Source organism: Nocardioides luteus (assembly GCF_014648595.1).
GTDB classification, from domain to species: domain Bacteria; phylum Actinomycetota; class Actinomycetes; order Propionibacteriales; family Nocardioidaceae; genus Nocardioides; species Nocardioides luteus.
Window position 1 is genome coordinate 1 of record NZ_BMRK01000012.1, and the last position, 57671, is coordinate 57671.

At 70.7% G+C, this 57671-nt stretch carries 46 protein-coding genes (1 of these 46 running past the window's edge); 8 read left to right on the plus strand and 38 right to left on the minus strand.

Annotated elements, in window-relative coordinates; all coding sequences use genetic code 11:
* Positions 1-160 precede the first annotated feature (160 nt).
* A complete protein-coding gene (locus tag IEY81_RS15230; RefSeq protein WP_189119336.1) occupies positions 161-1729 on the minus strand; it encodes a glycosyltransferase family 2 protein in 1569 nt (522 codons plus the stop codon).
* Between the two features lie 102 nt (positions 1730-1831).
* On the opposite strand from IEY81_RS15230, the gene IEY81_RS15235 reads away from it, so the two are divergent.
* A complete protein-coding gene (locus tag IEY81_RS15235) occupies positions 1832-3730 on the plus strand; it encodes a rhamnan synthesis F family protein (RefSeq protein WP_189119337.1) in 1899 nt (632 codons plus the stop codon).
* Between the two features lie 60 nt (positions 3731-3790).
* On the opposite strand, the gene IEY81_RS15240 is transcribed toward IEY81_RS15235, so the two are convergent.
* The 19 genes from IEY81_RS15240 to IEY81_RS15330 all read right to left on the minus strand — a co-directional run bounded on the left by IEY81_RS15240 (position 3791) and on the right by IEY81_RS15330 (position 25312).
* The gene (locus IEY81_RS15240) at positions 3791-4702 is read right to left on the minus strand and encodes a sugar phosphate isomerase/epimerase family protein (protein WP_229787895.1); all 912 of its coding nucleotides are present in this window, start codon (positions 4700-4702) and stop codon (positions 3791-3793) included.
* An 88-nt stretch (positions 4703-4790) separates the two neighbouring features.
* The gene (locus IEY81_RS15245; protein WP_189119339.1) at positions 4791-5798 is read right to left on the minus strand and encodes a sugar phosphate isomerase/epimerase family protein; all 1008 of its coding nucleotides are present in this window, start codon (positions 5796-5798) and stop codon (positions 4791-4793) included.
* 56 nt (positions 5799-5854) lie between these two features.
* The gene (locus IEY81_RS15250; RefSeq protein ID WP_189119340.1) at positions 5855-7261 is read right to left on the minus strand and encodes an alkaline phosphatase family protein; all 1407 of its coding nucleotides are present in this window, start codon (positions 7259-7261) and stop codon (positions 5855-5857) included.
* On the minus strand, positions 7258-8445 hold the full coding sequence (gene eboE, locus IEY81_RS15255; protein WP_189119341.1) for a metabolite traffic protein EboE: 1188 nt from the start codon (positions 8443-8445) through the stop codon (positions 7258-7260). Before eboE ends, IEY81_RS15250 begins: the two co-directional genes overlap by 4 nt.
* Complete coding sequence (locus IEY81_RS15260) at positions 8442-9296, minus strand: TatD family hydrolase (protein WP_189119342.1); 855 nt, start codon at positions 9294-9296, stop codon at positions 8442-8444. The genes eboE and IEY81_RS15260 overlap by 4 nt, the downstream gene beginning before the upstream one ends.
* A complete protein-coding gene (locus IEY81_RS15265) occupies positions 9296-9901 on the minus strand; it encodes an EboA domain-containing protein (RefSeq protein ID WP_189119343.1) in 606 nt (201 codons plus the stop codon). Before IEY81_RS15265 ends, IEY81_RS15260 begins: the two co-directional genes overlap by 1 nt.
* Positions 9898-10785 (minus strand): sugar phosphate isomerase/epimerase family protein, encoded by an 888-nt coding sequence (locus IEY81_RS15270; protein WP_189119344.1) that lies wholly within the window; start codon positions 10783-10785, stop codon positions 9898-9900. Before IEY81_RS15270 ends, IEY81_RS15265 begins: the two co-directional genes overlap by 4 nt.
* The gene (locus IEY81_RS15275) at positions 10782-11630 is read right to left on the minus strand and encodes an SCO3242 family prenyltransferase (protein WP_189119345.1); all 849 of its coding nucleotides are present in this window, start codon (positions 11628-11630) and stop codon (positions 10782-10784) included. Before IEY81_RS15275 ends, IEY81_RS15270 begins: the two co-directional genes overlap by 4 nt.
* Positions 11627-12829: an inositol-3-phosphate synthase gene (locus tag IEY81_RS15280; protein WP_189119346.1), complete on the minus strand. Its 1203-nt coding sequence runs from the start codon at positions 12827-12829 to the stop codon at positions 11627-11629. Before IEY81_RS15280 ends, IEY81_RS15275 begins: the two co-directional genes overlap by 4 nt.
* Positions 12826-13641, minus strand: a complete 816-nt coding sequence (locus IEY81_RS15285) for a ThuA domain-containing protein (protein ID WP_189119347.1) — start codon at positions 13639-13641, stop codon at positions 12826-12828. The genes IEY81_RS15280 and IEY81_RS15285 overlap by 4 nt, the downstream gene beginning before the upstream one ends.
* Positions 13642-13714: 73 nt before the next feature.
* Positions 13715-14890 carry a Gfo/Idh/MocA family protein gene (locus tag IEY81_RS15290; protein WP_189119348.1) on the minus strand — a complete coding sequence of 392 codons (1176 nt, stop codon included), beginning with the start codon at positions 14888-14890 and terminating at the stop codon, positions 13715-13717.
* 104 nt (positions 14891-14994) lie between these two features.
* A complete protein-coding gene (locus tag IEY81_RS15295; RefSeq protein WP_189119349.1) occupies positions 14995-16062 on the minus strand; it encodes a substrate-binding domain-containing protein in 1068 nt (355 codons plus the stop codon).
* Between the two features lie 70 nt (positions 16063-16132).
* A complete protein-coding gene (locus IEY81_RS15300) occupies positions 16133-17194 on the minus strand; it encodes an ABC transporter permease (protein ID WP_189119350.1) in 1062 nt (353 codons plus the stop codon).
* On the minus strand, positions 17191-18753 hold the full coding sequence (locus tag IEY81_RS15305; RefSeq protein ID WP_229787896.1) for a sugar ABC transporter ATP-binding protein: 1563 nt from the start codon (positions 18751-18753) through the stop codon (positions 17191-17193). The genes IEY81_RS15300 and IEY81_RS15305 overlap by 4 nt, the downstream gene beginning before the upstream one ends.
* Positions 18750-20066, minus strand: a complete 1317-nt coding sequence (locus IEY81_RS15310) for an ROK family protein (protein ID WP_229787897.1) — start codon at positions 20064-20066, stop codon at positions 18750-18752. Before IEY81_RS15310 ends, IEY81_RS15305 begins: the two co-directional genes overlap by 4 nt.
* Before the next feature lie 198 nt (positions 20067-20264).
* On the minus strand, positions 20265-22397 hold the full coding sequence (locus tag IEY81_RS15315) for a PQQ-dependent sugar dehydrogenase (protein ID WP_189119351.1): 2133 nt from the start codon (positions 22395-22397) through the stop codon (positions 20265-20267).
* Between the two features lie 164 nt (positions 22398-22561).
* Complete coding sequence (locus IEY81_RS15320) at positions 22562-23767, minus strand: ROK family transcriptional regulator (protein ID WP_189119352.1); 1206 nt, start codon at positions 23765-23767, stop codon at positions 22562-22564.
* A 30-nt stretch (positions 23768-23797) separates the two neighbouring features.
* Positions 23798-24946, minus strand: coding sequence for a signal recognition particle-docking protein FtsY (gene ftsY, locus IEY81_RS15325; RefSeq protein ID WP_189119460.1), 1149 nt, complete (start codon positions 24944-24946; stop codon positions 23798-23800).
* 150 nt (positions 24947-25096) lie between these two features.
* Positions 25097-25312 carry a hypothetical protein gene (locus tag IEY81_RS15330; RefSeq protein WP_189119353.1) on the minus strand — a complete coding sequence of 72 codons (216 nt, stop codon included), beginning with the start codon at positions 25310-25312 and terminating at the stop codon, positions 25097-25099.
* Positions 25313-25520: 208 nt separating this feature from the next.
* Here IEY81_RS15330 and IEY81_RS15335 point away from each other — a divergent pair, with 208 nt between their 5' ends.
* Both IEY81_RS15335 and IEY81_RS15340 read left to right on the plus strand, forming a co-directional pair.
* The gene (locus IEY81_RS15335) at positions 25521-26495 is read left to right on the plus strand and encodes a glycosyltransferase family 2 protein (RefSeq protein ID WP_189119354.1); all 975 of its coding nucleotides are present in this window, start codon (positions 25521-25523) and stop codon (positions 26493-26495) included.
* Positions 26496-26517: 22 nt separating this feature from the next.
* On the plus strand, positions 26518-27561 hold the full coding sequence (locus IEY81_RS15340) for a methyltransferase domain-containing protein (RefSeq protein ID WP_189119355.1): 1044 nt from the start codon (positions 26518-26520) through the stop codon (positions 27559-27561).
* A gap of 197 nt (positions 27562-27758) precedes the next feature.
* Here the strand turns inward: IEY81_RS15340 and IEY81_RS15345 are convergent, their stop codons facing one another.
* The 17 genes from IEY81_RS15345 to IEY81_RS15425 all read right to left on the minus strand — a co-directional run bounded on the left by IEY81_RS15345 (position 27759) and on the right by IEY81_RS15425 (position 49920).
* Positions 27759-28064 carry a maleylpyruvate isomerase mycothiol-dependent enzyme family protein gene (locus IEY81_RS15345; RefSeq protein WP_189119470.1) on the minus strand — a complete coding sequence of 102 codons (306 nt, stop codon included), beginning with the start codon at positions 28062-28064 and terminating at the stop codon, positions 27759-27761.
* Positions 28009-28380 (minus strand): maleylpyruvate isomerase N-terminal domain-containing protein, encoded by a 372-nt coding sequence (locus IEY81_RS24625; RefSeq protein WP_189119356.1) that lies wholly within the window; start codon positions 28378-28380, stop codon positions 28009-28011. Before IEY81_RS24625 ends, IEY81_RS15345 begins: the two co-directional genes overlap by 56 nt.
* Before the next feature lie 43 nt (positions 28381-28423).
* Positions 28424-31564: a glycosyltransferase gene (locus IEY81_RS15355; protein WP_189119357.1), complete on the minus strand. Its 3141-nt coding sequence runs from the start codon at positions 31562-31564 to the stop codon at positions 28424-28426.
* Between the two features lie 101 nt (positions 31565-31665).
* Positions 31666-32133: an acyl-CoA thioesterase gene (locus IEY81_RS15360; RefSeq protein ID WP_189119358.1), complete on the minus strand. Its 468-nt coding sequence runs from the start codon at positions 32131-32133 to the stop codon at positions 31666-31668.
* Between the two features lie 11 nt (positions 32134-32144).
* Positions 32145-32909, minus strand: coding sequence for a hypothetical protein (locus tag IEY81_RS15365; RefSeq protein ID WP_189119359.1), 765 nt, complete (start codon positions 32907-32909; stop codon positions 32145-32147).
* A gap of 80 nt (positions 32910-32989) precedes the next feature.
* Positions 32990-36529 (minus strand): chromosome segregation protein SMC, encoded by a 3540-nt coding sequence (gene smc, locus IEY81_RS15370; protein WP_189119360.1) that lies wholly within the window; start codon positions 36527-36529, stop codon positions 32990-32992.
* Between the two features lie 266 nt (positions 36530-36795).
* The gene (locus IEY81_RS15375; RefSeq protein WP_189119361.1) at positions 36796-36993 is read right to left on the minus strand and encodes a hypothetical protein; all 198 of its coding nucleotides are present in this window, start codon (positions 36991-36993) and stop codon (positions 36796-36798) included.
* Positions 36994-37188: 195 nt separating this feature from the next.
* Complete coding sequence (locus IEY81_RS15380) at positions 37189-38073, minus strand: DUF6576 domain-containing protein (protein ID WP_189119362.1); 885 nt, start codon at positions 38071-38073, stop codon at positions 37189-37191.
* Positions 38074-38082: 9 nt separating this feature from the next.
* Positions 38083-39285: a glycosyltransferase family 2 protein gene (locus IEY81_RS15385; protein WP_189119363.1), complete on the minus strand. Its 1203-nt coding sequence runs from the start codon at positions 39283-39285 to the stop codon at positions 38083-38085.
* Positions 39282-43493, minus strand: a complete 4212-nt coding sequence (locus IEY81_RS15390; RefSeq protein ID WP_189119364.1) for a glycosyltransferase — start codon at positions 43491-43493, stop codon at positions 39282-39284. The genes IEY81_RS15385 and IEY81_RS15390 overlap by 4 nt, the downstream gene beginning before the upstream one ends.
* 38 nt (positions 43494-43531) lie before the next feature.
* Complete coding sequence (locus IEY81_RS15395) at positions 43532-44581, minus strand: glycosyltransferase family 8 protein (RefSeq protein ID WP_189119365.1); 1050 nt, start codon at positions 44579-44581, stop codon at positions 43532-43534.
* Positions 44582-45010: 429 nt separating this feature from the next.
* Complete coding sequence (locus tag IEY81_RS15400) at positions 45011-45991, minus strand: Fpg/Nei family DNA glycosylase (RefSeq protein ID WP_189119366.1); 981 nt, start codon at positions 45989-45991, stop codon at positions 45011-45013.
* A 6-nt stretch (positions 45992-45997) separates the two neighbouring features.
* On the minus strand, positions 45998-46699 hold the full coding sequence (rnc, locus tag IEY81_RS15405; protein ID WP_189119461.1) for a ribonuclease III: 702 nt from the start codon (positions 46697-46699) through the stop codon (positions 45998-46000).
* Between the two features lie 20 nt (positions 46700-46719).
* Positions 46720-46905 (minus strand): 50S ribosomal protein L32, encoded by a 186-nt coding sequence (gene rpmF / locus IEY81_RS15410; RefSeq protein WP_189119367.1) that lies wholly within the window; start codon positions 46903-46905, stop codon positions 46720-46722.
* A 66-nt stretch (positions 46906-46971) separates the two neighbouring features.
* Positions 46972-47535 (minus strand): YceD family protein, encoded by a 564-nt coding sequence (locus IEY81_RS15415; protein ID WP_189119368.1) that lies wholly within the window; start codon positions 47533-47535, stop codon positions 46972-46974.
* A gap of 40 nt (positions 47536-47575) precedes the next feature.
* The gene (locus IEY81_RS15420) at positions 47576-48967 is read right to left on the minus strand and encodes a glycosyltransferase family protein (protein WP_189119369.1); all 1392 of its coding nucleotides are present in this window, start codon (positions 48965-48967) and stop codon (positions 47576-47578) included.
* Positions 48910-49920, minus strand: a complete 1011-nt coding sequence (locus tag IEY81_RS15425) for a lysylphosphatidylglycerol synthase transmembrane domain-containing protein (RefSeq protein ID WP_189119370.1) — start codon at positions 49918-49920, stop codon at positions 48910-48912. Before IEY81_RS15425 ends, IEY81_RS15420 begins: the two co-directional genes overlap by 58 nt.
* Positions 49921-50014: 94 nt before the next feature.
* On the opposite strand from IEY81_RS15425, the gene IEY81_RS15430 reads away from it, so the two are divergent.
* From IEY81_RS15430 to IEY81_RS15450, 5 genes are all read left to right on the plus strand, one after another.
* Positions 50015-51121, plus strand: coding sequence for a glycosyltransferase (locus IEY81_RS15430; RefSeq protein WP_229787898.1), 1107 nt, complete (start codon positions 50015-50017; stop codon positions 51119-51121).
* 23 nt (positions 51122-51144) lie between these two features.
* Entirely contained in the window at positions 51145-51900 is a 756-nt protein-coding gene (locus IEY81_RS15435; RefSeq protein WP_189119371.1) for a class I SAM-dependent methyltransferase, read from the plus strand.
* A 108-nt stretch (positions 51901-52008) separates the two neighbouring features.
* The gene (locus tag IEY81_RS15440) at positions 52009-54765 is read left to right on the plus strand and encodes a YfhO family protein (RefSeq protein WP_189119372.1); all 2757 of its coding nucleotides are present in this window, start codon (positions 52009-52011) and stop codon (positions 54763-54765) included.
* Positions 54766-54896: 131 nt separating this feature from the next.
* Positions 54897-55964, plus strand: a complete 1068-nt coding sequence (locus tag IEY81_RS15445; RefSeq protein WP_229787899.1) for a glycosyltransferase family 2 protein — start codon at positions 54897-54899, stop codon at positions 55962-55964.
* On the plus strand, positions 55961-56920 hold the full coding sequence (locus tag IEY81_RS15450; RefSeq protein WP_189119373.1) for a lysylphosphatidylglycerol synthase domain-containing protein: 960 nt from the start codon (positions 55961-55963) through the stop codon (positions 56918-56920). Before IEY81_RS15445 ends, IEY81_RS15450 begins: the two co-directional genes overlap by 4 nt.
* On the opposite strand, the gene IEY81_RS15455 is transcribed toward IEY81_RS15450, so the two are convergent.
* A protein-coding gene (locus tag IEY81_RS15455) for a hypothetical protein (protein WP_189119374.1) crosses the window boundary here: on the minus strand, positions 56917-57671 show its 3' portion. Its footprint extends 955 nt past the window's final position; the window shows 755 of its 1710 coding nt (coding positions 956-1710); its start codon lies off the right edge, out of view; it ends in the stop codon at positions 56917-56919. The genes IEY81_RS15450 and IEY81_RS15455 overlap by 4 nt on opposite strands.

Here is a 57671-nt window from a genome sequence, read left to right on the forward strand (position 1 = left end):
CGTTCAAGCGGGGCAGACGCGCCGACTGGGCACCGAATCTCGGGGCAGATACGCCGACTGGGCGTCAGAATCTGGGGCAGACGCGCCGAGTCGGCGTCCTCAGCCGGGGCAGACGCGCCGAGTCGGCGTCCTCAGCTGGGGCAGATGCGCCGGGTCGGGGTCAGCGGACGCCGTTGGAGTAGCGCTCGCGTACTTCCATGTAGTTGCCCCAGCGGTTGTTGATGAGGTCCTTCTCCCAGTCGTGCACGGCGTTGTCGCGGCTGATGGACTCGAAGTGGAAGAGGACGACGTCGTGGAGCCAGACGAGGCGGAGGCCCAGGGAGCGGCGGACCTTGAGGGAGAGGTCGACGTCGTTGTAGTTGATCGGGAGGCGCTCGCTGAAGCCGCCGGCGTCGAAGAAGACCTCGCGGCGCATCGCGACGCACGCGCCGGTGAGGGCGGAGGTCTCGCGGTTGATGTGGAGCTCGCCGTGGTTGCCGCGCTCCTCGGGGCGGGAGCGGTAGTAGGCGTGGGTGATGGTGCCGCTGCCGTAGACGAGGCCGGCGTGCTGGATGCGGAGGTCTTCGAAGAGGAGCTTGGGGCCGGTCATCCCGACGTCGGGTTCGCGCAGCGGGGCGATCAGCTGCTCGATGACGCCCTCGGAGTAGGCCTCCATGTCGTCGTTGAGGAAGAGGAGGACGTCGCCACGGGCGTGCGCGGCACCGACGTTGCATTTGGCACTGAAGCTGAACTTCTCGGTGAACTCGACCAGCTTGATGTCGGCGCCCTCGATCGCCCGCAGCGCGTCGAGCACCGGCTCCGGCGTCGGGGTGTCGTAGACGATCACGAACTCGACGTCGCGATGCTTCGTCGAGGCGATCACCGAGCGGACCGTCTCGACCACCATCGCGCGCCGCTCGCCCCACACGATCGCGCTGGTGCCGATGGTCGGGATGATCACGCTGACCGAGGTGTCCAGGTCGGGCTCGCGCTCGACGCGGTAGAGGCCGGGTGAGACCCCGCGCGAGGCGGTGGCCGGGATGCCGACGCGGTCGAGGTGCTCCTGGACCGCGCGTACGCCCGCGTCCCAGGCGTACGGCTTGGCCTGGTTGTCCGCAGCGGCAGAGCCGGGCACCTGGCGCCAGTGGTAGAGGACGCCGGAGACGTGGGTGATCCGGCGGGCGCGCTCGCTGACCCGCAGCAGCAGGTCGTGGTCCTGGGAGCCGTCGAAGCCGTCCCGGAAGCCGCCGACCTCCTCGACCAGCGAGCGGCGGAACATCGAGAAGTGGGTGCAGTAGTTGTGGTGGCGCAGGCGCTCCGGGGACCAGTCGGGCTTGAAGTAGGCCTCGCGGAGCTCGCCGGCCTCGCTCATCAGGTCTTGGTCGCTGTAGGCGTAGTCGAGGTCGTCGTACTGGTCGTAGGCGTTGACCATCTTCGCCAGCGCGTTGGGCGCGAGCACGTCGTCGTGGTCGAGCAGCGCGACCAGCTCGCCGCTCGCCTCGGCCAGCGAGGAGTTGGAGGCGGCCACGATGCCGCCGTTCTCGGCGCGCTCCACGACCCGCACCCGCGGCTCCTTCGCGGCCAGCTCTCGCAGCCGCGGCAGCACCCACGAGGCCGGCGAGCGGTCGTCGCTGAGGATCCACTCCCAGTCGCCGTAGCTCTGCGCCAGGACGGAGGCGATGGTGTCCTCGAAGGCATCGGCGGGCGGGTCGTAGACAGCAGTGATCAGCGAAACCCGGGGCGACGGCATGGGCTCCAGCCTATGCCGCTCACCGGCGGTTCGCCTCACCCGACACGGGCCGCGCGGGCGTTAGGGTGAGGGCCGACATCCCATCTTCTCGGAGGTTAAGCCGTGTCTCGGTTGGCAGTGGTGGCGACGTACGACACCGAGGGTCGGCTCTGGCCCCACCTACGCCGTCAGATCGAGGCGTACGCAGCGGCCGCCGAGGTCGTCCTCGTCTCCGCCGGCGGGCTCGTTGAGGAGGACCGGGCCTGGGCCGAGGCTCGCGCGCAGGTGGTCGAGCGCGGCAACAGCGGCTACGACTTCGCCTCCTACAAGGCGGGACTGGACGCCGCCGGCGACCTGAGCCGCTTCGACCTGGTCGTGCTGACCAATGACAGCTACATCGGGCCGGTGGTGCCGCCCGAGCAGATCTTCGAGGAGATGGCCGCGCGCGGCGTCGACTTCTGGGGCCTGACCCGCAACGGCGAGATGGGCGACCACGTGCAGAGCTACTTCGTCGGATTCTCACCGACCGCGGTCGCCTCCGACGCCTTCGTCGAGTTCTGGGGCGACTTCGAGCCGCTGGACGACCGCGGCCAGGTGATCCGACGCTACGAGGTCGGGCTGACCCGCCGCCTCGCCGACGCCGGGCTCACCTACGACACCTACTTCGTGCCGCGCGCCAGCGAGCACCGGCTCGCCCGAGCGCGCCGGTCATGGATGGGCGTCAACATCACCTTCGACCCCGACACCGACCCCCACCTGCTGCCGAACAAGACCGCCGAGTGGGACCTGATGCGCACCATCGGCAACCAGCCGCCGAACCCGTGCATCACCATGGCCGACAGCGTGCTCGACGGCGGCCGGCTGCCGATCGTCAAGATCGAGACGCTGCGCGACGACCCCTACGCCCTCGACGCCGAGGCGTTGCTGTGGAGCTGCGAGCGTGCCTACCCGGGCGTCTTCGCGGGCGTGCGCGACTACCTCGACCAGACCCGCGACACCCGCGGCCGCCAACTGACCAAGGTCGAGCCGCTCAGCCTCGAGCGCCGCATCGACGGCCGGACGCTGGCCTACTGCTCCCGCACCGAGCCGGCCGCGGTCGGGCTGCGCCCCTCCCAGCGGTTCGCCCCCGGGTCGCTGGACGGCGACAACACTCCCCCGGCCCAGGTCGCCGCGCTGGTCGGGTCGGCGCCCGAGGTGCTCGAGGTGCTCGAGGTGGGCTGCTGGACCGGCGAGATCGGCCGCCGTCTCGGCGCCCAGGGCTGCCGGGTGACCGGCGTGGAGCCCGACGAGGAGGCTGCTGCGTACGCCGGCAAGGAGCTGGCCGACGTGATCGTCGCCGACCCCTTCCGCACGCCCCTGACCGACCTCTTCGCCCCGGGCAGCTTCGACGCCGTCGTGGTCGCCGAGCTCATCGAGTACGCGCCCGACCCCGGTGCCCTCCTCGAGGAGGCTCGCGCGCTGCTGGCACCCGGTGGACGCCTCGTGATCTCGACCCCCAACGCCAACCACGGCTCACGACGGCTCGCGGTCCTGCAGGGCCACTGGCCGGCGACCCCGCTGCCCGTGGACCGGGCCCCGCTGCGCAGCTACGACCGGCTCGGCCTGATGCGCCTGCTCACCGACGCCGGGCTGGTGCCGACCGACCTGCGCGGCACCCTCGCCGACCCGCTGGTCTCCGGCTACGGCGTGCCGCAGAAGGCCATCCCCTACGCCGTGGCCGAATGGGTGCGCGACCGTCCCGACGCCCTGGTCGAGGCCTTCCAGGTCGCCGCCCGTCCGACCGTCCCCGGCGAGGTGCCGGTCCGCCGACCGGAGCTGGTCCCTGCCGTGGCTCCGGAGTCGGTGCGCCTCACCGACGTCCACACCGAGCGCGCCGAGCTGATCAAGAACGAGCGCCGCGCGGGCCGCAAGCTGCCCACGAAGGTCGCGAAGCTCGAGGAGAAGGTGCGCCTGCTGGAGGCCGAGCTGGCCCGCAACCCGCTGCGCCGAGCCGCCGGACAGCTCAAGCGCCGCGTCTGGTGAGGTCGTGAAGCCGAGAGTGATCCATGGACCACTCTCGGCTTCACGACCCGGGGCCCAGCCTCAGAACCGCAGGTTGCGCAGGTAGGAGTAGCCCACCTCCGCGGTCTGGACCGGCGTGACGTCCGGGGTGTCGTTCTCCACGATGTAGTCCTCCACCTGGTGGGCGCGGAAGATCTTGGAGAAGTCGATGAACCCGGTGCCGAGGTCGGCGTGGTCGCCGGTGGCCTCGTTGCGGTCCTTGACGTGGTACTGCCGCACCTTCAGCGGCGCCTGCTTGACGACGTCGATCGCGAAGTCGATCGCGTCGTCGCTGGACATGCCGAGGTTCACCCCGCCGGTGACGGCCCAGTAGAGGTCGACCTCGAGGTGGACGTACGCCGGGTCGAGCTCCTTCATGAAGACCTCCCACGGCGTCACCCCGCCGCCGAGATCGGTGGTGAACTCGTGGGCGTGGTTGTGGTAGCCGTACTTGAAGCCACGGCGCTTGGCGGCCGCCGCCTCGTTGTTCATCTGGTCGGCCCACGCCTGCCAGTCGGCGAGCGAGTCGGAGGCGAGGTAGGGCACGTTGATGTACTCGATGCCGAGCGTCTCGGAGTTGTCGAGCTTGGTCTCGAACGCCGCGAAGTCGCTGCTGAGCCCGTCGTGGCTGGAGTTGGAGCGCAGACCGAGCTCGTCGAGGACGCCTCGGATGTCCTCGGCGGAGCGGCCGTAGAGCCCGGCCAGCTCGACGCGCGGGTAGCCGATCTCTGCCAGCTTCGCCAGCGTCTCGTCGACGCCTGCGCCGGTCATCACGTCCCGCATCGTGTAGAGCTGGATGCTGATCTTGTCGGCCGGTACGCGGCGGCCGCCCTGACCCTTCCCACGCTCGCCGGGCGCGGCCCCGGCGGCATCGGCCGGAGCGGCCAGCGCGCCGCCGACCCCGAGCGCGGCAGCACCCGCGGCGGCGCCGCGGATGAGAGAGCGACGGCTCATGCCGCGCTGTTCGAGCGACCGGCGCAGCGCGCTGTCACCGTCGAATCCAAAACACATCTCGTTACTCCTTTACGTGGGGTGTAGCGGGTCAGTCGCCGCTCGAGAACGCCGCGTCGAAGGCGGCGTCAGGGGCGTCGAAGGCGAGTCGGCGGACGAACTCGAGTGCCTCCGGAGCGCCGACGAGGCGGTCCATGCCGGCGTCCTCCCACTCGACCGAGATGGGGCCGTCGTAGCCGATGGCGTTGAGCATCCGGAAGCACTGCTCCCAGGGGACGTCGCCATGGCCGGTCGAGACGAAGTCCCAGCCGCGCCGGGCGTCAGCCCAGGCCAGATGCGAGCCGAGCCGGGCGTTGCGGCCGTTGCCGGTCTGCATCTTCGTGTCCTTGCAGTCCACGTGGTAGATCCGGTCGCGGAAGTCCCACAGGAACCCGACCGGGTCGACCTGCTGCCAGACCATGTGGCTGGGGTCCCAGTTGATCCCGAACGCCTCCCGGTGGCCGATCGCCTCCAGCGTGGCGACGGTCGACCAGTAGTCGTAGGCGATCTCGGAGGGGTGGACCTCGTGCGCGAAGCGCACCCCGCACTCGTCGAAGACGTCGAGGATCGGGTTCCACCGGTCGGCGAAGTCGCGGTACCCGGCCTCGATCATCTCCTGAGAGACGGGCGGGAACATCGCGACGTACTTCCAGATCGAGGAGCCGGTGAAGCCCACCACGGTCTTGACGCCGAGGTTCTTCGCCGCGCGGGCGGTCATCTTCATCTCCTCCGCGGCCCGCTGACGTACGCCCTCGGGGTCTCCGTCGCCCCAGATCTTGGCGGGCAGGATGTCCTGGTGGCGCTGGTCGATCGGGTCGTCACAGACCGCCTGGCCCTTGAGGTGGTTGGAGATCGTGAAGAGCTGGAGGTTGTGCTTGGCGAGCAGGTCGAGCTTGGCCTGGACGTACGACTCGTCCTCCGCCGCCTGCCAGACGTCGAGGTGGTCGCCCCAGCAGGCGATCTCCAGGCCGTCGTAGCCCCACTCGGAGGCGAGGCGGCAGACCTCCTCGAACGGCAGGTCGGCCCACTGGCCGGTGAAGAGGGTGATCGGTCGGGTCATGGTGTTCCTTCCTTGTGAAGCGGCTGTGTTGGTCTCGACACGGGTTCGCTCGTTCCTCACGAACCCGGCTCGACCGACGCTCTGGTGAGCAGGGAGGCGAGCAGGTCGCGGACCTCGGTGGCCTCGAACCGGTCGCGCTTGGCGGAGGCGTCGGAGCAGACGAGGACGGGGCCGTGGTCGGGGTCGTCCGGCAGCCGGCCGTGGCTGCCGGAGACCGGGGCGGGGTCGAGCGGCACCACGCTCATCGCGTAGCGCAGCCCGACCGTCTTGCGGGCCAGGGTGGTGGCGGCGCGCAGCTTGACCCAGCGGTCCTCGGGGTCGAGGAAGAGCTCCGCGGGGTCGTAGCCGGGCTTCTTGTGGATCTCGACGCCACGGGCGAAGTCGGGCGCGTTCGCGTCGTCGAGCCAGTAGTAGTAGGTGAACCAGGCGTCCGGCTCGGCCACCACCACGAGGTCACCGGCGCGCTCGTGATCGAGGCCGTACGCCACCTGGCCGCCGCGGTCGAGCACCTCGGCGACGCCGTCGACGCCGGTGAGCAGGTCTCGCACCCGCTCGAGATCGGCAGGGTCCTTCACGTAGACATGGGCGATCTGGTGGTCGGCGACCGCGAAGGCGCGTGAGGTCCACGGGTCCAGCAGCTCGCCGGTGGCGTTGTGGTGGACGTGGAGCAGGCCCTCCCGGCGCAGCATCCGGTTCACATCGACCGGGCGGGAGGCCGCCGTGATGCCGTACTCGCTCAGCAGCACGACCCGCACCCCTGCGGCGGAGGCGTCGTCGAGCAGCGGCGCCAGGGTGGCGTCGACGTCACGGGCGGCCTGCGCCGCCTGCGGGCTGTCCGGGCCGAAGCGCTGCAGGTCGTAGTCGAGGTGGGGGACGTAGACCAGGGTGAGGTCGTGGTCGGGCATCACCGATCGGGCGGCGCCGACGATCCACTCCGAGCTCTTGATCGAGGCGGTCGGCCCCCAGTAGGTGAACAGCGGGAACGGCCCGAGCTCGGCGGTGAGCTCGTCGTGGAGCGACGGCGGCCAGGTCCAGCAGTCCGGCGACTTCTTGCCGTCGGCGTGGTACGCCGGGCGCGGCGTGACGGTGGTGTCGACGTCGGCGCCCATGGCGTACCACCAGCAGATGTTGGCCACCTTCGCGCCGGGGCGGCGACGTCGGACGACGTCCCACAGCTTCTCGCCGCGGACCAGCGCGTTGTGCTGGCGCCACAGGAACACCTCGCCGAGGTCGCGGAAGAACCAGCCGTTGCCGACGATGCCGTGGTCTCGCGGCAGCTCCCCGGTCAGGAAGGTCGACTGGACGGAGCAGGTGACCGCGGGCAGGACGGTGCCGAGCTCGGCGGTGAAGCCCGACTCCCCCACCTGTCGCACCCGCGGCATGTGCCGGAGCAGCTCGGGAGTCATCCCGACCACGTCGATGACCAGCAGCTTCTCGCCGGCGGTGTCGTTGATGTCGTTCATGCCGATGCCTCCTGCAGCTGTTCGAGCCCGGCCTCGAGGAGCCGGTCGCGGGTCCAGGCCAGCTCGGCCGCGATGCCCGCGACCAGGCCGTCGTCACCGTCCGGGCGCACCTGCTCGGGCAGCACGCCCCAGGTGTAGGTCTCCACCTCGAGGTGGTCGGTGTGAGCCACCGGCCCGCCCAGGAGCGCGTCGAGCGTGCCGGCGAGATGGTCGCGGGTGCTGCGCAGCGGCGGCGCCGGGTCGGCATGAAGAGGTACGTGGAAGTGCACCCGCCAGGGATGTTCGGCCGCCAGCGGGCGATGGCCACCGAGCGCCTCGGGCAGGTCGTCGCGGCTCTCGACCCGACCACCGCCGCTCGGCTCGCGGGTCTGGTGGAGGAAGCGGTCCTCGGAGTAGGAGGCCAGCGCCTCCCGGGTCGCCGGGTCGCTCGGGTCGTCGGCGTGCAGCGCGGCCGAGACCTGCACCTTGATCACCGGCAGCCCGGCCACCTGCAGCCGGTCGAGCGCCTCGGTGGCGTCCTCGAACTGGGTGGCGAGGTGGCAGGTGTCGACGCAGATCCCGATGTGGTCGGGGTCGAGACCGGCCAGGCGGGTCACCGCGTCCCGGGTGGTCTCCACGACGCAGCCGGGCTCGGGCTCGAAGCCGACCCGCACCGGCCGGCCGACCTCGGTCTCGAGGCGGGCCAGACCGTCGGCGAGCTCGCCGACCATCTCCTTCGCGGCGCGGTCGCGGTCGGTGAACCAGGGCGTGCGCCACCCCAGCGGGAGGGTCGAGATGCTGCCGCGTACGGCGTCGTCGGGCAGCAGCGCGGCCAGCACGCGGGCGGAGTCGAGGGTGTAGTCGAGGCGGCGCCGGTCGGACCAGTCGGGTGAGTAGACGTCGCGCTTGACCACGGGGGCGTGGAACCCGGCGTACGGGAAGGCGTTGAGGGTGACCACCTCCAGCCCGTGACGGTCCAGGCCGGTGCGCAGCCGCTCGAGGGCGGCCGGGTCACCGGCCAGCTCGTGGGCGGTCGGGGCGGGCAGCCACAGGCCGAGCCCGAGGCGGGGCTCGCCGAGCCGGGCGCGCACCTCGCCCGCGTAGCGGCGCAGCTGGTCGAGGATTCCGTCGACGTCCTCGGCGGGGTGGACGTTGCTGCAGTAGCCGAGATGGACGGTCGTGCCGTCGCGGTGGCGGAACCTCATCGCTCACCCCGCAGCAGGGAGTTGCCGGCGAAGGTGGCGCCCTGCTCGGCCTCGGGTACGTCGAGCAGCAGCCGTCCGCTCTGGCCGAAGAACTCCACCGGGTTGCGCCACAGCACCCGGTCGACGTCGTCCTCGGTGAAACCGGCCGCGAGCATCGCCTCCCCGGTCGCCCGTGTCCGCAACGGATCCGACTTGCCCCAGTCGGCGGCGGAGTTGACCAGCACCCGGTCCAGCCCACGCCGCTGCAGGATGGCGACCATCCGGTCGGGGTCCATCTTGGTGTCGGGGTAGATCGAGAAGCCCATCCAGGCGCCGGCCTCGTCGACGACGTCGACGGTCACCTCGTTGAGGTGGTCGACGACGACCATCCCGGGCTCGATCCCGGCGGCGTCGACCAGGTCGAGGGTGCGGCGGGTGCCGGCCAGCTTGTCCCGGTGGGGCGTGTGCACGAGCGCGGGCAGCGCGAACTCCTTGGCCAGCTCCAGCTGGTGGCTGAAGGCCTTCTCCTCGTCCTCGGTCATCGAGTCGAAGCCGACCTCGCCGACCGCGACCACGCCGTCCTTGGCGAGATAGCGGGGAAGCAGGTCGAGCACCGGCGTGCAGCGCGGGTCGTTGGCCTCCTTCGGGTTGAGCGCGATCGTGCAGTGGTGGGCGATGCCGAACTGCGAGGCCCGGAACCGCTCCCAGCCGACCAGCGCGTCGAAGTAGTCGACGAACGAGTCGACGCTGGTGCGCGGCTGACCGAGCCAGAAGGCCGGCTCGACCAGGGCCTGGACCCCGGCGGCCGCCATCGCCTCGTAGTCGTCGGTGGTGCGTGAGCTCATGTGGATGTGCGGGTCGAAGATGCGCATCAGGTCTCCCGAGAGGTGTGGGGGTGGGCATGTTCGGAGAGAAGAGCCAGCGCGTCGGCGGGCACCTCGCGCCCGGCGGCGCGCCGCTCGCCGGCGTAGTCGGCGACCATCCGCCGCAGCTCGTCGTCGGCACGGCGGTCGAGATCGGCGACCAGCCGCAGCGGTACGCCGACGAAGAGACACTTCAGGACGGCCTGGCGCCACGCGGCCGGATCGAGCCGAGCCGCGTACGTCCCCATCGCGGCGGCCACCAGCCGCGGGTCGTTGGTGCGCAGCGCGTCGTGGAGCAGGTCGACCGCGCGGTCGCCGATCGCGTCGCCGAGCTCGCCGAGGCCCAGCAGGACCGCGCGCCGCTCGTCGGCGTCGCCGAACCGGTAGAGGTCGTGCACCTCGGCGCTCAGCGCGTCGGCCTCACCGGCGAGACCGTCGCGCAGGGCGACCAGCAGGCGCACGCGTACGTCGTCCTCGACCCGCTCCGCGCCGGGCTCGGGCGAGGTGCCGGGGGTGCGGCCGATCTCTCTGGCGGCGGCCGGGAAGCGGGTGCGGATCCGGGTGTGGTCGGCCGCGATCTCGGCACACCGTTCGGCGAGCAGGCTCTCGTTCATGCCCGCACCTCCTCGGGCCCCTCGGGCCGGGTCAGATCGGCGACCGTCCGCTGCAGGAACGCCAGCGAGCGCTCGGCGACGACCGGAGCGGCGTGGGACTGCCGCGGCAGCTCGAGCGCGGCGAGACCGGTGTAGCCGATCTCGGCGAGGGTGCCGAGGGCGGCCGCGAAGTCGACCTCACCGGTGCCGAGCTCGAGGTGCTCGTGGACACCCTCGACCATGTCGTCGACCTGCACGTTGGCCAGCAGCGGCCCGGCCAGCCGGATGGTCTCGGCCATCCCCCGTGGCTCGTTGCAGACCACGTGTCCCAGGTCGAGGGTGATCCGCAGCAGGTCCGGGCCGTCGAGGCGCCGGCGCAGCTCGAGCACGGCGTCGAGGGTGTCGACGAAGTGGCCGGGCTCCGGCTCGACAGCACACACGACGTCGCGGCGGGAGGCCAGGTCGAGGACCCGCCAGACGCCGTCGCACAGGCGTCCCCAGGCCCGGTCCTCCTCGACCCCGTCGGGCAGGCTGCCCGACCAGAACGAGACCGCCTCGGCACCGAGATCGGAGGCGACCTCGACCGCCCGGTGCAGGTAGTCGACGCGCCGGCTCGCCTCCGGGCCGGGGTGGAGCAGCGTCGGGTAGTGCTTGCGCCGTGGGTCGAGGATGTAGCGCGCACCCGTCTCGATCACGACCGAGAGGCCGAGATCGTCGAGCCGGCGACGGAGCTGCGCGGTCCGCCCGACCAGGTTGGGGCGGTAGGGGTCGAGGTGGAGGTGGTCGAGGGTCAGCGCGACGCCGTCGTAGCCCAGGTCGGCGAGGATGGCCAGAGCGTCCACGAGCCGGTGGCTGTGCATGCCGTTGGTGCCGTAGCCGAACCGCAGGGTGCCCGCCGTGGTCATGTCGGCGACACCACCTTCGAGGCGGCCTTGGCGACCGGCCCGGCAGCCAGCAGCCCGACCGCGGCGAGCGGCGAGCGGCGGGCGACGAGCGCGGCCTGGAGCGGGATCATCCCGCGGATCCCGGCGCCGGTGGCCCGCCGGACCGTGCCGGCGTCCGGGGAGGAGGCCGCCGCCAGCTGGGCGGAGCCGACGCTGCCTGCGTACGTCGCGGCGAGAGCGACCGGGAGCGCAGCCCGCCCGTGGCCGGCGGCAGCCGCGGCGGTCGCGACGGTGACGCCGCCGGCGAGCCGTGCCGTGACCGGCCGGGTGCCGTGCACCTCGCCCCGGCTGAGCAGCGTGACCCCGGCGGTGTGGGCGGCGAGCAGGGCGGCCGGCACCAGCCCGGCCTTCGTACGCCCTGCGCCGCTCGCCCCGAGGAGCACGTCGAGCCCGCGGGCGGCCGCCATCGCGAACGGTCCGGCCGTGGTGGCCTTCAGCACGGTGTCGTAGGCCCAGACCGCACCGGCCAGCGCCGCTGCGGTCGTGGCCGCCGGACGCCCTCCGGCGAGCGCGGCCAGCCCGACACCGGCCGCGGTGAGCCCGACGGCCGTGCCGAGCGCCTGGCGTGGTGACACCCGGCCCGACGGGATCGGCCGCTCCGGCCGCTCGACGGCGTCGAGGTCGCGGTCGGCCCAGTCGTTGAGCGCCATCCCGGCCCAGTAGAGCGCGACCGAGGCGACCGGCATCGCGGCCGACCGGGCTCGCAACGGCCCGGCCGCGGCCGCACCGGCCAGGCTGTCGCCCGGCACGGTGAGCGCCGCCGGCAGCCGCACCAGCTCGGCGAAGGCTCTGCCCCGAGACGTCATCGAGCCTCCTGCCCGGCCTCGCCGGCCCGCCCGACTCGCCCGACCCGACCGCACCATGCGACCAGCTCCTCCCACTGGCTGCCGAGCCGGTGCTCGGTGGAGCCTGCGGGGTCCTTGAAGAAGAAGCCGAACGGCAGCGGCCCCGTCTCCCCCACCTCCGCTGCGCGCAGGGTGAGACGGGCCAGGTCGAGCACCAGCGGCGCGGCCAGTGCCGAGTCGCAGCCGCTCCAGGTGAACTGCAGCGACATCCGGACCCCGAGGAACCCCTCGAAGGAGACGTGGTCGATCGCGGTCTTCCAGTCGCCGTGGTCGGGCACGTAGTCGATGTGCATCGGCCCGTCGACCGGATGGCCGAGCATGGCCTCCAGCCCCTGGGCCTTCGTGGTCAGCTTGCTCTGCGCGTTGGCGGGGTCGGCGAGCGTGGCACCGTCACCGCCGCCGAGCATGTTGTAGGAGGCCCAGGCGTTGACCTGCAGCCCACGGGTCGCGAACATCGGCGCGAGCGCCGACTTGAGCAGCGTCTCTCCGGTCTTCCCGTCCGAGCCGGCCCACGGCAGCCCGGCCCGCTCGGCGAGCGCGACCAGCACCGGCAGTCGCGGTCCCGGGCTCGGCGTGAAGGAGACCACCGGGCAGCCGGCCCGGTAGGCGGCCAGGACGTACACGGAGCTGGTCGGCAGCGGCGACTCCCCCGCCGCCAGCGCCGCGTCGAGCGCTTCCGGGCCGGCGAGCGGACCACCGTCGACGACGTCGGCCGGCGGCTCGGTGCTCGCCACGTCGACCACGACCACCCGCTCGAGCCCGTGCTTCTCGCGGAAGGCGACGAGGTCGGCGCTCAATCGCTCGACGGCCGCACCCTGGGGCTCGTCGCCCGCCGGGTCATAGCCCGTACGCAGCCGCCCCTCGACCTCCGCCAGGTCGGCGGCGATGGCGGGCAGGATCGCGGCCGGGACCACCCCGCCGGCGGCCAGCCGCTCGGCCCGTTTGAGCAGGGAGTCGGTGGCCACGTCGTGGCCCCCGATCACCAGGTCGTCCAGTGGAGGCAGCCCGGCAGCGGCGATCTCGGGCTGCTCGGCGACCAGCCCGACCCGGCCGGCGAGGCCGGCGCGTACGGCCAGCGCGCCGACGGTGGAGGTGACCCCCACCGAGCCGCACGCACCGACCAGCCAGAGGCCGACACGTCCGCGATCAGGACCCGTCATCGGTGCCCCTCGCAGCGGAACTTCGCGGCCCCGGCCGCCATCTGGATGCCGCCGAGCAGGTGGGAGAGGAACTCCGGCTCGGTGTAGGACTCCGTGGTGTGGCCCATCCCGGTGTAGAAGGCCCGGCCGCCGTCGTAGCGGTGACACCAGGCGATCGGGTGCGGGTTCCCCATCGCGAAGGGCGCCGGGTCGTAGCTGCGCTCGTCGAGGTCGGCGAGCACCCTGACCGAGGGCGCCGGCCGGTCGCGGAAGCTGTACCACTCGTCGAAGCGTGTCCACCGCGGCGGCAGGCCCTTGGTGGCGGCGGTGCTGTGGCCGTGGACCTTCACCGTGGCGGTCTGCTGGGCGGGATGGCCGGCGAAGTAGGCACCGACGAGACCGCCGTACCAGGGCCAGTCGTACTCGGTGTCGGAGGCGGCGTGGACACCCACGTAGCCGCCACCACCTCGGATGTAGCGCTCGAAGGCGGCCTGCTGGCCCTCGTCGAGCACGTCACCGGTGGTGGAGAGCCACAGCACCGCCTCGTACGCCGCCAGGTCCTCGTCGTTGAAGACCGCCGCGTCCTCGGTCGCGGTCACCGTGAAGTCGTTCTCGGCGCCGAGCCGCTCGATGGCGGCGATGCCGTCGGGGATGGAGTCGTGGCGGAACCCGGCGGTCTTGGAGAACACCAGGACGTCGTACGTCCCCGGCCCCTCGCCCCCGCCCGGCCGGTCGGGGGCGGCCGGAGCCGGTGACAAGGGGGTCAGGGCGGCCAGGGCGACCAGCCCCACGCCCGAGATCAGCGTTCGGAACCTTCTCGATCCGTGCTTCATGGTGCATGTCCCTTCTGTGCTCACAACAACTTCGGGCTTGATGCGCTCGGGCGGCCGTGGGGGCCGGCGTGGGTCAGGCGGTGATCTCCTGCCAGGTCCGGGTGTCCGAGCTGGTCTCGACGGCGGCCAGCACGCGCTGCACCTGAAGTCCGTCGGCGAACGTCGGCGTCGGCTGAGCGCCCTCACCGAGCGCTCGGACGAGGTCGACGACCTGGTGGGTGAAGCCGTGCTCGTAGCCGAGGCCGTGGCCAGGCGGCCACCACCCCGAGATCCACGGGTGGTCGGCCTCGGTGACGACGATCCGGCGGAAGCCACCCTCGGCGTCCGGCAGGGTCGCGTCGTGGAAGTGCAGGACGTTCATGTCCTCGAAGTCGAAGGCCAGGCTGCCCTTCGACCCGTTGATCTCGATGCGGATCGCGTTCTTGCGGCCGTTGGCGAAGCGGGTCGCCTCGAAGGAGCCGAGCGCTCCCCCGGCGAAGCGGGCCATGAAGACCGCGGCGTCGTCGACGGTGACCGGGCCGCGACCGGCACCGGCGGTGGCGGTGAGCCCGGAGGAGGCCTCGGCCACCGGCCGCTCCTTGACGAAGGTCTCCAGCATGCCGGAGACCTCCCGGATGCGGTCGCCGGTGATGTGCTGGGTCAGGTCGATGACGTGGGCGCCGATGTCGCCGAGCGCTCCCGAGCCGGCCTTCTCCTTGTCGAGTCGCCAGCTCAGCGGGGCCTCGGGATCGGCGAGCCAGTCCTGGAGGTACTGCGCCCGCACGTGGTGGAGCTCCCCGAGCCTGCCGTCGGCGACCAGCTTGCGGGCCAGCGCGATGGCGGGCACCCGGCGGTAGGTGAAGCCCACCATCGCGTGCACCCCTCGCTCGGCTGCCGCGGCGGCGGCCGCCGCCATCTGCTCGGCCTCGGCCACGCTGTTGGCCAGCGGCTTCTCGCACAGCACGTGCTTGCCGGCCTCGAGCGCGGCGATCGCGATCTCCGCGTGGGTGTTGCCGGGCGTGCACACGTCGACCAGGTCGACGTCGTCGCGGGCGATCACCTCACGCCAGTCGGTCGCGCTCTCCGCCCAGCCCAGCCGGGCGGCGGCCGCGGCCACGTTGGTCGCGTCGCGGCCGCAGACGACCTGCATCCGCGGGGTCAGGGGGAGGTCGAAGAAGCGGTGGGCGCTGCGCCAGGCGTGGGAGTGGGCAGCGCCCATGAAGGCGTACCCGATCATCCCCACCCCGAGTGTGGCGTTCTGCTCGGTCATCGGAACTCGATCCTGTTCTCGGTGGTGTCGCTCCGTGCCCGAGCACGGAGCGACCTTTCGGTCTGGCGGTCTTGCGCTTGTCAGGCGGGCTGTGCGGTGGTCGGTCAGGACTCGAAGGCCGTGGGCAGGAACTCGTCCACGTTCTCCTCGGTCACGACCGGCGCGTCGAGCTGGATCGTGCGCGGCACGGTCACCTCGACCAGGTCGGACATCGCCTTCTGCTGCACCAGGAGCCGGGCGAGCTTGATGCCGTCGGCGGCCTGGGTGGACGGGTAGATGACCGTCGCCTTCAGCACGCCCTTGCCGGACTCGATCTCGCGCATCGCGTTCGCCGACCCGGCGCCGCCGACCATCGTGAACTCGTCGCGGTCGGCGTTCTTGATCGCGGCGAGGACGCCGACGCCCTGGTCGTCGTCGTGGTTCCACAGGAAGTCGATCTTGGGCGCGGCCTGGAGCAGGTTGCCGGCAGCCTTCTCGCCGCCCTCGACGGTGAAGTCGGCGGCGACCCGGTTGTCGACGTCGAGGCCGCACTCGGCCAGCGCGTCCTTGAAGCCCTTGCTGCGGTCCTGGGTGAGCGGCAGCGAGTCGATGCCGGCGATCTCGGCGACGACGGCGTCCTCGTTGCCGCCGGCCTGCTCGCAGACGTACTCCCCTGCCGAGACGCCCATCCCGTAGTTGTCGCCGAGCACGGTGACCCGGGCGGCGTTGGGGTCGTTGAACTCGCGGTCGACGTTGATGACCGGGATGCCGGCCTGCATCGCCTTGAGGGCGACCGGGGTCATCGCGGCGCCGTCGAAGGGCAGGAGCACGATCGCGTCGACCTTGTCGTTGATGAAGGTCTCGACCTGGCTGATCTGCAGGTTGACGTCGTTGGTGCCCTCGGCCAGGCGCAGGTCGATGTCCTCGTAGGAGTCGCCGGTGGCCTTGGCCTGCTCGCTGATCGCGCCCATCCAGCCGTGGTCGGCGGCGGGGGCGGAGAAGCCGATGACGACCTTGTCGCCCGCCTCGTCGTTGGAGCCGGCCTTGGCGTTGGACGTACCGCCCGCGTTCTCCGACTTCTCGGGGGTGTTGCTGATGCAGGCGGAGAGGGCGAGCACCGCGACGCCGGCGACGAGGCCGGTGCCGATGCGTCGGGCCGTCTGGCGTGAGAGCCTTGCTGACTTCAGTTTCATGGTGGTGCTCCTTGATCGTGCGAGGGTGGCGATGGGTGAGGAGTCCGAGAGGGCCGAGGACGTACGCAGGTCAGGACCCGGGTTGCCGCGAGAACCGCTTCTGCAGCAGCACGGCGACGATGATGATCAGGCCCTTGGTGAAGGCCTGCGCGGAGATGGAGAGGTTGTTGATCACGAAGACGTTGGAGAGGGTCGCGAAGATCAGCACGCCGAAGACGGTGCCGACGATGGTGCCGCGCCCACCGGCGAGCAGGGTGCCGCCGATGACGACCGCAGCGATGGCGTCCAGCTCGTAGAGCTGACCGTGGGTGGCGCTGCCGACCGTGGTGCGGGAGATCAGCATGACCGCGGCGATGCCGCAGCAGAGGCCGACGAGCACGTAGAGCAGCACGGTGTGGCGGCGGACGTTGATGCCGGCCAGTCGCGAGGCCTCCGGGTTGCCGCCGATGGCGAGGGTGCGTCGGCCGAAGGTGGTGCGGTTGAGCAGGATCCAGCCGATCACCGCCACGACGACGAAGATCCAGATCAGCAGCGAGATCCCGAAGATGTCGCGGGAGAACGCGTCGGTGAAGCCCGGGACGCTGACGATCTGGGTCTTGCGCGCCGAGATGATCTCGGCCAGACCGCGGGCGCTGGCCATCATCGCCAGCGTCGCGATGAACGGCACCACCCCGCCGTACGCCACCAGCAGCCCGTTGATCAGGCCGGCTCCCGCGCCGACCAGGAGCGCGGTGGTGACGATGAAGATCCAGTGGTAGTCGTTGGCCATCGCCTGCGTGGACAGCGTGGTGCACCAGACCGAGGAGAGCGCGACGAGCGCGCCGACCGAGAGGTCGATGCCGCCGCCGGTGATGACGAACGTCATCCCGATGCTGACGACGCCGATCACCGCGGCCAGGCGCAGGATCGTCATCACGTTGTCGACCGAGCCGAACCGCTCCCCGCCCGAGAGGACACCGACCAGGGCGAGCAGCGCCAGCGCCAGGACCAGGCCGAGGTTGTGGCCGGCGCCGCCGCGCAGCAGCGCACCGAAGCCGCTCGGCTCGGCCTTCCGCTCGGCCGCAGCAGCCTCCTTCTCGACCCGTGCCGTGTCCCCTTGGGTCACGGCAGCATCTGTGGGGGTCTCGCTCATGCGACCTCTCCTTCCATCACGAGGTCCAGGACCTTCGACTCGTCGATCTCGGTGGCGGGGCCCTCGTGGACGACGGAGCCCTCGCTGATGACGAGGACCCGGTCGGCGAGACCGAGCACCTCCTCGACCTCGCTGGACACCACGACGACGGCGACACCTTCGTCGGCCAGACGGCGCACGAGGTTGTAGATCTCGGTGCGCGCCCCGACGTCGACACCACGGGTCGGCTCGTCGAGGAGCAGCACCTTGCAGTCGCGCAGCAGCCATCTGGCGAGCACGACCTTCTGCTGGTTGCCGCCCGAGAGGTTGCGGACCGGGCGGTCCACCCCCGCCGGACGTACGTCGAGGGAGCGGGTGAGCTCCTCGGCGGCACGCCGCTCGGCGCCGCTGTCGAGGAAGCCGGCCTTGGCGAACCGGCTCATCGAGGAGACCGTCACGTTGCGGTAGACCGCCTGGTCCAGCAGCAGCCCCTGGCTCTTGCGCTCCTCGGGCGCCAGGCCGACCCCTGCGGCGACCGCGGCGCGGACCGATCCGCGGCGCAGCCGGCGGCCGTCGATGCTGACCGTGCCGGCCGAGGATCGGCGGGCGCCGTAGATGGTCTCCAGGATCTCCGAGCGACCGGAACCGACCAGGCCCGCCAGCCCGACGATCTCGCCGGCGTGGACCCGGAGGTCGATGTCGCGGAACCGGTCGCCGCAGAGACCGCTGGTCTCGAGCACCGGCGCGGTGCCACGGCTGGGCGGTGTCGTCGGGCGCTCGGGGAAGACGTACTCGATCGAGCGGCCGGTCATCAGCCGGATCAGCTCCGCGGTCGGGGTGTCCTCCACCGGGAGCCCGGTGGCGACGGTCCGGCCGTCCTTGAGCACCGTGATCCGGTCGCCGATCTGGCGGATCTCCTCGAGGCGGTGGGAGATGTAGATGATCGCGACGCCCTCGGCGGTGAGGCCGCGGACCACCCGGAAGAGGTTGTCCACCTCCTCCTGGTCGAGGACCGCCGACGGCTCGTCGAGGATGAGCAGGCGGGTGTCGTGGGAGAGCGCTCGGGCCATGCTCACGATCTGCTGACCGGCCGGGGACAGGTCGCCGACCAGCCGGTTCGGGTCGACCTCTCTGTGCCCGAGGCGGGCCAGCAGCGTACGTACCCGCTGGGTCGCCTCGGAGCGACGGCTGAACCCGGCCGTGGCGAGCTCGTGGCCGAGGAAGATGTTCTCGGTCACGGTCAGCCCGGGCACCAGGTCGAGCTCCTGGTAGATGGTCGAGATGCCGCGCTTCATCGCCGCGACGGGCGTGGTCAGCCGGACCGGCTCGCCCTCCCAGAGGATCTCCCCCTCGTCGGGCTGGTACGCCGCGGAGAGCACCTTGATGAGGGTCGACTTCCCGGCGCCGTTCTGTCCGAGCAGGCAGTGCACCTCGCCCGCACGCACGTCGAGGTCGACGCCGCCGAGCGCGAGCACGCCGGGGAACCGCTTCACGATCCCGGTCATCTCGAGGAGGGCTCCACCTCCTCCACCGGGTTCGCGGGCGACACCGTCGTTCGACGGCTGAGGGGTCTCGGTCATCGGGCTCCTCCGTGCAGTTCGGGCAGTTCGGCGATGGCGGTGGGGTCGGAGAGCACCGGCTCCAGGGAGGCCAGTGCGCCGCCGCGGACGGCGGCGGTCGGACCGAAGGACGAGATCGTGACCCGGGTGCCGCCGGAGCCGGGCGCGAGCACGTCGGTGGCCAGCCGCGCCTCGACGGCCGGCCGCAGCCACTCACCGAGGACGGCGTAGTAGCCGCTGAGCACGACGGTGCCGGGGTTGAGGGTGTTGACCAGGGCGGCGGCACCGGTGCCGAGCCAGGTGCCGACCTCGCCCAGGGCGGACAGGGTGCGGCCGTCGGCCAGCCGAGCGCGCTCGACCAGGGTGGCCAGCCGCTCCTCCAGGGTGAGCGCGGGGTCGCGCACCGGGTCGTCGGGGTCGGTGGCGGCTTCCAGCAGCGCGCGCAGGCCCACCACGGTCTCCCAGCAGCCGGTGCGGCCGCAGCCGCAGCGCCGTCCGCGCAGGTCGACCTGCAGATGGCCGATCTCGCCGGCCCAGCCGTGGCGTCCCAGCGCCACCCGGCCGCCGCTGACGACGGCGCCGCCCAGGCCGACCTCGCCGTAGAGCACCACCATGTCCGCGCGGTCGGGGTCGGCCGGGTCGAGCTCGGCGGTGGCGGCGAGCGTGGCCTCGTTGGCCACGCGCACCGCCGGGACGGGAGCGCCCGGGACGGCAGCGGCCAGCCGGGTGCGTACCTCCGCGGCGACGTCGATGTCGCGCCAGCCGAGGTTGGGGGCGAAGACGACCAGCTGGGTGGCGGCGTCGACGAGGCCGGCGACGCCGATGGTGATCGCGGCGACGGTGGTGCCGGCGGTCCGCGCCTCGGCGAGCGCATCGGCGACCATGCCGGCGAGCTCGTCGAGCACCTCCTCCGGAGGCAGGCGGCGGCCGTCGATGCCGCGGCGTGCCTCGGCGATCACGGAGCCGGCCAGATCGACGGCGACGACGGCGAGATGGTCGACGTTGATCTCGGCACCGACACCGCACACCGCGCCACCGACGAGGCGCACCTGCACGCCAGGACGTCCGGCACCACGGCTGGCGGTGTCTCCGCAGGAGACCAGGCCGAGCTCGGTGAGCTCCTCGACCAGCCCGCTGGCGACCGTACGCGTCAGCCCGGTCTCCTCGGCCAGCCGGCTCCGCGAGCGGGGGCCGCCGTCGCGCAGCGCGCGGAGCAGCAGGCCCAGGCGGGCGGCCCGGACCGCTGCCGGGTCGGCAGCGGCGGAGACCCGCACGGTGATGTCCGCATCGCGCACGGTGGCCTCCTGTCCGGCGTTCGTGGTGGGGTCGCTCACGATCGACCACCGCTGTGATGACAGTCACAGAATTCGGCGGCCGAGAGACAAACTAGTGACCCGCCTCACCTTCTACAACCCTTTCATGGCAGTTTCCGCAAAGTTTGTGTTCCACTTTGAAAAGTTATTGGACAAAGTCATCAAAAAAGGGCACCCGGCCGCCGGAACGGCCGGGTGCCCCTCCCGCGAGGGCGCGGGTCACTCGCTGGGTGCGATCACCACCTCGTCGCTCCCGGTCAGGGCCGGCAGCCCCTCCTCACCCGGGTCGGTGTACTCCGCGACGAAGACCGCGTGGAGGTCGTCGTGCTCCGGGTCGTGCCCGCCCGGCACCGAGGTCACGATGGAGCCGCTGCAGCCGTTGGCCGTGGTCTGCGGGTGCCCGTGCTCGTCGTGGCCCAGGACGTACGTCACCGAGACGCGGTTGCAGTCCACCTCCTGGTCGTCGCTGACCTCGACCTGGAACTGGACGGTGTCACCGAAGTGGAAGTCACCGCCCGGCGCCGGGTCGGTCGTCAGCGTCACCTGCGGGGTGTCGTTGCCGACCACCACGTCGACGTCGGCCGAGGCGTGCTTGCCGCGCCCCTTGCCGCCGTGGTCGGTGACGGTCAGGGTCGCCCGGTAGGCGCCGACCTCGTCGTAGGTGTGGGTCGCCGTCGGACCGGTGGCGTCGAAGATGCCGTCGCCGTCGAAGTCCCACTGGTAGGTCAGCTCGTCACCGTCGGCGTCCGTGGTGCCGGCGCTGTCGAAGGCGACCGTCAGCGGCGGCTGACCCGAGGTCTGGTCGGCGGTGATGGCCGGCGTCGGGGTGTGGTTGCCGGAGCGGGCGACGTAGTCGATCCGGGAGACCTGGGCCTCCTCGTTTTCGCTGAAGTAGCCGTCGCCGTACTCGAGCATGTAGAGCGAGCCGTTCTTGCCGAACTCGAGGTCCATCACGTTGTCGGTCGCGAACGCGCTCAGCACGTCCTCGATGCCGGTCAGCTCACCCTTCTTGTCCAGCCGCATCGCCTTGACGTAGTCACGGCCCCACTCGGCGAAGAGCGGGATCCCGTCGTAGTAGGCAGGCCAGGCGCCGGAGCGGGGCGACTTGTCGTTGCGCTTGTCGAAGGCGTACGCAGGGCCGGCCATGGGCGCGATGCCACCCTCGGAGCCGAGTTCGGGGAACTCCTCGGACGGCGCGTAGGAGTACCAGACCGTCGGCTGGGTGACCGGCGGGAGCTCGGTCAGACCGGTGTTGTGCCGGGAGTCGTTGACCGGCTTCGCACAGTCGAAGGCCGGACCCGAGGTCCCGGTCTCGAAGTCGTAGTCGCGGTAGGGCATCTCGGCGGTCGCACACAGCGGCCAGCCGTAGTTGGCCGGCTTCGACACGACGGTCCACTTGCCCTGACCCGCCGGACCACGCTCCGGGTCGGCCGAGGAGGCGTCGGGCGAGTAGTCGGCCACGAAGACGCGGTCGGTCTTCGGGTCGATCTCGATCCGGAAGGGGTTGCGCAGGCCCATCGCGTAGATCTCCGGACGGGTCTTGTCGGCGCCCGGCTCGAAGAGGTTGCCCTTGGGGATCGTGTAGCCGCCGCCCGCCTTCGGCTTGATCCGCAGGAGCTTGCCGCGCAGGTCGTTGGTGTTGGCCGCAGTGCGCCTCGAGTCGAACGCCGGGCTGCGGTTCTCGCTGTCGTCGAGCGGGGCGTACCCGTCGGACTGGAACGGGTCGGTGTCGTCGCCGGTGGCGAGGATCAGGTTGCCCTTGGAGTCGAAGACGATGTCGCCGCCGACGTGGCAGCAGCGGCCGCGGTCGACGGGTACGTCCATGATCTGCTGCTCGGTGGTGAGGTCGATCTTCCCGTTCTTGTACTCGTAGCGGGAGAGCCTGATCGCGCCCTTGAACGGCTCGAAGTCGGCAGGAGTGCCGTGCTCCGGCGCGTCACCCTCGTTGACGTCCGGGGTGGACGGGTCGTCGACGGGAGTGTCGAGGGGCGGCGAGTAGTAGGCGTAGATCCAGCGGTTGCGCTTGCCGTCGAAGCCGGGGTCCAGAGCGATGCTCTGCAGCCCCTCCTCGTCGTGCTGGTAGACGTCGAACTCCGCGGCGAGCGAGTTGACGCCGGTCTCGGCGTCGTTGAGCCAGACCTTGCCGGCGCGGGTGCTGTGCAGGACGTCCCCGTCGGGCAGGACCGCGAGGTCCATCGGCTCGCCGGGGCGGTCGTTGAGGGTGACCTTCTCGAAGGCGCTGTCCGGCGGCGGTTCGGCTGCGGGAGCCGCGTCGGCGGAGGTCGTGATGGGGAGAACCAGGAGGCCGGAGACCACGGTGGTGGCGACGCTCCAGAGGGTGAATCTGTGCACGGTCCATCTCCTTCTCTCGCTGTCGTGGAGGGGAGCGAGATCGTCCGCGAACGTAGCGATGTGACGCCGGTCACGTCAAGCGACTTGCGATCTTTCGCAAGAAGATTTCGAAAGATGGGACGAAACTGGCCCGACGGGGCCTGCCGGGGCCGGACAGGGGCGGGCTACGCCTCGTCGCTGCTGGGCGCGTACACCGAGGCGCTGATCAGGTGGGCCGCACCGATGACGCCGCCCTCGTCCCCGAGCTCGCTGAGCACGATCGGGAGGTTGCCGGTGGCCAGCGGCAGCGAGCGACGGTAGGTCACGCTGCGGATCTCGGCGAGCAGCCCGTGGCCGAGCTTGCTGACCCGGCCGCCGATGACGATCAGGCCCGGGTTGAAGAAGGAGACCAGGCTCGCGAGCACCTGGCCGATGCGGTGTCCGCTGTCGCGGATGAGCTGCACCGCCTGGGCGTCACCGCGGGCGACCGCGACGGCGACGTCCTCGGCGCTCAGGTCGCCCTTCTCCGAGAGCAGCTCGGCGAGCACCGGGGAGCGGCCCGAGCGGGCGGCGGCGAGCGCCTCCCGGGCGAGCGCCGCACCGCCGGAGAAGGCCTCCAGGCAGCCGGTGTTGCCGCAGGCGCAGGTGGGGCCGAAGTCCTCGACCCGGATGTGGCCGATGTCGCCGGCGCAGCCGTCGACGCCGCGGTAGAGCTCGCCGTCGACGACGATCCCGCAGCCGATGCCGGTGCCGATCTTGACGTAGAGGAAGTCGCGGGCGGTGCGGGCGACACCGGCGTGCTGCTCCCCCGCCGCGAGCACGTTCACGTCGTTGTCGAGCACCACCGGGCAGCCCAGCTCGCGAGCGACCGCGTCACGCACCGGGTAGCCGTCCCAGCCCGGCATGATCGGCGGCGAGACCGAGACCCCACGGTGGAAGTCGACCGGGCCGGGGACCCCGACGCCGGCGCCCATCGGGTCGGTCACGCCGTGCTCGTCGAGCAGGCTGCGTACCTCGTCGAGGGCGGTGGCGAGCACCTTCTCCGGGCCGCTGCGGATGTCGCACGGGCGGGTGCGGGTGGCGATCACCGAGAGGCGGCCGTCGGTGAGCCCGACCGACATGCTGGTGGCGCCGATCGAGATGCCGACGAACCGGATGTCCGGGGCGAGGTCGACCAGAGTCGAGCGGCGGCCACCGCGCGAGGCCGCCGGCCCCACCTCGTGGGCCATGCCCAGCTCGGTGAGCCGGCCGACCTCGGCGGCGATGGTGGTGCGGGAGACGTTCAGCCGGTCGGCGAGCTGCACGCGCGAGAGCGGGCCCTCGTCGCGGAGCTGAGCGAGCAGGCGGGCCTGCATGGAGGTCTCGGCCCGGCCGGCGAGTGAATGACGCATACCGGCGATCCTGCCATGTGGCACGGGCGGCTAGCCGAGAAGTGCGTCGACGAAGGCCTCGGGGGTGAACGGGGTGAGGTCGTCGGGACCCTCGCCGAGGCCGACGAGCTTGACCGGGACGCCGAGCTCACGCTGCACGGCCACCACGATGCCGCCCTTGGCGGAGCCGTCGAGCTTGGTGAGGACGATGCCGGTGACGGCGACCGCCTCGCTGAAGACGCGGGCCTGGATGAGGCCGTTCTGGCCGGTGGTGGCATCGAGGACCAGCAGCACCTCGGTGACCGGGGTCTGCTTCTCGACCACCCGCTTGACCTTGCCGAGCTCGTCCATCAGGCCGGCCTTGTTCTGCAGCCGGCCGGCGGTGTCGACGATGACGGTGTCGACACCGGTGTCGAGCCCCTCCTTGACCGAGTCGAAGGCGACGCTGGCCGGGTCGGTGCCCTCCGGGCCGCGGACGACCTCGACGCCGACGCGCTCACCCCAGGTCGTGAGCTGCTCGGCAGCGGCGGCGCGGAAGGTGTCGGCGGCGCCGAGGACGACCTTGCGGTCCTCGGAGACCAGGATGCGGGCGAGCTTGCCGGTCGTGGTGGTCTTGCCGGTGCCGTTGACACCCACCATCAGCACCACGCCCGGTGCGCCGTCGGCACCGCTGACCTGCAGCCGGCGGTCCATGGTCGGGTCGACGAGCTTGATCAGCTCTTCGCGCAGCGCGGTCTTCGGGTCGGCCTTGCCGCCCTCGACCCGCAGCCGGGTGCGCAGCCCCTCGACCAGCTCCTGGGTCGGCGCGACGCCGATGTCGGCGGTGAGCAGGAGGTCCTCGATCGACTCCCAGGTGTCCTCGTCGAGGCGGTCGGTGGAGAGCAGGTTGAGCAGACCGCGCCCCAGCGCGTTGGAGCCGGCCAGACGCTGGCGCAGCCGCACCAGGCGGGAGGCGGTGCTCTCCGGCTTCTCGATGGTCGGAGCGGACGGCGCCGCCGGCTCCACCGTCTCGGGCTCGGCCTCCCCGGCGATCGGCTCCTCGGTCGGCGCCTCGGGACGGGTGATGACATCGGTCCCGGTCTGCGTCGGCAGCGTACGGTCCTTGCGGCGCCGGGTGCTGGTGACCAGACCGGCGATGCCGCCGCCGATGATCGCGACAGCGGCGACCGCGATGATGACGATGAGGGTGACCATGTCCATGGGACTCATCCAACCAAACCAACCCCCAAGACCCCTCACCGAGACGTCAGTTCCTGACCGCGAGACGTCGAAAATCGGCGCCGAATGGGCCCATTCGGCGCCGATTTTCGACGTCTCGGCGTCAGTTTTCGACCGCTCGCGGAGGGAGGGTCAGCGCTTGGGCGTACGCCGGGGGTCGCTCATCAGGTCGGCGAGGGGGTTGTCGCGGCGCTGCTGCAGGCGGGTGGCCGGACCGAGGGTGGGGGCGGTGTCGACCGCCCGCTCCATCGCGTCACCGATCCGGGAGGCGTACGGCATCTTCTGGCCGCGGTGCGGGAAGACGGTGTAGACGATCACGAGACCGGCCAGAGCGACGATGAGAAACATCGCCACGAAGATGACAACGACGGTCAACACTGGCTCAGCCAGCCCCCTTATGAATGCACGCGGACGACGTCCACTTTTGCACACCGCGCGCCCGGAGCCCACAACGCCACACGCGGCCGCGCGCCAGGGGCCGGCGGTCCTACGGCGCGGGATCTCGACAACGTCCACTTCGCCGGTAGGGTTTCACGCCATGAGGATCATCGGGACAATGATGGTCCGGGACGAGGTCGACATCGTCGCCGCGATGATCGAGCACCACCTGGACCAGGGTGTCGACACGCTGGTCGTCACGGACAACGCGTCGGTCGACGGCACCACCGAGGTGCTCGAGCGCTACGCCGAGACGGGGCGGGTCGAGCTCCACCACGACCCCCTCCACGAGAAGCAGCAGGGCAGGGTCGTCACCGCGATGGCCCGCCGCGCGCGCACCCACTTCCGGGCCGACTGGGTCCTCAACCTCGACGCCGACGAGTTCCTGGTGCCGAAGAACAAGGGCATGACCGTACGCGAGGCGCTCGAGGCCACTCCCCTCTCCCTGAACGCGTTCACCGTCGAGGTCGAGAACCTCGTCGGCCCGCCCGCCTGGACGGGCGGTGGCGTCACCCGGCTGCAGTGGCGCGACCGGCGTCCCGACGAGAAGCTCGAGGCGGCCGGGCTGCACGCCCATCCGACACCCAACGCGATCCACCGCGGCGAGTCCGACATCGAGATCGTCCAGGGCAACCACTTCACCTCGATGAAGAGCAACGGCCAGCCGGACGACGAGGTCGCCATGGAGGTGCTCCACCTGCCCTGGCGCTCCTGGGCGCAGCTCGAGCGCAAGGTGATCAACGCCGGCAAGGGCTACGAGGCGAGCCCCGACCTGCGCCCGAGCCCGCGCCACCACGGGATGCGCGACTACAAGCGCTACCAGAACGGCACCCTGCAGGACGCCTACCTCGCGCGCACGCCCACCCGCGCCGAGCTCGCGGCGGGCGCCTTCTCGGGCGACTACGCCTTCGACGACTGGCTGACCAACCACCTGCGCATCATCCACGGCCGCGCGCTGCTGCCCGACCTGCTCGGCGACGTGCTCGACCCCGAGACCGACAAGCCCGTCCCCGACGACGAGCACGCCCTCGGCGCCGAGCGCGGCCGCGCGGCCCTGGCCGCCGAGCCCTACATCCCACCCCGCAACCGCTGAACTCTCTTCCAGGAGGACCCTCTTGCCCACCTTCAGGGGCGCCGTACGCCGCGGCCTCGCCGCAGCGGGTCTGCAGACCGTCCGTGCCGCCGACGCCGAGGCCGCGCGCCTGCACGACCGGATCGACGAGCTCAAGCAGCGCAACCAGAAGCTGCGTACGAAGGTGGACCGGCTGCAGGGCGACCGCAACCACACCACCGCGGTGCCGGCCATCCCCGGGCTCGACCGGCTCGAGCTGCGTCGCGAGCAGGTCCTCGCCGGGGTCAAGCCCGACGCGGTGATCCTGGAGATCGGCCCCGCGCACAACGCGATCCTGCCCAAGCGGGACGGCTACGACGTCCGCATCGTCGACTATCTCGACCGCGAGGGCCTGGTGGAGCGCTACTCCGGCTTCTCCCAGTACGACCCCGACGACATCGAGGAGGTCGACTACGTCTTCCGGCCCGGAACCCCCTGGTCAGAGGTCATTCCGGAGCGTTTCGACCTGGTCGTCGCCTCCCACGTCATCGAGCACACCACCTCGATGATCGACTTCGTCAACGAGTGCGAGAAGCTGCTCGAGCCCGACGGCGTGCTCGCCCTGGTCATCCCCGACCACCGCTATTGCTTCGACCGGTTCCGCGAGCGGGCATCGCTCTCGCGGGTCATCGACGCCCACCTCGACCCGCCCTCGGTCCACACCATGGGCGCGGTCATCGAGGAGCGGCTCAACGCCGCCAAGCACGGCGGCATCACTGCCTGGGGCCCGCGCCACAAGGGCGACTACACCTTCGCCAACCACCTCGAGGCGGTGAAGGCCAGCGGCGAGGAGGCCCGACGCGGGGAGCGCTACATCGACACCCACAACTGGGTCTGCACCCCCAACCACCTCCGCCTGCTCCTCCAGGACCTCGCCGACCTCGGCTTCATCTCGATGCGGGAGACCTCCTTCCACGACACCGTGAAGCACGAGTTCTTCATCAACCTCTCCCCCACCGGCGAGGGCACCGGCCTGACCCGCGAAGACCTGCTCGTCCTGGCCGACGACGAGCGTCGCGTGCTCGACCAGGCGGTCTTCGAGAAGTAGCCGTGGGCGGTTTTCGCGGCGGACGATTTGGATACTCCAGGGAGTTTCCGTCGGTTACTCGCCAGTAAACCGACGGGAACTCCCTGGACTATCCCGAAATTACGGCCGTCCGCCGCCCCAGGTCGCGGCGGACGATTTGGATACTCCAGGGAGTTTTGGCCGGTTACTCGCCAGTAGACCGACCGAAACTCCCTGGACTACCCGGAGACCGCGGCCGTCCGCCGCCCCAGCTCGACAACACCCTCGCCCTCGAGAGCCGTCAGTACGCCGCGGCGGCCGGCCATCGCCACGACCAGGTCGAGCAGGCGGCCGGTGACCTCGGGGCCGTCGCCGGCCACGAAGTCCGCGTCGACCGCTCGGAGACGGAGGCCGGCGACGAGGGTCTTGCTGTTGACCGCGAAGTCCTTGGTGGCGAAGAACCTCGCGACCGCCATCAGTCCCTCGGAGTCAGGGTCGTGCCGGATGCCGAGCGGTCTGCGGATGTCCTCGCCGTGGACGATCATCTCTCCGAGCCCACCGACGCTCTCCTTGCGGGGCAGCCCGATCGGACCGATGGCGGCGAAGCTCGACAGGGTCTCCGCCGGGGTGGAGCCGCGGAACTCCTCGAGCCGGCGGCGGTTGGTCGAACCGCGCCCCGGACATGCTGCGCAGCCACCCGGGGAAGGAGAGGCGGGAGGCCGCGCCGAGGTGCGAGACGACCTCCTCCACGTCCCACTCGCCGCAGAGCGTGGTGGTTCGCCACTGCTCGGGCGCGAGCGGCCGCAGGTCCTGGGCGAGCGCGTCCCGCTCGTCCAGCTGGATCGCCGAGAGCTTCGTCATGCGGACACTCTGGCAGGCGGGCCCCGCGGCCGCGAGCGCAAACCTACGAGCGCCGGGCACGCTCCTCGAGCGCGATGTCGAGCAGCGTGCGAGCCCGGGCGTCGAAGCTGTGGTCACGGTGGATGCGGGCGGCCTCGGCGCGGACGTACTCGTCGGTGCCGAAGACGACCGACGGGTCGGGCATCGAGGACCACTTCACCAGGTCCTCCGGGGTCTCGTAGACCTGCACGGTGTCTCCGAAGACGTCGCGGAGGCCGACGACGTCGTCGGAGATGACCCGGGCGCCGGACGCCACGGCGTCGAAGAGCCGGTTGGAGATGAAGCCGTACGCACGCATGTCGGGCCAGTGGTCGTTGAGCACGACCCCGGCGGCGCGGTATTCGGCGCCGAGCCGGGTGTTGGACATGTGCTGGGCCTTGATGTGGTGGCGCGGGATGTAGGACTCCCAGCCGTGGCCGTAGACCGACAGCGGCAGCCCCATCTCGACCGCGTCGTGGATGATCGGCCGCTCGACGTCGCGCGAGGTGCCGACGAAGAGCACCGGGTGGCCCGAGTCGGGCAGCGCGCGGTCGGGGTTGAAGAGCTCGGGGTCGGTGGCCTGCAGCAGCGGGTCGATCCGGATCCCCCACCGCACCGACATCCGTGAGGCCCACGTCGGCCCGGCCGCCAGCAGCCGGTCGAAGGCTGCCGCCTCGGCCCGGGTGACGGCGTCGGGGTGGGAGATGACCCAGCCGATGTTGATCCGGTTGTCGGGCGAGGGGAAGTAGCGCGAGAGACCGCGCAGGGTGAGCGCGACGTCGTCGTCGAGCGCGCTCGGCCGTTCCCACTCGTAGTGGTGGTCGACGACGACCGACTGGCCGAGCGTACGCAGCGAGCGGGCCAGCGCACGGGCGAAGTGGGTGTCGCCCCATCTCTCCCCCTCCGGCGCCGCGGGTGCGGAGATCTTGATCGACCAGCGCAGCTGCGGGACGCCCTCGACCACGGAGACCCGCGGCAGCGGGGCGAGCACCGGGCGGGTGCCGGCGTGGGCCCGCTGCGCCCCGGTCGGCTCACCGGCGATCACCCGGCCGACGACCTGGTAGCCGCAGGCCTCCCAGGCGGCCACGTCGTCACGGGGCTCGATGCGTCCGCGCCAGCGGTCGAGGTAGACCAGCCGGTTGCGCGGGGCGCGGGCGTAGCGGCCCTTCGACTTCGACTCGTGGTGGACCACCTGGGAGGAGGGCACCACCCGGAACGCCCCGTCCCGCAGCTCCGCGAGCCGGTGGCACAGGTCGACGTCCTCCATGCCGTTGGTGTAGATCGGGTCGAACCCCTGCAACGCGACCACGTCGCGGTAACGCATGACCAGCGCGGCGCCGGTCAGCGCGGAGAACCGGTGTCCTTCGAGGCCGGCGGCGTCCTCGGGCGGATACTCGGCGAGCATGTTGTAGGGCAGCCCGCCATAGGGCGGGAAGACGACGCCGGCTGACTGCACCGAACCGCTCGGGTAGAGCAGCAGCGGCTGCACCGCGAGCGTCTCGGGGTCCTCGAGCGCCGAGACCAGCGGTTCCAGCCAGCCGCTCAGCGCGGTGGTGTCGTTGTTGAGGAAGACCACGGTCTCGCCGGTGACGTGCGGGATCGCCATGTTGTTGCCGAGGGCGAAGTTGTGGTTGACGTTGCTGTGCACCACCTTCACCTCGGGGAAGCGCAGCGGCAGCGAGTCGAGCACCGCCGAGACCCCGGCAGAGGAGCCGTTGTCCCAGACCACGACCTCGAGTCGCTTCGACCCGGCGCCGTGCTCGACCAGCGCCTCGACCGCACCGACGGTCAGCAGCGAGTCGTCGTAGGTCGGGATCACCACCGAGACCACGTCGGGGTCAGGGGTGCGCGCGGCCAGCGCGGACCAGTCGACGAAGGTGCGGTTGCGTACGACGTCCTCCCACGACTCCTGGTCGAAGGGGTCCAGCGGCAGCCGGTCCTGGCGCGGGCGGCGCGGGTTGATGCCCTGGTCGCGCTCCACGCCGACCTCGGGGACGAGCTGCACAGCCGACCGCGAGGTCAGCCGCAGCGCGAGCTCGTAGGACCAGCCGAAGCCGACGTCCTCGCGCGGCCCGCCGACCTCGCCGAGCAGCGACGCGGAGATCAGCAGCCGCGAGAGCAGCACCCGCATCAAGGTGCCGGGCACGTCCGGGCCCGGCGAGACCGGAGGTACGTCGACGGCGAACCGCTGCTCCGGCTGCCACGAGCGTTCCAGCACGTCGGCGACCAGCGGCGACCCCGCCGCCTCTGCCACCGAGACCAGCCGCGCGAGCCGACCGGGCTTCCAGACCTCTCCCCCGACCGCGTACGCGACGAAGTCGGTGGTGACCTCGGAGAAGGCCGCGACCGCACCCGGCTCGCCCCGGTCCGGGTCGCCGGCGACGATCCGAGCCCCGGGCACTGCCTCGACGGCCGTCGGGGTCAGGCCGCGGTCGATGAGCACGATCTCGGTGTCGACCCCGCCCTGGGCGACGACGCTGTCGAGCGTCGCTCGGGCGAGCTCGTCGGAGGCGCCCAGGTCGACGATGACGGTGACGGCGCCGACCAGCTGACGCCCGGCAGGGACGGGCGCGCCGTGGTCGATGGAGGGTCGCCAGGTCTGCAGGTCGCCCTGCCGGGCCTGCCACTCGGCGCGACGCTCGCGGATCCAGTCACGCAGGTCGGGGAAGCGGCCGTCGACCTGGGTCATCCAGTCGTTGGCACGGCGACCGTTGCGCGCACCGCGGTCGATGTAATGGCCGATCGCGCCGCCGTAGAAGCGTTCGGTCTTGCGTCGCGCGGTGTAGCCGTCGGTGTCGAAGAGCGGGTGGGTGGGCTGCAGCCACAGCTCGGCACGCAGCCAGTAGAGGAACGGGTCCTGGTCGCCCATCTGCCTGCGCAGCCGCGGGGTCAGCTTGGCGACGAAGAACTCCGGGTCGAAGAGCGGGCTGGGCTGCGCCAGCGGCTGGGAGCGGTCCTGCTCGAGATAGTGGCGCGCGGCGCGCTTGCGGTCGAGGCGCTGACCGACCTGCTCGGCGTACCACTCGTGGTCGAAGACCGGGCAGTCGACGAGCAGCCGCACGTCGTCGGCGCGGCTGTAGAGGGGCGAGTCGTTGTAGACCTTGCGGGCCAGGTCTCGCCCTCTGCGCAGACCGCCACGTGCGATGCGCTTCAGCTCTTCGTCCACTCAAGGTCCCCCAAGACGCTCCAGATCGTGCTCCGACGATGGATCAGCCTGTCACAGTGCCTGACGTCGGTGAATGGCGCCACGCAAGGTTTGACCAAGCGTCACGCTCCGTTGCCCGGACGCCCCTTCCACAGCGGCATGACGGCTTCCCGGATCTCGTCGGGCATCGGCGACACCGGCCGCGACGGGTCGGTGTTGTCGACGTAGACGTGCACGAACCGGCCCTCGGCCGCCGCCTCTTCGCCCGGCCCCTGGAAGAGCCCGATGCGGTAGATCACCGACGAGCTCCCGACCTTGTCGACGACCAGCCCGGCCTCGACCGGCTCCGGGAAGCCGATCTCGCGCAGGTAGCGGCACGAGGTCTCCGCCACGATCCCGATCTTCGGCAGCTTCCGCACGTTCACGCCCGTCGTCTCGAACAGGTAGGCGTTGACCGCGGTGTCGAAGTACTCGTAGTAGGTCGCGTTGTTGAGGTGACCGTACGCGTCGTCGTCGCGCCAGCGGGTGGTGATCGTGCGCCAGTGCACGTAGTCGGCGCGGGTCGGGGTGGTGCGGTCAGGAGTGCTCATCGCGCCTGATCCTAGAAGAGGGCCTCCTTCGCCGGGCTCATCAGGTCGGACGCCGGCCGTGCCGTCACCCGAGCCGTCGCCGGCCAGACGAGGACGGCGGCGAGGACGAGGAGCACCCCTGCGGGCGCCTCCGACCACGGGGCCGTGTCGTAGGACATGTAGCCCGCGGCGAGGGGGCCGACGATGAAGTACGTCGGGAAGACCGTCGTCGCCGCGATCAGCAGCGATGTCGCCACCATGCTCGCCGAGCGCATGGCCGCGCGCCGATCTGCAGGTGTCACGATCCCCTCAGCCGGGAAGTTCCAGAGCGCGACGACCGAGGCGTACACGAACAGACCGAAGGGCCAGAACAGGTTCACCAGCAAGAACGCCGGCACGTCGTAGCCCGGAAGGGTGACCGGCCTGCCCGCCATCCCTGACGCCACGGTCGCCCCACCGACGCCGACGTAGGCGACGGCAGGAATGACGGCGAGCGGCCATGTCAGGAAGCGGCGACCAGCAGGTGCCCATAGGAACGGCATCGCGAACACCGCGACCGCCAGCAGCAGGATGGACAGCCCGTAGAGCTGCGCGGCGTCGCCGACCGGGACCCACGGGCTCGCGGGCAGCTGGTAGTCGTAGAGGTGGTCCTGGCGTTCGAGGCAGGCAGCGTCGTCGAACCCGCCACGCGGGCAGACCCCCGACCAGCGCTGCCAGGCCGCGATGTAGGCGAGGACTCCGGACCCGGCGAGCGAGGCCGAGGTGAGGGCGCGTGCGCCGAAGCGGATGTGGTTCATCCGCTCATGAAGCCAGGAACATGGCCTGGCTCAGCCCCGACGCAGCCTCGGCTCCTCGATGTTGAGGACGGCGCGGCCGGTCAGGCGGGCTGCGCGTCGCGGAGACGCTGCGAGATGACGGTGGTGACACCGTCGCCGCGCATGGTCACGCCGTAGAGCGCGTCTCCGACCTCCATGGTGCGCTTCTGGTGGGTGATCACCATCAGCTGGGAGTTCTCGCGCAGCTCCTCATAGATCTCCAGGAGGCGGCCCAGGTTGGTGTCGTCGAGTGCCGCCTCGACCTCGTCGAGGATGTAGAACGGCGAGGGGCGGGCCTTGAAGAGCGAGACCAGGAAGGCGACCGCGACCAGCGACCGCTCGCCGCCGGAGAGCAGCGAGAGCCGCTTGACCTTCTTGCCCGGGGGCCGCGCCTCGACCTCGATGCCGGTGGTGAGCATGTTCTCCGGGTCGGTGAGCACGAGCTTGCCCTCGCCGCCCGGGAAGAGGCGCGCGAAGACGTGGTCGAAGGCGACGCGGACATCCTCCCAGGCCTCGGTGAAGACCTGCTCGACGCGGTTGTCCACCTCCTTGACGATGTCCATGAGATCGGCCCGTGTTTTCTTGAGGTCCTCGAGCTGCTCGGTGAGGAACTTGTGGCGCTCCTCCATCGCGGCGAACTCCTCGAGCGCGAGCGGGTTCACCTTGCCGAGCGCGCGCAAATTCTTCTCCGCGGCCTTGAGCCGCTTGGCCTGCTCGGCGCGGACGTAGGGGATCGGCTCGCGCTCGTTGCCGTCCTCGTCCGGGTGCTGCGGCACCAGCTGGTCGGGGCCGTAGTCGGTGACGATCGCCTCGGGGTCGAGACCGAGCTCGTCGAGGATCCGCTCCTCGAGCTGCTCGATGCGCATCCGCTGCTGGGCGCGGGCCATCTCGTCGCGATGGACCGAGTTGACCAGCTCCTCGAGCTCCTTGCCGAGGTTGCGCAGCAGCGAGCGGCACTCGCGCAGCGCCTGCTCGCGACCGGCGCGGGACTGCTCGATCTCGGTGCGGGCCGCGGCGGCCTGCTGGACGGAGACCTCCAGCCGCTCCAGCGCGTACGCCACCGCGGTGCCGACCGCCCTCGCGGCCTCGCCCTCGCGGCGCATCTGCTCGCGGCGGGCGGCCGCCTTGGCGCGCTGCTCGCGCTCCTGACGAGCAGCACGGAGCAACCCTTCGGCACGACCGGACAGGGCGCGCGCCCGCTCCTCGGAGGTACGCAACGCCAACCGCGCGTCCATCTCGCGCTGTCGCGCGTCGCGGGCGGCCTGGGCCAGCGAGTCGCGAGCGCTGACGTCCGGCTCGTCCTCCGGCTCCTCCTCGGCCATCGCGAGCCGCTCCTCGAGCTCGGCCAGCCCGGCGACGGCGTTCTCGCGCGCCTCCTGCGCCTGCTCGACCGCGGACAGGAGCCGCTCGGCCTCGCCGCGCGCCGCCCGCGCCTGGGCGCCGAACTGGCCGAGCTCCTCGGCCACCGCGGCCAGGGTCGCGTCGGACTCGTGGAGCTTGGCCAGGGCGACGTCGACCCGCTTCTGCGCGGCCAGCCGCTCCGCCTCCAGCCGGGAGGTCTCGAAGGTGGCCCGCTCGGAGACCGCGTCGGCCTCGGCGAGCTGGGCGGTGGCCTCGTCGACCGCTGCCTGCACCTCGAGCAGGCTCGGCACGCTGGAGGAGCCACCGGCCGCGAAGTGGGCACCGATCAGGTCGCCGTCACGCGTCACCGCGGTGAGCTCGGGGTTCGTGTCGACCAGCGAACGCGCGGCAGCGAGGTCGTCGACCACGGCGACCTTGTCGAGCAGCCGCGCCACCGAGGGCCGCAGCACCGCCTGGCACTCCACCACATCCAGGGCGTACGCAGCACCAGCAGGCAGCGCCGGCCAGCCACCGGTCTCCTCGGGCGAGCCGCCCAGGAGCAGACCGGCCCGGCCGAGGTCCTCGGTCTTGAGGTGTTCGATCGCACCGACGGCACGCTCGGCGGAGTCGACGACCACCGCGTCGGAGGCGGTGCCGAGCGCGGCGGCGACCGCGGCCTCGTAGCCGGAGCGCACCGCGAGCAGCGACGCCACCGAGCCGAGCACGCCGGGCAGGTCGGAGCCGAGCAGCGCACCCGCGCCGTCCTTGCGGTTCAGCCCCATCTCCAGCGCGTCCTTGCGGGCGGCGAGCGTCGAGCGGTCACGGTCGGCCTGCTGGGCCTCGGCCTGCAGCTTGCCGAGCCGCTCCTCGATGTCCTCGAGCGCGGCGGCGGCGGCCTCGTGCTCGGCGTCGAGACCCTCCTCGCCGGCGTCCAGACCGGCGACCTTGGTCTCCAGGGCGGTGAAGTCTCGCTGGGCGCGCTCGGCACGAGCCAGCGCCTCCTCACGAGCAGCGGTCAGACGACCGACCTCGTCGTCGGCAGCCGCCGCGCGCGACTTGAGCGCGTTGACCTGCCCGGTCAGCCGGGCCAGCCCCTCGCGGCGGTCGGCGGCGGCGCGCTCGAGACCCTTGACCCGGCGCTCCTCCTCGGCGGCGGCGTCCTCGGCCTCCTTGCGAGCCTCGACCGCCTCCTCGAGGGCGTAGCGGAGCTCCTCGACCTCGGCGTCGGCGGCCTCCTCCTGCTCGCTGGCCGCCTCGGCCTGCGCCTCGAGCTCCTCGGGGTCGCGGCCCTGGCGCACCTCGAGGTCCTCGGAGCCGGCGGCGTTGCGCACCCGCTCGGAGGCCAGCGACTGGGTGCCACGGAGCCGCTCGCGCAGCGAGTTCAGCGCGAACCAGGTCTCCTGCGCGGCAGCCAGCGCCGGCAGGTCCTCGCGCAGCGCCGCCTCCAGGACGGCCTCCTGCTCGCGCCCCTCCGCGATGGTCTCCTCGACCTCGGCGCGACGGGCCAGCAGCGCGCCCTCGTCGGCGAGCTCCTTGTCGAGCTCGGTCCTCGCGGTGACCAGGTCGTCGGCGTAGAGGCGTGCCTTGGCGTCGCGTACGTCCATCTGCACCGTCTGCGCCTGCCGGGCGACCTCCGCCTGGCGGCCGAGCGGCTTGAGCTGGCGGCGGATCTCGACGAGCAGGTCCTGGAGCCGGTCCAGGTTGACCTGCGTGGAGTCGAGCTTACGCAGCGCCTTCTCCTTGCGCTTGCGGTGCTTGAGGACGCCGGCGGCCTCCTCGATGAAGCCGCGGCGGTCCTCGGGGGTCGCGCGCAGGATCGTGTCGAGCTGGCCCTGGCCGACGATCACGTGCATCTCGCGGCCGATGCCGGAGTCGGACAGCAGGTCCTGGACGTCGAGGAGGCGGCACGGGCTGCCGTTGATCGCATACTCCGAGCCGCCGTTGCGGAACATCGTGCGGGAGATGGTGACCTCGGCGTACTCGATCGGCAGCGCGCCGTCGGTGTTGTCGATGGTCAGCGAGACCTCGGCGCGCCCCAGCGGCGCGCGGCCGGCGGTGCCGGCGAAGATGACGTCCTCCATCTTGCCGCCGCGCAGGCTCTTGGCGCCCTGCTCGCCCATGACCCAGGCGAGCGCGTCGACGACGTTGGACTTGCCCGACCCGTTGGGGCCGACGATGCAGGTGATCCCGGGCTCGAGCTCGAGGGTCGTCGCGGACGCGAACGACTTGAAACCCTTCAGCGTCAGACGCTTGAGGTACATCGACTACTCCCCCGGCTCAGGACCACGTGGTCGTACACAGTTCGCAACACTTCAGCGTGGCTGAGGTGAGCGAGCAAATCTAATCGGCGCTGCTCAGGGGAACCCCAACGGGTCGAGGATAACCCGGGGAGCGCGGCGATCTGCGGACCTCGTGGGGCCGGGCACGTGAGAGTGCCCGAAAAGGTCGAAACCGACCCTGAGTACAGAGTCGGTTCCACCTGAACGAGAAATGGCTCTCGTCCGTGGTGTTGCAGAGTGCCCGCAGATCAGGCGGGCTGCATCTCCTGCATCGAGGTGTCGAGGTCGGCGGTGTGTGCCGTGACCAGTGCGTCGTTCTCAGTCTTGAGCGACAGAACGAGATCCTCGAGCTCACGCACACGCGCACGCAGCCGAGCGTTCTCGGCTGTGAGGTGGGCGGGAGTCCGCAGGTCGCTGCTCATGTAACCGATCAGCGCCTTCGCCATGAATACGTTTCCTTCGTTGGAATCACTAGACGTCCCCGCGATACCGGGCCGTCTACAAGAGTGACACCGTTCTGGACAAGCGTCAACGTCGCGCCTGCAAAGCCGGGACCTCTGACCGTGCATTACCGCTCTTCAGGGCTAGAAGTTGAGTCGTCCGCGCTCAACTTCGCCCCCGGACGTACGCCGGGACCACCCTCAGCCGCGGCGGCGGCGCTCCCGCAACTGCATGAGCTCCTTGCGCTCCTTGCTGGTCAGCGAGTCGGCGCCCTCGGCGTGGATCTTGTCGAGCAGCTCGTCCATCCGCTGCTCGTCCTTGGACGGACCTGTGGGCGTCGAGGACTCCCACGGGCCGGCGACCACGGTCGGACCGGACCGGCGCTTCTTGTTCTTGGCGGGCTTGGCCGGCTTCGGCTGACCGTCACCGGCCACGCGCGGGATCCAGGCGAAGCGGTCCAGCAGCCCGAACTGGCGCGCCACGAACGCGTTGACCGCCAGGCCGACGACGAAGACGAGCAGCATCACGAAGCTGCGGTAGCCGAGGTACTGGATCAGCTGGATGCCGACCAGGATCACACCGAAGAGCCATGCGGGGATGTTGAAGATGAACATCCGGTCGGGCCACTGCGCGATCCACAGCAGCACGACCATCATCTCGAGCATCCCCAGGCCGGCCAGGAGGTACGTCGGGTCCAGCACGCTCCCGAAGAAGACCGCCAGCACCGAGAGCACGGCGGTGAACGCCACCAGCAGCCAGGCGAAGCGGACCTTGCCGAGCTCGTTGCGCTCGAGGTCGGAGCCGAAGTACCAGAAGAAGAAGATCGCCAGGACGTCGAAGATGCTGAACTGCGGATAGGAGAACGGCCAGGTGACCAGCGTCCACAGCTTGAGCGCGGCGAGGTTGCTCTGCGCCAGGGCGAGGCCGTTGTAGACACCCTCGCCACCCAGCATCGCGAAGAGCACCAGTCCGACGATGCTCCCGAAGACCACGAGCCAGGTCGTGGTCACCCCCAGGGACCCGATGTGGAACCAGGGCTCGTGGGGGTAGCGGCCGCCTGGGGTCAACCGGAATCGTTCTCGCACGGGGCGAGCCTATCCACGCATTGGTTGCGACGTCAGCAGGGCACTCCCACCGAGTTTCCCGATGTCGCGAAGATCCGCGGGAAGGGCCGGATCCTCGCGCCACGGGTGGCGGCGGACGGCGCTGCCGGCGCCGTACCTGTCGATCATCGCGACCAGAGCGGCGAGATCCTCAACCCGGTCCTCGGCGACGAGCCAGGCCATCAGCCGCTGCGCCGGCGGGACGGTCGTGACCTCGAACGGGACGCCGGCGTCGTACCAGAACTCCAGCACCGCTGCGCGCAGCAGCTCCCAGTAGCGATGCGGGTGCTCGGTGTCGGGATGGACCGCGGCCCGGAAGTGCTCCCACATGTCGATCGGCAGGACCTCGGCGAGCAGCGTCTCCATCAGCTCCGCCGACCCCGACGCGCGGACGAGGTCGATGGTCTGCCGCTTGGTGTCGATCCGCTCGACGAGGTTCGCCAGCTGTGCCCGCTTCTGCGTCGCCGAGGACCGGTCGGCGCGCACCTGCCAGTCGTAGACGACGTGCGTCATCACGTCGAAGGCGGCGGAGGCGAGGAACGCCTGGGTGAGCGCGACCTGGTCCTGGTAGCGGGTGCGCTCGGGGAAGGCGATCTCGTTCTCGACCCAGAACGAGCGGCGGAAGACCTTGTTCCACACGAAGATGTCGGCGAGCATCAGCGGCGCCTCCTCGATCCGGCACCGCAGCCGCTCCTCGGCGTGGTTGCGCCGCATCAGCGGGGTCATGTACCGCCACTCCTCGTCACCGTCGACCACGACCCGCTCCGCGGCCCCCACCGCGAAGTCCGAGCCCGTACGCCGCAGCGACCGGATCATTGCCGACCACGCATCGCGCGGGAGGACGTCGTCGGGATCGACGAACGTCAGCAGGTCGCCGCTCGCCGCATCGATCCCGGTGTGACGCGCCCTCGAGACCCCCGCGTTGTCCTGGGTGATGACGGTGACGCAGGCCTCCTGGTCGGCCATCCGCCGCAGGATCTCCGCCGATCCGTCGGTGGAGCCGTCGTCGACGACCACCACCTCGAGCCCGGAGATCTCGTGACGCGGCTGGGCGAGCACGCTGCGCAGGCTCTTCTCGACGTACTCCGCGACGTTGTAGACCGGCACGACCACGCTGAGCGTCGGGCGGATGCGCATCATCGTGCGCATCCGCCGAGCCCCGGCCCCCGCCAGGCGCTGGTGCCAGTGCGTCACGCCACCACGCTTCCCGCCAGGGGCGCCGACGCCGACGTCGGCCACGGAGCCATGGGCGTCAGGTCGAGCTCCTCGCTGCCGAGAACACGGCCATCGTCTGCGACGCCTTGGATCCTCCGCAACAGACTCTCCCTGGGCACGCCCAGAGAGTTCTGCACATGGTCGAGGATGCGACCGAGCGCAGCATCGTTACCGCCTTGGAAGGAGTTCGCCCGCCACAGTCCGACCGCTTGCACCTCCTCGATCGTCTCGTAGCCGACCTCCGTCCGCGGCATCCACACCGGATAACCGTTCAACGTCGTCATGACCTTCAACCACAGATCATCGGCGCGCAACGACGTGCTCGTGATCGCCTCGAGGTCGAAAGCCGCCTCCGGAAGGGCACCGGGCGGGTAGAGCACACCCGCGATGCCGGTCGGCAACAACTGGTAGGAGGGGGTCCCGCGGAGGAACTGGCAGTTGTAGATCCAACCGTCGTACTCGCGCAGGGTTCCGTCGGGCCGGAACATGATGAGGTTGGCGCGCTCGCTGATGATCGCGCGCGGATGCTCCAGGTGACCCTGGTAGAGGCTCTCGACGAGGTTCTCGCTGTAGATGACGTCGTCGTCAACGGTGATGATGATGTCGTCGGGGTGCTCCTGCATCGCGTAGAAATACTTCTTGTGGGGCGCGATGTCGCCGGCGACCCAGGCGATGCGGAACCGGGCCCCGACCCTGCCCAGCAGATCCTCGGGCAGGTCCTCCTCCCGCCGCGGAAAGTTCTGCGTGGAGAGCCAGAGCACCACCTGGTCCGCGGGCATCGTCTGCTGGAGGACCGAGTCGATGCACTCCCCCAGCTTGTGGGTCCTCGTCGGGATGGAGGTCAGCGACACGATCACCCGCGGGCGACGTGCTCCGGCGACCGCGGTGCCCGGACGCGACAGTGCCGTCAGTCTCGACCAGTCACGTCGACGGCCGGCGGCACCAGCATCGATCCGGCGGTGGAACATCTTCATCAGGTCCCGGTGATACACCTCCATGCTCGCGCGCTCGTCGTAGGAGCGACGCGATGCCTCACCCATCGCTCGGATGGTCTGCTCGTCCTTGTCCATCATGGTCATGAAGGCGTCTCGGAGCGCGGCCACGCTGCCTGCATCGACCACCAGACCGTTGGCGTCATCGACCACGTACTTCGCCCCGACGTTCTCGGTCACGATCAGCGGCTTGGAGAGCATCGCGCCTTCCAGCGCGACCAGGGAGAAGGACTCGTCGCGGGAGGCCACCACCACCGTGTCCATCTGGGACATCAGCTCGATCTTGCGGCGCTCGTCGGAGACGAGCCCGTGGAAGTGGATTCCCTCCTCGCCCTCGATCTGCCCGAACAGGTAGGAGCTGAAGCTGGAGCCGCTGTTGATGAAGCCGCCAGCGAAGTGCAGCTCGGCACGCGTCCGGTAGGACTCCGGAAGTGCCTTGTAGGCCGCCACGAAGAGGTCGTAGCCCTTCCGGTGCTCGATGGTCCCGAGCTGAATGAACCGGTGCTTGCCGCCGCTGGCGAACTCGTAGGCTCCGGCAAGCTCGGAGACGTCCTCGACGCTGTTGTGGACGACGTCGATCCGGCCTTCGGCGTACTCGGCGACGGCCGCCGCGGCGTACTCGCTGACGACGCAGACGCTCTTGCTGTTCCGCAGCGTCTCCCGACGATCCGGGTTCGACCTGAAGAAGTCTGGGAGGTTGGAGGCCTCACGCACGTACCAGACGAGCGGAACGCGGCCTTCGAGCGCCCGCACGTAGTCGTCGGTGACGACGGTGTTGCACACCACGAGCTCGACGCCGTCCGGCAGCCGGTTGAACACCTTGTTGGGCCGAGCGGGGTTCGTGCGGACTACCTCGACACGGAAGCCGTACGCCTCGAACTCCTTCGTGAACGGGCCCGGTTTCGCGGTCCAGACGATCGGCTCGAAACCCTGGGCGGCAGCGACCTTGCACATGCGAAGCAGACTTCGCGGCGCTCCGGCGTAGATCATCTCCGGAGAGATGAAGACGATGCGGCGGGGATCATCCCCATCCGCCTGCTCGACAGTTCCGTGGCTGCCGGTCGTCCGCGACGCCAGCTGGCGGGATGTCGTCGCACCGGGAAGGGAGAAGAGGTCACCGAATCGTTCGGTGTGCGTCTCTTCACCGAACAGCGCCGGGGTGGCGTCGTAGATGAAGTCCTTGTAGACGTCGTACAGATATGCCTCGTTCTGGATCGCGGCACGCAGCGGGTTGAACGCCACATACGGCGAGACCGGCCGGATGTCGGTGTAGTCGTGGGAGTAGTCGAGGTAGGCGGCCACGAAGTCCTCGATGCCGCGCTGCATCTCGGAGATCTGCTCGGTGTTGCTCGGGGCGTTGTTCCCGCGCAGAGCGATCGCCGTCCCGTCGTCAGCGAAGCCATAACCGACCACGCTCGAGGCGACCTCGGTGAAGAGATACTCCAGCGGGTGGTGGAGGAGATCCGTGCGGCGTACGGCGTTCCGTCCGCCCGGCATCATGAACCTGGTCATGTCCATGTTGCTCATCGGTGAGTAGATGTAGGGGCTGATGAACCCGTCCGAGACGGTGTCGGTCAGCTGCTCGGAGCGGCTCGTGCACATCAGCGCACCGAACATCTCCACCGAGCGCTCGGCCATCGCCGTGCGGAAGAAGTGACGCAGCGCGGTCAGGCAGGTCCCGCTCCAACCGATGTCGACAACGAGGACGCGTCGGGCGTCGCCGACCGCGCTCCCGAAGTAGCTCTTCGCCGCCGCGACGCTCGTGGAGTTGTGATCTTCGATGACTGACTTGTGATCCCAGAAGAACTGCTCCAGCTTGCGACGGTTCGCGCTGGCGGGGAACAGGAACCGCTCGATGTCAGCCTTCTCCAGGTAGGGCACCAGATAACCGAAACCGGTGTCGAGCATGAGCTGCTCGATGGTCTTGGAGTTGCGGGACTCCCCGAACCAGCGGAAGAAGGAGCGGCCGATGTACTCGTCGAAGTTCAGGTCCAGAGTGATCCCGGAGGCCGCGTAGCGAGAGATGTCGATATACGCGCTCTCCACGCTTCCGTACTCGCGCTCGTACACCCGGGAGAGGACGTCGCAGTCGCGACCGCAGAACAAGACCTTGTCGATGGACTTCTCGGCCACGACCTTCTCGATGAACTCACAGAACCCGAGAGCCAGGATGCCGCCGACACGGAACCCGTGCGTGTAGTGAAGGCCCTCCGACCAGACGCCCGAGGCAAGCGTGTTGTCCACCAGCGCGCCGTAGAAGCTGCCCGCGAGGGTGCCCATGTCCGGCTCTCTGACGAGCTGGTGCTGATCGGGATTGTAGACCGCTGCCAGCCCTGCGCGTTCGGACTGCTCGACGTCGGCCTCATAGACGTCCCCGACGTGAACGATGGTTTTCTCGGCATAGTTGTCGAGCAGCACCTGCTGAAGGGTCCCATCACCCTTGCGACGCTGGTACTCGTTGGAGACGTAGACCTTCTCGTAACCCTGATAGCCGTTGCGGACCAGCATCTCCTCCAGTACCTCGCGCGGGAGGTACATGTCGGACATGAACACGACAGTCCTGCCCATCGTGACGAGCCGGTCGAACACGGTCTTGATGTAGGGATTCGGACGGGACAGCTCGATCTCGAGCTCCTGCTCCATCGTCTCCCAAGCCGGATCGGCGGCGTACCTCTCCTGCATGACGGCGTAGATCTCGCGCAGCGTGACTTCGCGCGACCCCTTGTGCCGATGGTTCTCGTTTCGCGCGTGCGCCTCAGCGCTCTTGCGGATCCGGGCGAACCTGTCGACCGCCAACCGCGATCCCATGATCCGGAAGACGTCGTTGGGCCGCTCGACCGCCCGGAAGAGCGCGGTGTCGAAGACGTCGAACGAGACCACGTCGTACGCGGCGAGCTTCTCGACCATCTCCTCGACGCTGAGCCGCTCGGCGCTGTCCGGCGAGAGGTAGTAGGGCCGGCCTGTGACGACCTCGGTCTCCGCGGGCTCGCCGAGCCGGGCCCGGAGGCGCTCGAGCTTGGCGGTCAGCCCGGACTGACGGTCCAGCAGGCGGGTGTAGCGGGAGACGACCGGCCCGCCGCTGGTCGGCCGGCCGAACAGCACCAGCTTGTGCTCGCCGTCGACCTCGGCGACCCGCACCAACCGATGACGCAGCCCCAGCTTGTTGGTCGGCTGCTCCCCGATACCGGCAGGCATGGTTCCTCCTTGTGTTTCTGACATGACGATGGTGCGGACTACTTCTCGACGGCGTGGGCGTTCTGCGGCGCCCTGACGTCCCGCCGGAGCGAGTCGCGGATGACGCGGGGACCGGAGGTCATCAGGGACCCGATCCGGAACGAGACCGAGCCGCGGGTGTCGGCGAGCGCCTGCTCGAGGCTGACGACCCGGTTGCGCAGCCGCTCACGCAGGGACGAGGTGGCCCCGGCGGCGGTCTCGACCGCACCCGGGAGATAGTCGGCCATGATCTCGGCTCGCATCGGGCTCAGCGCGGCGTACTTCCACCAGCGCTCGGCGAAGTCGGCCGAGACGTCCAGCCAGGGCTTGCGCTTGTCGGCGAAGTGGATGACGACCGGCGCGCTCATCGCCTCGTCGTACTCGGCCTGCGACCAGACCCGCTGGACGGCCGGCCTGCTCCAGAACTCCTCGACGTTCTTGGGGCCGTACTTCGTCATCAGGTTGAAGCGGAACGGCAGGTGACGGATGCCGTCGTAGCAGACGATGTTGATGATGTCCTGGTCGTCGGAGTCGAACTGTCGCGCGGAGAGCCTGAGGAACTCCTCCACCAGCCCGTCCGTGCGCATCCTCGCCAGGTTCATCAGCATGACGCCGGAGTTGATGTAGCGGTCGAAGGAGGGCAGGCCCATCTTCTGGGCGACCTCGTCCGGTCGCAGGTGGTAGACGGCGGCCGGCACGCCGGCGACGTAGACGTCGTCGACGTCCTGCTCGAAGAGGACGGAGAGGTCGCTCTCGATGACGGTGTCGACGTCGAGATAGACGATCCGGTCGAGCTCGGGGAAGAGGTCGGGCAGCTTGAGCCGGAAGTACGCCGGGGCGGTGAGGTGGGAAGTGCTGACCGTGACGCCCTCGAAGTCGGCGACCACCACGAAGGTGATCGTGGTGCCCGGGTAGCGGTTCTCCAGCTCCAGGATCCGGTCACGGACCTCGGCCGGGTACTCCTCGGCCACCAGGATCTTGAGGTCGTACCCGGTCCCTGCCTGCGCGTTCTCCAGCAACGAGGTGATCGTCACCGCCATCGGCTTGGCGTAGTTGAGATCGGCGGCCATGGCGACCGGGATGGTCCGGGTCCGCGTGGTGCGGTCCTCGGCCGCCCGAGGGCGGGGTGGTTTCAGATCCTGCGTGCGCTTCGTGGGCGCATGATCGGAAACGGCGAGCTTGTGGGGAGCCACCTGTTGTCCTTGTCGAGCAGTCAACCGCCCGACGGCGTGGAGTGGTGGTTCACGCCGGTGTGGGGGTCTTGGTTCCGTCTTCCCGAGATCCGGGTGACCACGTCGCCACCCTGAACCGCCGGCCCGAACGCAGCGGTGCTCGCCTGTCTGCTGGCCGGCACAGAATCTCCGCACCCAGGACGAACGGCCCAGAGATTAACCCAGCCGACATCGATTTCTTCAACAAACGACGGTGATCTGGAGAAGTGTCATGAGGCCGCAACATTCGCCTGGCTCGAAGGGGTGGTGAGGCATGGCCCGGACGGGCTATCTCGCCGGGCTCCTGCGGTTTCGCGGCGCAGGCTGGCACTTCGGGCAGAAGAAGGACGAGCGGTTCATGAAGGCGACCCGGCGGATCGGGGTGCCACACCGGTCACACGGCTCGCCCTCACGTCCGTACGCAGCCAGCGACCGCTCGAAGTAGCCGGACTGGCCGTTGACGTTGACGTAGAGGGCGTCGAAGGAGGTGCCGCCCTGACCCAGCGCCTCGAGCATCACCTCGCGTACGTGGCCGAGGAGCTCGCGCACCTTCGGACGGCTCAGCCGGTCACCCGGACGCTCGCCGTGGAGCTTGGCGCGCCACAGCGCCTCGTCGGCGTAGATGTTGCCGACGCCGCTGATCACGGTCTGGTTGAGGAGGATGCGCTTGATGCCGCTGGCCGAGCGGCGGATGCGGGCCACGACGGCCTCGGGGTCGAAGGCGTCCTCGAGCGGGTCGGGGGCGATGTGGGCGATCTCCGGCGGGAGCTCGGCTCCCCCGGGGCTGATCGAGAGGCCGCCGAACATGCGCTGGTCGACGAAGCGGAGCTCCATCATCCCGTCGGTCGAGCCGCCGGAGCTGCCAGGCGGAGGCGTGTCGAGACCAACACGGTCCCCGGTGGCGCTCGAGCCGACCGTGTTGGTCTCGACACCGGCTCGCTGGCGCTCGCCGGGCTCGACCAGCAGCGAAAGGCGAACGCGCAGATGGCGCTCGTCGGGCGAGGTCGGCGGCTGGACGAGCATCTGGCCGCTCATCCCGAGGTGGGCCATCAGCGCGTCACCCGAGTCCAGCGGGAGCCAGAGGTATTTGCCGCGACGACGGGCGCCGGTGATGACGCGGCCGGCCAGCTCCTCGGCGAAGGCGGAGGAGCCGGCGAGATGGCGGCGGACGGGCCGCGGGTGGAGGACCTCGACGGCGAGGATGCGCGAGCCGAGCACATGCCGCTCGAGGCCCGCGCGTACGACCTCGACCTCGGGGAGCTCGGGCATCGCCGGCTAGGCGGTCGTGGCCGGGTCGGTGGCCTTGATCTCGCCGTAGGCGGTCTCCGCAGCGGCCTGCTCGGCCTCCTTCTTGGAGCGGCCGACGCCGTTGCCGTAGAGCTGCTCGCCGACGCGGACCTTCGCGGTGAAGGTCTTCATGTGGTCGGGACCCTCGTCGGTGATGACGTATTCGGGCACGCCCAGGGACCGCTCGGCGGCGAGCTCCTGCAGGGAGGTCTTCCAGTCGAGACCGGCTCCCAGGTCGGAGGCCTTCGCGATGAGCGGGTCGAAGAGCCGGTGGACCAGCACCGAGGAGACCTCGATGCCACCGGAGAGGTGAACCGCTCCGATCACCGCTTCCACGGTGTCGGAGACGATCGAGGCCTTCTCGCGCCCACCCGTGGCCTCCTCGCCGCGGCCCAGCTTGATGTGCTGGCCGAGACCGATGGCCTGACCGACCTCGGCCAGAGCGCGGGCGTTCACGACCGCCGCCCGCAGCTTGGCGAGCTTGCCCTCGGGCAGGTCGGGGTGGATCCGATAGAGCGTCTCGGTGACCACGACCCCGAGAACCGAGTCGCCCAGGAACTCCAGGCGCTCGTTGGTGGGCAGGCCACCGTTCTCGTAGGCGTAGGACCGATGCGTGAGCGAACGCTCAAGCAGCTCGGGGTCCAGAATCGGATCCCCGAGCGCTTTGCGAAGCTCGGCGTAGTTGGTCAGGAGACTAACCGCGTGTCAGATCAGAGGACCTGGCGACGCTCGGCGCGAGCGCCGTACTGGCCGCACTCGCCGCACGCACGGTGCGGGAGGTGCTTGGCGCCGCAGGCGGGGTTCGCGCACGTCACCAGGGTCGGCGCAACGGCCTTCCAGGCCGAGCGGCGGTGACGGGTGTTGCTGCGCGACATCTTCCGCTTCGGGACAGCCACTGTTTTCTCCTCTTATTCGGCCGGTCGGATCTCGACCGGCTACGTAAGCCTGATTGCTGATGAACTCTAGTTGCTGGGGTCATCCTTGAGCGAAGCCAGCCCCGCCCAGCGCGGGTCGATCTTCTCACCGTGGTCGTGCCCGGGCTCGTCCGCGAGCCGCGCCCCACACTCGGGGCACAGTCCCGGACAGTCGTCCTGGCACATCGGCTGGAACGGCAGTGCGAGCACCACCGCATCCCTGATCACCGGCTCGAGGTCGAGCAGGTCGCCCTCGGTCCGGCTGGTCTCGTCGTCCTCGCCCTCCGGGCCGGTGTCCTGGCCGTCACGCGAGTCGTTGTAGACGTACAGCTCCTGGATGTCGACCTCGACCTCGTCGTGGATCGGCTCCAGGCACCGCACGCACTCGCCCTCGAGGCCGGCGAAAGCCGTCCCCGTGACCAGCACACCCTCCATGACCGCCTCGAGACGCAGGTCGAGCTCGACCGGCGATCCCTCGGGGACAGAGAGGACTTCGATGCCAAGATCCGCCGGCGCCGGCGCCGTCAGTTCGACGTGACGCTCGGACCCCGGGCGGCGGCCGAGCTCGCGAGTATCGAGCACGAGCGGCGCTCTCGGGTCCAGGCCAGTCATGTTTCACTTCCGGATGAGGGCACGACAGATCGAAAGAATCCTAACGGGAGCGGGCGACACCGACCAAAAGGACGGTCACGACCGCGGCCGCGCAGGCCACCCCGCCGACGCCCGCCGCAGCCCAGGCGGCCGTCTGGAAGACCGGCGCGGTGGCCAGGTCGCCGCCCGACGGGTTCGGCGGTGCGATGTGGGCGACGAAGAGGGTGAACATCGCTGCCGCCCAGATCGCCACCAGCGGCCCCGCCAGGCGCGGGGTCACCGCGAGGCCGAGCGCGGTGAGCAGGCTGGAGACCACGGTGAGCGGCACGAGGTAGCGCCAGTACGCTCCCCCGCCCCCGGCCGCGTAGTCGAGCTGGATCGCGACGATGACGACGGCGAGGGCGAGCAGCAGCAGCGCGGTGGCGACCCGGACCGGGTCGCGGCGGGCCCGGGAGAGCGCCCGGAGGGCGACGACCAGCCCGACCAGGAGCGGGGCGACGGTGAGGATCGCGCCGAGGGTCACGTGCTCCTGGAGTGACGGCGGGATCAGCAGCTGGCGCCAGATCTCGGGGTCGGTGGCGACATCCAGCACGGGGCGTACCTCCCGGGCCTCGAGCGGGCCACCGGCCTTGCCGACGAGGTCGGTCTGCATGCCGGACCAGTTGCCGGTGTCGCGGAAGTTGCGCAGGTAGAACCAGATGTTGGCGGCGACGGCGAGGAGCACGCCGAGGCTCAGCCGCCAGATGGCCGCCCAGTCGCGTCGCGCGCCGGCGAAGAGCCAGACCAGCCCGAGGGTGGTCGCGCACAGGCCGATGAAGACGACACCGGGGAGCCGGGTGCCGAGGGCGGCCGCGGCGTACAGGGCGAAGAGGACGATCCCCCGGGTCCTGGGTCCGTGACGGAGCAACCAGACCGTCTGCCCGACCAGCAGGGTCGCCCACAGCACGAACAGGTTGTCGTTGAAGACGACGCCGCCGAGCCTGGTCAGGGCGGGGCTGAGCGCGGTCACGAGACCGGCCGCGAGCGCCACCTCCGGGCGGCTCGGGACGATCACCCTGGTCGTCCACATCACCGCGACGACGACCAGGCAGGTGATCACGGCGGAGATGCCACGGGCCGCCATGCCTGCGGCGAGGAGGTGTCCGGCGTCGGTCAGCGGGCCGACGACCGGGGCGAGCAGGAGGTAGAAGAGCGGCGGATGCTGACCGGTCCAGTCGAAGGGCAGCGTGTAGCCCCAGATCTGCGGCATCCGCATCGGGTCGCCCACGCTGATCAGGGTGCCGTGCCAGAGCTGGTAGGCGTGGTCGACGTGAGCGACCTCGTCCTTGGTGCCGTAGAGCGGCGAGGAGAGCGCGTAGCCCGCGCACACTCCCGCGCAGGTGAGGAGGTTGGCGATCAGGCCGGCGGCCCAGAGCCGGGGCGTGGGCGGTTCGGTCGGCCGGGCGGTGGGCACAGAGAGCTCCCGAGGGGTTCGTCGGTCGTGGACGGGGCAGGAAGGTCGCCGGCGCGGCGGGTCAGGAAGGCGGCGACGAGAGCGACCGCGACATCGGCCAGGACGGCGATCCCGCGGGCGAGGAGGGCGACGAGCAGTGCCAGCCCGGGTGGCAGGACGCCGGAGAGCGCGACGACGAGGACGGCCTCGCGCAGCCCGGCGCCGGCCGGGAGCCCGATCGCCGCCATGCCGAGGCTGAAGCCCAGCGCGTAGCCCCCGACGCTGGCCATCAGCGAGGGCAGCGGGTCCCCGCCGAGCCCGACCACGACCACCCAGATCTGGAGGCCGAGAACGAGCCAGACCAGACCCTGCAGCAGCAGGCCCTTGCCGATGCCGCGCCAGGTGGGCAACACCTCGAGCGGAGCGCGCCGCAGCAGCCGCAGACCCGCGTTGACGACCTTGGCGAAGACCGGCGGGTGCAGCGCCACCAGGATCAGCGGCAGGAGCAGCACCGCCCACCAGTAGCGGACGAACGTCTCCCTCCCGAGGAACGGCATCAGCAGCACCGAGACCATCACCCCGGCGCCGACGGCGATGGCGAGCACGAGGACACCCTGGGTCAGGGAGGTACGCCTCGGCACCCGCTCCGCGCGAGCCAGCTCCATCTGACCGACGATCGTCCACAGCGAGCCGGGCAGGTACTTCCCGAGCTGGCTGACGTAGAAGATCCGGGCGGCGGGCACCAGCGGCAGCGGCGAGCCGAGGTCGGCGAGCACCACCCGCCATATCTGCAGGGCGATCCCCTGGGCGATCACGGTCAGCACGAAGGCGACGGCGAGCACCCACGGCGGCAGCTCCTCGAAGCCGCGCACCAGGGCGTCCCAGTTGCGGTGGATCGCGTAGGCGGCCACCGCGACGACGATCGCGACGACCACCGCCTTGAGCGGCACCGCCTTCGTCCAGCCTCGGCCCACACGTCCTTCCTGGCAGCACTTTTCGGGCGCCGGCATCGCGGATGCGGGGTGTGCTGCTCGATCTCCCCTTGATCGCGAGCCTAACGTTGAGGTGATGCACATCGTCGCCTTCGGCACCTACGACGTGGCCTCCCATCCGCGGGTCGCGGTACTCATCGAGGGCTTGCGCGCCTGTGGGGCGAAGGTGACGGAGGTCAACCGGCCGCTGGGTCTGGACACCGCCGCCCGGGTCGCGATCCTGCGCCAGCCGTGGCGCCTGCCGCTGCTCGTGCTGCGGCTGCTGGCCTGCTGGAGCGGCCTCGCGCTGGCGACGGTGCGTCGGCGCCGCCACCGGCGTCCCGACGCCGTGCTGGTCGGCTATCTGGGCCACTTCGACGTGCACCTGGCCCGCCTCCTGCATCCCCGCGCCACCATCCTCCTCGACCACATGGTCTCCGCCGCCGGGGTCGCCACCAACCGGCGCCTGGCCGGGTCGGACGGGCTGAAGCTGCGCCTGATGAAGGCGATCGACGCGCTGGCGCTCCGCCAGGCCGACGTCGTCATCGTGGACACGGTCGAGCAGCAGCGGGCGCTGCCCGAGGACGTACGCCGCCGCTCGGTCGTCTGCCCGGTGGGCGCCACCGCGGAGTGGTTCGACGCGGGCGCCAAGGCGCTCGAGCGGCCCACCGAGGCGCCGCTGCACGCGGTCTTCGTCGGCCTCTTCTCCCCCACCCACGGTGCTCCGGTGATCGCCGACGCCCTCGACATCCTCGCCGAGGACGAGCGGATCGAGGTGACGATGGTGGGCCAGGGCCAGCAGTACGAGGAGGCCCGGCGGCTCGCCGCCGCGAACCCGCGGGTCTCCTGGGTCGACTGGGTCGACGCCGAGGAGCTGCCCGACTTCGTGGCCGGGTTCGATGTGAGCCTCGGCATCTTCGGCACCGTCCCGCAGGCCCGCCGGGTCGTGCCCAACAAGGCCTTCCAGGGCGCCGCGGCCGGTGCCGTGGTCGTCACCTCCGACACCGAGCCCCAGCGGCGGATGCTGGAGGAAGCCGCCCTGCTGGTCTCCCCCGGCAGCGCCGAGGAGCTGGCCGCGGCACTCATCAAGCTTGCCGACGACCCGAGCGAGGCCCAGCGGCTGCGCGAGGCCGCCTACGAGCAGGCGCTGGAGCACTACACCCCGGAGGCCGTCGCCTCGCCGATCCTCGAACGCCTCGGCTGATCCGCCCCGACCCCAGGACCCAGATGACGCTCACCCGCACCGACCGCCCGCTGCCGCCGCTCGCGCCCCGCGCCTGGCTGCGCTACGACGTGGTCAGCCGCATCATCGACCGGCTGGCACCGGCCACGGCGCTGGAGATCGGCTGCGGCCAGGGGGCGTTCGGCGCCCGTCTCGCCATGCGCGCCGACTACCTGGGCGTCGAGCCCGACGGGGACTCTTTCACCGTGGCGTACGAGCGCATCACCGTGCTCGGTGGCACCGTGCTGAACGCGATGTCCTCCGAGCTGGAGCCCGGGCCGGGGTACGACCTGGTCTGTGCCTTCGAGGTGCTCGAGCACATCGAGGACGACAAGGGTGCGCTGGCCGAGTGGGTCACCCATGTTCGGCCCGGAGGCCAGCTGGTGCTCTCGGTGCCGGCCTTCCAGGAGCGGTTCGGGCCGATGGACCGGCACGCCGGCCACTTCCGCCGCTACAGCCCCGCCGAGCTCACCGAGCGGCTCGAGGCGGCAGGCCTCGTGGACGTCGAGATCACCGTCTACGGCTGGCCGCTGGGCTACGCGCTCGAGGCGGTCCGCAACCGGATCGACGCCCGGAAGCTGGAGAAGGTCGGTGACCTGACTCCCGAGGAGCTCACCCGCTCCACGGGGCGTACCTTCCAGCCCAGCGGCCGGGTCAGGGGCGCAGCCATCGCGCTCGCGACCAGCCCGTTCATGGCGCTGCAGCGGCTGCGGCCCGACACCGGCACCGGGCTGGTGGCCGTCGCGACGAAGCGGGGCTGATCCGCCAGCCGGGCAGGTAGTCGGGTAAGACTTGGGCGACCTCCCGCGCGCGCTACCGGCGCTCGGTGCCGACTACTCATAGATTTCCCGCTTGTGCCCTCCCCTGTTGTGTCTGCATCCGATCGGTGGCGCTCGGGCGTCGTGCTGGCGCTGCTCGTCGGTTTCGTCGCGGTGACGTTCGGCCCCGCGCTCGTCGGCCGGGGCATGCTGCTGGACACCGGGTGGCTGCACGCGATGATGCCGTACGCCGCCGACGGCCCGATCCCGCAGGGGACGCTGTGGTGCCGCGGCGACACCTGGGACTACTACCTGCCCGGGGTGGAGAACATCGTCGAGGGCGTGCGCCACGGCAGCTGGGTCACCTGGGCGCCCTACGAGGTGGGCGGCGCACCCCTGGCCTCGCTCCCCAACCACGCCGTGCTGAGCCCGGTCTCGTGGTCCTACTGGGTGATGCCGATGTGGCTGGCGCCGGCGTGGGTGAAGCTGACCGAGCTGGTGCTGGTGCTGGCTGGGATGGTGCTCTTCCTCGGCCGTCTCGGGGTGCGCCGCAGCATCGCGCTGGTCGCCGGCCTGGTCTTCTTCACCTCCGGGTTCATGATGATGTGGACCAACTGGCCGCACACCAAGGTCGCCTGCCTGGTGCCGCTGCTGCTGTGGGCGCTGGACCGCGCCGTGCACGAGCGCGGTGCGCGCGACCTCGCCGCCGTCGGCCTGGTCGTCGCCGCCATGCTGCTGGGCGGCTTCCCGGCCGTCACCATGTTCGCGCTGACCCTGGGCGCGATCTACGTCGTGGTCCGGGCGCTCATGCTCCGCGACCTGCGGCGCACCCTGGTCGCTGGCGGGATCGCCGCCGGCGGCGTCGCGCTCGGCGCCGCGCTCTCCGCGGTGCAGGTGCTGCCCTTCGCGCTCAACATGAGCGCCCTGGGGATCGAGCACCGCACGCCCAACGAGGTCAAGCCCGCCAGCCTCGTCCTCACGACCGTCGCCCCGGACGCCTACGGCACCTGCGTCGACGGCCTCTGGGCGGGCGAGGACAACCCGATCGAGTCGATCGCGTTCATCGGCGTCGCTGCGCTGGTGCTGGTGCTGTGCGCCCTGGTCGTTAGGATGCCGGGCGGTCGGCGGCCGTCGGCGCCTGCGCTGCTCGCGGTCGTGCTGGCCGCGGTCGTCTGGCTGCTCTGGATCGGCGGGCTACCCCTCGAGCTGCTCCAGAAGCTGCCCGGCTACAGCTCCAACAGCTTCGGCCGGGCCAACTCGATCTTCGGGTTCCTCTGCGCCGTCCTCGCCGGGATCGGCCTGGAGCGTCTGCTCCAGCGGGCCGAGCTGTCGCCGGCCACGGACCGGGAGGGTCGCCGGATGAGCCCGCGGATGGTCGTGGCGCTGGTCGCGCTGCTGGTGGCCGTCGGGGCGGCTGCGTACTTCCTCTACGCGGCCTACGCCTACATCGACGGCGCGGAGCGGCCGGTCCCGGACGTGGCGGAGAAGCTGCGGGTGCCGGCGCTGCTGCTGGTGGTCTCGCTCCTCGCCGTGGCGGCGACCCTGCTGCTGCGCGGGCGCTGGCGGCTGCTCGGCCCACTCGTCCTCGCGCTGGCCGTGCTCGCGCAGTCGACGATGTTCGCCCGCGAGGTGCTGCCGCTGACCGACCGCGACGACTTCTACCCGGTCACGCCCGCCCACGAGTTCCTCCAGGAGCACCTCGGCGAGGAGCGCTACGGCGCCTCCGCGTGGGAGCACACCGGCGTCGCGGACCACTACCGGCTGCGTACGCCGACCGGGCACGAGTTCACCTCCCCGGAGTGGAAGTCGCTGATCGCGGCGGTCAGCCCGAACGCCCAGCTCTCGCCGACCTACAGCGACTTCCCCGCCCTGGTGCCCTCGCCCGGACGCCTTCCGGTGCTCGACCAGCTCTCGGTCCGCTACTGGGTGACGCAGCCGCTGGAGGTCATCGGCGCGGTCGTCCCGACACCGGTGCCGGCCGCTCAGCGCCGGCCGCTGACCGTGCAGCCCGGTCGGGACGCGAGGTGCCAGGTGCCGCAGGGCAAGCTGCGCGGCATCGAGCTGACCGTGCCCGGCGGCCTGAAGCCGCGGGCCGGGGTCCCGACCATCGTCCGGGTCAGCGCGGGGTCGGGTGCCGAGCAGATCACCTCCGAGCGGGCTGTGACCCGTCCGCTCAAGCGAGGTGCGAAGGTACGAGTCGCCGTGCCCGACCACCACTTCACCTCCGGCCCGGTGCCGGTCACCGTCAGCTTCGACGGCAAGCGCAAGCCGGTCCGGCTGGCCGGCCGCGCCGACGGGTCCGCGATCTGCGACCCGGTCCGGCCGCAGCAGGGCGACGGGCTGCGGGTCGTGCACACCTCGGCCGGCGCGGTCGTCTACGAGCGCGCGAGCGCGCTGCCACGGGTCCGCTGGGCCGGCACGAGCGAGGTCGTCGCCGACGGTCCGACCCGGGTGCGGCGGCTGACCCAGGGGGTCGCCCCGGGCACGGTGCTCCTGGACGACGACTCCACCCCGGCCGTCTCCGGTTCGACCGCCGAGGTCGACGTACGCCGCGACGAGGCCGAGAAGATCTCGGCCGAGGTCACCGCGGACGGTGACGGCTACCTGGTCGTCGCCGACTCGATCGCCCGCCCGGGCTGGTCGGCGACGGTCGACGGCCGTCCGGTGGACCTGGTCTCCGGCAACCATGCCTTCGCCGCCGTGCCCGTCCCCGAGGGCACCCACACGGTGACGCTGACCTATCAGGCTCCGGGGCTGCGTACGAGCGCCTGGGTCTCGCTGCTCGCCGCCCTGGTGACGCTCGGTCTGCTGATCGTGCCGCGCGTGGTCGGCCGCCGACTCGGTAGCCGTCGTGTGGACCCGTCCTGAACGGCCGGTTCACGTTGCACATACGCCTGATGACACGCGTCAGGTCGCGTGGGGCCGCGGATTCCACGCTGTAATGTGGCGGGCCTGAACCTCTTCACTCAATCCCCGAATCATGCGTTCGGTCCCACTACTTGCCCGAGGTCCCTGTGAAGCTTGTCGTCCAAGTCCCCTGCCTCAACGAGGAGGAGACGCTCCCGGCCGTCCTGGAGTCGATCCCGAAGCAGATCCCCGGCATCGACGAGATCGAGGTCCTCATCGTCGACGACGGGTGCACCGACCGTACGGTCGAGGTGGCCCGGGAGCACGGCGTGCGCGAGTTCGTGCACCACTCCCGCAACCAGGGGCTGGGCCGCTCCTTCCACGACGGCGTGGTCCGGGCGCTCGAGCTCGGCGCCGACATCGTGGTCAACACCGACGGCGACAACCAGTACCCGCAGGACCGCATCGGTGACCTGGTCCAGCCGATCATCCACGGCCAGGCCGACATCGTCATCGGCGACCGCCAGGTCGACCGGATCGAGCACTTCTCGGGGCTGAAGAAGAAGCTGCAGAAGGTCGGCTCCAAGGTGGTCAACATGGCCGCCGAGACCGACCTGCCCGACGCCGCCAGCGGTTTCCGCGCCTACTCGCGCGAGTCGCTGATGCTGCTCAACACGGTCACCCGCTTCTCCTACTGCATGGAGACGATCATCCAGGCGGGCAACAAGCGGATGAAGATCGCCTCGGTGCCGATCGAGACCAACGCGAAGACGCGCGAGTCGCGGCTGTTCAAGTCGATGCCCGAGCACATCATGAAGTCCGGCGCGGCGATCGTGCGCAGCTACATGATGTACAAGCCCTACGCCATCTTCGTCTGGCTCACCGCCTTCTTCTTCGTCCTCGGCGCGATCCCCTTCGTGCGCTACCTCGTGCTGTGGATCAGCGGCGACAACGGCAACCACATCCAGTCGCTGCTGCTCGGCGGCGTGCTGATCAACCTGGCGTTCATGTCCGCGATGCTGGGCGTGATCTCCGACCTGATCCGCACGAACCGCGTGCTCATCGAGGACGACCTCGAGCACACCAAGAAGGCTCGCTTCGGCAAGTCCGGCACCCAGATGCTCCGCGACCAGACCTCGGTCGCCGAGTTCGACCTGCCGCAGACCCACCAGGCCTCGGCCGCGGACCGGTCCGGCGAGACATGGACGACCAGCCTGTGACAGCGACCCACACCGACCCGGTCTCCCCTGCGGAGGCCGGGTCGTCGGCTCCCCCGAGCCTGAAGAAGCGGCTGCTCAAGATCGGGCTCGCCCTGGTCGTCGTGCTCGGCGGCGCCTACCTGGTCTGGCGCGAGCGCGACGACCTGGCCACCGCGGTCCGGGAGCTGAGCGCGACACGCTTCGCCGTCGCCGGGGCCCTGGCCGTGGTCGGCACCGTGCTGATCGGTCAGATCTGGGTCGCCCTGCTGCACGGCATGGGCATCCGGCCCGCGCTGCGCGACTCCCACTCGGTCTTCTACGTCTCCCAGCTCGGCAAGTACCTGCCCGGCTCGGTCTGGCCCGTCGTCGCCCAGATGCAGTTCGGCCTGCGCTGGGGCGTCGCGCGGCGCACCATGCTCGGCGCCAACATCCTCTTCATGGTGGTGGTCGTCGCCAGCGGCATCGGTGTCGGCGCACTGCTGCTGCCGTGGTCCTCCCCCGAGGGCCTCAGCCGCTACTGGTGGCTGCTGCTCCTGCTGGTCCCGCTGGCCGTCTGCCTGCACCCCCGGGTCGTCCCGGGCATGCTCGACTGGCTCTTCGCCCGGCTCGGCCGAGAACCCCTCGGCGTACGCCTCACCGCGCGGGGCCTCTTCACCGCGATCGGCTGGGCGGTGCTCGCCTGGGTCGCCTTCGGTCTCCACCTCGCCGTGATGATGCAGTCGTACGCCTCGGTGGGACTGCTCGAGGTCGCGGCCGCGACGGGCGGGATGGCCCTGGCCTGGGCCGCGGGGATCGCGTTCATCCCGGCCCCTGCCGGCACCGGCATCCGCGAGGCGCTGCTGGCGCTCACGCTCGGCCCGTTCATCGGAGCGCCCGAGGCGCTCACCGTGGCGCTGGCCTCGCGTGTCCTCCTGCTCGTCGCCGACGTGGTGCTGGCCGGTCTCGGAGCGGTCGCGGGGCGGCGTACCTCTGCCTAAGGGGTGACCAGCCTGCCGGGAGCTCTGGTGCCGTCGGGCCGGATCGTGACGGCCCGCTTCTCGAACGGCTCGAGCGAGCGATGCACCCAGATGCGGAAGCGCCGGTGCTCCTTCGCGACCCAGACCTCGGCGCAGGGCGCGTAGCTCCTCTTCAACGCGGTCTCGACCCAGCCGCCCTCGGCCATCGCCGCCATCTGCAGCACGACCGGCACCTCCCCGCCCTCCATCATCGCCGTCAGCTGCTTCTCGTTGCGGCCGAAGTCGTAGTGGAAGAGGTAGAAGGGCGTGGGGTTCTCGACGTCGAGGGCGTCGTACATGTAGAGGTCGTTGCTCATCACGAAGACGCTGCGGCCGCCCTGGAGACAGCGTGTCATCTCCGGGCGGATCAGGTCCGCGCGTGCGTCGGCGGCCTCGGTCTGGCGGCTGTCGCGGCTCAGGTCGTCGACGCGCTCGACGGCCGAGGCCAGCGGCACCGCCCCCAGGACGAGGCAGGCACCCACCGAGACGGCGACCAGCCTCGCCCGCAGCCTCGTGCCGACCATCATCACGCCGACGACCAGCACCAGGATCACCGGTCCGACGAGACTGTGCGCGCCGAAGCCGAGGACGAGAGCCGCACCCACCCAGGCCGCCCCGGCCGCGAACCCGACGATCGCGGTCACCACCTGCCAGCCGGCCATCGCCGGTCGGGTCGGCCACGAGACCTGGTCCCTACGGTCGTACACGTCGCAGAGCACGAAGATCACGGCCG

Coding starts and splice junctions, on each gene's coding strand:
- IEY81_RS15230 (WP_189119336.1), bottom strand. CDS start 1,729: ATGCCGTCGCCCCGGGTTTCGCTGATCACTGCTGTCTACGACCCGCCC.
- IEY81_RS15240 (WP_229787895.1), bottom strand. CDS start 4,702: ATGAGCCGTCGCTCTCTCATCCGCGGCGCCGCCGCGGGTGCTGCCGCG.
- IEY81_RS15245 (WP_189119339.1), bottom strand. CDS start 5,798: ATGACCCGACCGATCACCCTCTTCACCGGCCAGTGGGCCGACCTGCCG.
- IEY81_RS15250 (WP_189119340.1), bottom strand. CDS start 7,261: ATGAACGACATCAACGACACCGCCGGCGAGAAGCTGCTGGTCATCGAC.
- eboE (WP_189119341.1), bottom strand. CDS start 8,445: ATGAGGTTCCGCCACCGCGACGGCACGACCGTCCATCTCGGCTACTGC.
- IEY81_RS15260 (WP_189119342.1), bottom strand. CDS start 9,296: ATGCGCATCTTCGACCCGCACATCCACATGAGCTCACGCACCACCGAC.
- IEY81_RS15265 (WP_189119343.1), bottom strand. CDS start 9,901: ATGAACGAGAGCCTGCTCGCCGAACGGTGTGCCGAGATCGCGGCCGAC.
- IEY81_RS15270 (WP_189119344.1), bottom strand. CDS start 10,785: ATGACCACGGCGGGCACCCTGCGGTTCGGCTACGGCACCAACGGCATG.
- IEY81_RS15275 (WP_189119345.1), bottom strand. CDS start 11,630: ATGACGTCTCGGGGCAGAGCCTTCGCCGAGCTGGTGCGGCTGCCGGCG.
- IEY81_RS15280 (WP_189119346.1), bottom strand. CDS start 12,829: ATGACGGGTCCTGATCGCGGACGTGTCGGCCTCTGGCTGGTCGGTGCG.
- IEY81_RS15285 (WP_189119347.1), bottom strand. CDS start 13,641: ATGAAGCACGGATCGAGAAGGTTCCGAACGCTGATCTCGGGCGTGGGG.
- IEY81_RS15290 (WP_189119348.1), bottom strand. CDS start 14,890: ATGACCGAGCAGAACGCCACACTCGGGGTGGGGATGATCGGGTACGCC.
- IEY81_RS15295 (WP_189119349.1), bottom strand. CDS start 16,062: ATGAAACTGAAGTCAGCAAGGCTCTCACGCCAGACGGCCCGACGCATC.
- IEY81_RS15300 (WP_189119350.1), bottom strand. CDS start 17,194: ATGAGCGAGACCCCCACAGATGCTGCCGTGACCCAAGGGGACACGGCA.
- IEY81_RS15305 (WP_229787896.1), bottom strand. CDS start 18,753: ATGACCGAGACCCCTCAGCCGTCGAACGACGGTGTCGCCCGCGAACCC.
- IEY81_RS15320 (WP_189119352.1), bottom strand. CDS start 23,767: ATGCGTCATTCACTCGCCGGCCGGGCCGAGACCTCCATGCAGGCCCGC.
- ftsY (WP_189119460.1), bottom strand. CDS start 24,946: ATGGACATGGTCACCCTCATCGTCATCATCGCGGTCGCCGCTGTCGCG.
- IEY81_RS15330 (WP_189119353.1), bottom strand. CDS start 25,312: ATGTTTCTCATCGTCGCTCTGGCCGGTCTCGTGATCGTCTACACCGTC.
- IEY81_RS15335 (WP_189119354.1), top strand. CDS start 25,521: ATGATGGTCCGGGACGAGGTCGACATCGTCGCCGCGATGATCGAGCAC.
- IEY81_RS15345 (WP_189119470.1), bottom strand. CDS start 28,064: ATGATCGTCCACGGCGAGGACATCCGCAGACCGCTCGGCATCCGGCAC.
- IEY81_RS24625 (WP_189119356.1), bottom strand. CDS start 28,380: ATGACGAAGCTCTCGGCGATCCAGCTGGACGAGCGGGACGCGCTCGCC.
- IEY81_RS15360 (WP_189119358.1), bottom strand. CDS start 32,133: ATGAGCACTCCTGACCGCACCACCCCGACCCGCGCCGACTACGTGCAC.
- IEY81_RS15365 (WP_189119359.1), bottom strand. CDS start 32,909: ATGAACCACATCCGCTTCGGCGCACGCGCCCTCACCTCGGCCTCGCTC.
- smc (WP_189119360.1), bottom strand. CDS start 36,529: ATGTACCTCAAGCGTCTGACGCTGAAGGGTTTCAAGTCGTTCGCGTCC.
- IEY81_RS15375 (WP_189119361.1), bottom strand. CDS start 36,993: ATGGCGAAGGCGCTGATCGGTTACATGAGCAGCGACCTGCGGACTCCC.
- IEY81_RS15390 (WP_189119364.1), bottom strand. CDS start 43,493: ATGCCTGCCGGTATCGGGGAGCAGCCGACCAACAAGCTGGGGCTGCGT.
- IEY81_RS15395 (WP_189119365.1), bottom strand. CDS start 44,581: ATGGCCGCCGATCTCAACTACGCCAAGCCGATGGCGGTGACGATCACC.
- IEY81_RS15400 (WP_189119366.1), bottom strand. CDS start 45,991: ATGCCCGAGCTCCCCGAGGTCGAGGTCGTACGCGCGGGCCTCGAGCGG.
- IEY81_RS15415 (WP_189119368.1), bottom strand. CDS start 47,535: ATGACTGGCCTGGACCCGAGAGCGCCGCTCGTGCTCGATACTCGCGAG.
- IEY81_RS15430 (WP_229787898.1), top strand. CDS start 50,015: ATGCACATCGTCGCCTTCGGCACCTACGACGTGGCCTCCCATCCGCGG.
- IEY81_RS15435 (WP_189119371.1), top strand. CDS start 51,145: ATGACGCTCACCCGCACCGACCGCCCGCTGCCGCCGCTCGCGCCCCGC.